The organism is Methylobacterium sp. CM6244 (assembly GCF_054817885.1).
In genome coordinates this window covers 2,641,034-2,695,290 of record NZ_CM139247.1, presented here as the reverse complement: position 1 = coordinate 2,695,290, position 54,257 = coordinate 2,641,034, and the positions used below count along the sequence as shown (strand labels likewise).

Sequence of the window (54,257 nt, the reverse complement as noted above, 5' to 3'; positions counted from 1 at the left end):
GACGTTCGTGCATGGCGATCACCCCCAGGGTGATCACCAGCGCCGAGCCGAAGATGCTCAGGGAAGCGGCCTGAGACGACGGTCGCTCCAAATGAATGGCGGCGATGACTAGAAGGGCGAGAGCCGAGAGAGCGAATAGGGTCACCCATTTGCTGTCGTCGCCCTCCATCTCGCTCAGGGCGAGCCTTTCGCTGCGCGCGGTCTGCAGGTTGAGCACCGCTGCGAGGAGGGCCGAATGGTTGGCTTTCCCGACGACCACGTCGAAATTCGGCGCCACCACCGCCTGAAGCAGTTTTCCGAAGGCATGGTCGGCCCGTGACGACGCCTTTCCGCCTTTCGCCATGGCGGGCCATTCCTCGTCGACGATAGACTCGATGTAATCCGCGAGCAGGATGCGGAAGTCCGGCAGGTCCTTGGATACGGATCGGCTCAGATTGTAGACGGCACGCGCCTGGGCGCTCTCCGTCTGTACGACGCGGGACGCCTGGCGCTGACGCTCCCAGGCATCGTTGGCGACAAAGCCAATCAGGAGCGACAGCAGGACCGAGACCACGCCGACGAAGGCGGGAGCGATGCCGGTCGAGACACCGACGATGAAGGGACGCGTCCGCTTGGTGTTCGTCAGGGTGATCAGCATCAGGCACCAGGCCAGGACGAGACAGGCGAGACTTCCGAAAATCAACCAGATCGGCTGATCGAGCCAGAACGTGAGCATCGGCATGGGTCCGGGTCGGTTGGCGCGGCCTTCGATAAAGCAGCCGCCGGCGAAGGGATATGCGGCGTTCGCGCCTGTCCGTGATGGGCTCTGGCACGACCGGCTCGGATGGCGCGGGGCCATCCCTCATCCGCCGGATTTCAGAACATCAACCTCACAGGACGCTCACGTTCTCATCGTGGCAGTGGCGATAAGGCGATGCAGCATCGTTGCGTCAGCCTGTCGACACATCGTCGATGCGAGGGTCGGACGACAGGAGACGAAGCCAAGGGCCTTGCACCGATCTCATCGATAGCCATCTGTTGACCATCCAATGGGATGGTTATGGGATGGTCGATATGGTGGATCGAGTTCGTGAGGTACGCCCGAAAGTGCCGGACAGCGAGAAGCTGACCCTCAATCTCGGCTTCGTCGATCTCGGGCAGATCGACCTACTGGTTCGGGATGGATTCTATGCCAACCGTGCCGATTTCATCCGGACGGCGGTGCGCAATCAGCTCGACCGTCAGGGCGATGCGGTGAAGCAATCGGTCGCCCGTAAGCAGCTCAGCCTCGGCCTGTCGCACTATACCGCCCGCGACCTCGAAGCCGCGCGGGATGCGGGCGCGCCGTTGCATATTCAGGTGCTCGGCCTCGCGAGCATCGCGTTCGATGTGACTCCCGAACTGGCCCGACAGGCCATCGCCTCCGTGCAGGTTCTCGGCGCCTTCCAGGCCAGTCCCGACGTCAAGGCGGCTTTGGCCGACCGTATCGCCTGACCCCTCGCAGAGACCCGCGTGGATCGTCGTTCCACAGCCCCAGCGCCGCCAGGATCATGATGATGAAAGCTTTTCCCAAGATCGACATGGCCGAGGTGACACGTCTCACCCGTGCTGGACAACTGAGCGAGGCGATGGCCCTGCTGCAGGGACAATCCGTACCGCCGGCAAGCGACGTGGTGGCCGGCGAGACCATCGACATGGTGGCGCCCGCTTTCCACGGCGGCGCCTGGACGGCCCCCGCCGCCGGCCCAACTGCCACCGACCATGCGGCGCACTCGGCGGGCCAAGCCTCTGCACGCCCCGGCCTCGCCGAGACGATCCGAGCCCTACGCGAGCGCTTTCCGAAAATGGGCGATATGCCCGATTTTGGGAAAGGCATGCCCGATATCGGAGGTGGAACGAGGTCCTCCCGCGGGGCGAGGGTCGAGGTTCCGGCAGGAGCGCGGTTCGAGGAGCGGAGTTTCGCCAACGCGGCGGGCAGCCGGACCTACAAGGTCTATGTCCCGAGCGGCTACGAAGGCCAAGCGCTTCCGGTCGTGATCATGCTGCACGGATGCACCCAGAACCCGGATGATTTCGCCCTGGGAACCGGCATGAACGCTTTGGCCGAGGAGCAGACCTTCATCGTGGCGTATCCCGGCCAGCCGCAATCGGCCAACATGCAGAAGTGCTGGAACTGGTTCAATGCCGGCGACCAGCAACGCGGAAGCGGCGAACCGTCCCTGATCTCGGGGATCGCGCTGGAGGTGGTGAGGGAGTTCTCGGCCGATCCGAACCGGGTCTATGCGGCTGGCCTGTCAGCCGGCGGGGCGGCGGCCGCGATCATGGCCGCGACCTATCCGGATGTGTTTGCAGCCGTCGGCGTCCATTCCGGGTTACCGTGCGGAGCAGCCACCGACATGCCCGGCGCATTCGCGGCCATGAATGGCGGCGGCACCGTCAGGGCGCGGAAGGACGACCCGGGCATACCCACCATCGTCTTCCACGGGGATGCGGACAAGACGGTAAAGCCAATCAACGGCGAGCAGGTCTTTGCTCTCGCCATGCCAAACGCGGCGCTCTCCCAGGCCGTGAACCAGGGTGAATCCGCGAAGGGGATGGCCTTCACCCGTACCGTCCGGGCGGATGATGCCGGACGGCCCATGCTCGAGCATTGGGCGCTGCATGGTGCCGGCCATGCCTGGTCGGGTGGAAGCAGCGACGGAAGCTACACCGATCCGCGTGGGCCCGATGCCAGCCGGGGGATGGTGCGGTTCTTCATGACGCACACCAAGATCCCGTCTTGATCCGCACCTCGTCTCACATCATCGACCGTCAGGCGGAGTACTGAGGGTCGGGTTTCCCGCCCTAGCCCGCCTTCAGCCAGGTGCGCAGGCCGAATGCGACGATGCCGAGGGCGACGATGCTCGCCGCCCAGATCATCGCGAACCAGAGGAGCCGCCGCCACAGCGGGGGCGGACCTCCGGGGGGCGAGCCATCGGGCATCAATGGTACCCCGATGCGTCGACCTTTCCGCGAAAGACCCAGTACGAGTAGGCCGTATAGGCCAGGATGATGGGGATCAGTATCGACGCGCCGGCGAGGAGGAAGACCTGACTGGCATGCGGGGATGCCGCCTCCCAGATCGTGATGCGCCCCGGCACGATGTCCGGGAAGATGCTGATCCCGAGACCGGCGAAAGACAGCAGGAACAGGCCGAGGGACAGGAAGAACGGTGCCGTCTCGGCACCTTTTCTGAGGAGATGGAAGAACAGGAACGAGGCCAGGACCACGAGGATCGGCACCTGCGCCGTGAGCAGGACGTTCGGCATCGAGAACCAGCGCTCCCAATACTGGCCTTTCAGGAACGGCGTGGCGGCGCTGACAGCCGCAACGGAGGCGATGGTCGCCGCGCCGAGCCAGAGCGAGAGCGTGCGGGCGCGTTCCTGCAGCGACCCTTCCGTGCGCATGACGAGCCAGGTCGCCCCCAGGAGCGCATAGCCGCAGACGAGACCGAGGCCGACGAGGATGCTGAAGGGCGACAGCCAATCCCACCATCCGCCGGCATAGGCCCGGCCCTCGACTTTGATACCCTGTAACAGAGCCCCGAGGGCGATGCCCTGGGCGAAGGTCGCCACCACCGATCCACCGGTGAAGGCCACGTCCCACAGGGCCCGGTGCCGGGGGTCGCGCCACCGGAACTCGAAGGCGACGCCGCGAAAGATCAGACCGAGCAGCATGGCGATGATCGGTGCGTAGAGGGCCGGCATGATGACCGCGTAGGCGAGCGGAAAGGCAGCGAACAGTCCTCCCCCGCCGAGGACCAGCCAAGTCTCGTTGCCGTCCCAGACCGGAGCGACGGAGTTCATGGCGGTGTCGCGCTCCTGTCCCGGCTTGAAGGCCGGGAACAGGATGCCGAGGCCCAGGTCGAACCCGTCCATGACGATGTACGCGAAGACCGCGAAGGCGATGATGAAGGCCCAGACGACGGTCAGGTCGATGCTCGCGAGCATGGTGATGTCCTCACTCGGCCGGCTGGAGGGAGCGGTCGGGATTGACCGAAGTCGCTGGGGTGATGCCGGCGGTGCGGATCGGTGTTCCGGGCTCGATCCCGTGCTCGCCGAGATGCGGGGATTTCGCCATCAGGTGCAGGATGTAGAGAATCCCCATCCCGAAGACCGCGAAATAGATCAGCACGAACGCGACAAGCGAGGAGCCGACCGCCGGCGCCGACAGGGGCGAGGCGGATTCGGCCGTTCGAAGCAGGCCGTAGACCGTGAAGGGCTGCCGCCCCACCTCGGTGGTGATCCAACCGGCTAAGACGGCGACGAAACCTGCCGGCCCCATGGCGACGGCGAAGCGGTGCAGAGGCTTCCAATCGTAGAGGGCCTTCCTGTACCGCGCGAACAGGCTGCAGACGCCGAGAAGCAGCATCAGCATCCCGAGGCCGATCATGACACGGAAGGACCAGAACACCACCGGAACCGGCGGCCAGTTCTTGCGGTCCACGGTGTCGAGGCCCTTCAACGGCTCGTTCAATCCGTGTTTGAGGATCAGCGAGGACAGTTTGGGGATCGAGACCTCGTAGTCGACCCGGCCCGCTTCCTGGTTCGGCAGGCCGAACAGGATCAAGGGAGCGCCGTCCGGATGGCTCTCGAAATGCCCTTCCATCGCCATGACCTTGGCGGGCTGATGCTCCAGGGTGTTCAGCCCGTGAGCGTCGCCCGCCAGGATCTGGAGCGGCGCGACGATGGCGGCCATCCACATCGCCATCGAGAACATCGTGCGCGCGCCGAGATTGTACCGGTCGCGCAGCAGGTGCCAGGCTCCCACCGCGCCGACGACGAGGGACGTCGTCAGGTAGGCGGCCAGCACCATGTGCACGAGGCGGTACGGGAACGAGGGGTTGAAGACGATCGCCCACCAATCCTCCGGCACGAACTGTCCGGCGGCGTTGATGCCGTAGCCTTGCGGCGTGTGCATCCAGGAATTCACCGATAGGATCCAGAAGGCCGAGAAGAAGGTCCCGATCGCCACCATGAGGGTCGCGAAGAAATGCAGTTTCGGCCCGACCTTGGACATGCCGAACAGCATCACGCCGAGGAATCCGGCTTCGAGAAAGAAGGCGGAGAGCACTTCATAGGCCATCAGCGGTCCGAGCACCGGTCCCGTCTTGTCCGAGAAGACCGACCAGTTCGTGCCGAATTGGTAGGACATGACCAGACCGGACACGACGCCCATGGCGAAGGCGATGGCGAAAATCTTGATCCAGTACTTGAACAGATCGAGGAAGACCTGCCGCCCGGTCGCCAGCCAGAGCCCCTCCAGAACCGCGAGGTAACTCGCGAGTCCGATGGAAAAGGCGGGGAACACGATGTGGAACGCAACCGTGAAGCCGAATTGGATCCTCGCCAGGAGGAGAGCGTCAAAGTCCGACAGCATGTCGATCAACCTGAATGGTTGCTGGGAACGGGCAGGAAACGACTCGGCAGCTCAGTCTGCGGGACCAACCCTGCCCCATTGCGTCATCACGCTCAACGGCCGGTCCCCGGCTCCGCCTTCGGCGCGACCCGGACGGCGAAGCGTCCTTCCTCGGCTTTGTTGATGTATTGGCTCGCGATGAAGAGACCCTTGAGAGGGCGGATGATCGGAACGCAGGCCAGGAGAAGCAGCGGCAGCGTGACAACCGCATGGATCCAGAGCGGGGGATCGTAGGAGAGTTCCAGCCAGATGCCGAAAGCCGTGACGGGGAATGCCATCGACATCATGATGAAGAAGGCCGGCCCGTCCGCCGGGTCGGCAAAACCGTAATCGAGTCCGCAGGCTTCGCAGTTCGGCTTCAGGGTGATGAAGCCATCGAAGAGCCGTCCCTCGCCGCAACGGGGGCATCGGCAGCGAAGGCCCACGGAGAGGAGCGATTGATCTGTCGTCCTGTGCATTCTCGATGTCCTTGTTTCGCGGTGCCATCCTGACGAGCGGCGGAGATGCGGATCATCGAAGCCGATTGTATGGCCTAGATATCCATACAAACATCCTATAAGCCGGACATATCGTCACGGAAGTCGTATGGATCGCCTAACTATGTATGCTAAATGTATGCATACAAAACCGTGTGGCGAGAGGCAATGATGGAGGCGTGGAATCCAACGATACGGGACGAGGAGGGGCCGAAATATTTGGCCATCGTCAGAATCCTGGCAGAGGATATTCGCTCGGGACGGCTTCCTCCGGGGACGCGGTTGCCGCCTCAGCGCAGCTTGGCCAAACATCTCAACGTCGATCTCACCACTGTCACGCGGGCCTTCAACGAAGCGCGGCGGACGGGCCTGATCGATGCGTCCGCCGGGCGGGGAAGCTTCATTCGCGCCGCCTCGCCGTCGCTGGCGAAGGCCGCGACCGCCGACCCGTCTGGCAGCGTCGATTTCAGTATGAACATGCCGCCCCAGCCGGCGGCGGCCCGGCTCGCGGAGCGTATGGAGAGCGGTCTGTCGCGGCTTTCCGCGTCGGCGGGGTTCCTCGACCGGATGCAGTACCAGGACAGCGCCGGAAACCTCGCGGATCGCGCCGCCGGGGCGGATTGGCTCGGCCGCCGTCTGGGGCCGGTGCCGGTTCAGCGTGTCATCGTCGCCGGCGGGGCGCAGGCGTCGCTCGCCGCGATCCTCGCCGTGGTGCTGAAACCCGGCGATGCCCTCTGCGTCCCGATCCTGACCTATCCGGGGCTCCGCATGGCGGCCGAGCGGCGTGGGGCTCGCTTGCGCCCTGTGTCAGCCGATGGCGAGGGTATCCTCCCGGACGCGTTCCTCGAATGCTGTCGTCTCCACCGTCCGCGCGCCCTCTATCTGGTACCGACCCTCGACAACCCAACCACGGCAACGATCCCGACGCACCGACGCGAAAGGATCGCCGAGATCGCCCGAACCCACGGAGTCGCGATCATCGAGGATGACGCCTATGGCACCCTGCCACCCGATGCCCCGGCTCCCTTCGCGTCATTCGCGGGCGACATCACCTGGCATATCGCGACCCTGTCCAAATGCGTCAGCCCGGGGCTGCGCATCGCTTATGTCGCCGTACCCGGCACGAACGAAGCGGTCCGCCTCGCCGCCGAGCTACGCGCCATCAGCATGATGGCCTCGCCGCTCGCCGCCGCCCTCGCTTCCCATTGGATCGCCAATGGGGATCTCGATTCCATCGTCGCTGCCATCCGGCACGAGAATGGACATCGTCAGGCCGTGGCGCGGGAGGCCCTGCGGGGCCTCTCTGTCCATGCCCATCCCTGCGGGCATCACCTCTGGCTGCCATTGCCGCCACCCTGGCAACGCGGAGAATTCGGCGCTCATGCGCGTCAGAGCGGGTTGTCCGTGATTCTGAGTGATGCCTTCGCGGTCGGCCCGGCACCCGATGCGATTCGCGTTTCCCTCGGGGCCGCCCCCGATGGCGAGGCTTTGCGCTACGGTCTCAGCCTTCTGGCGAACCTGTTGGCGCATCCGCCCGGTGCCATCACGAACATTGTCTGAGACGAGTCAAGCAAGCATCGGTCGGGGCGTTCGGGCATTCCCGCCCGCGCTACTCCTTGATGCCCAGGGCCGAGAACGGGCATATCACCGATCGCCGATCCGGTGAGACAGCGTGGTTTTGTCGCTCAGTTTAGAACTCCTTTAGCCAACGTTCAGCTTTCCTTTGCCAAAACATCCCGCAGGCATTGCCAAATGCGCCCGGCGCATGGGGCATAGCATGGGCAAAGGGGGAATGGATGGGCGCTCGCGATCTGGGAATGACGGCTTCGAGGCCAGCGCACGGTTCTGAGGCTCAGCCCTCGGAGCGTCCTGCCGGGGCAAAGATACCGGACGCGGCGCGGGTTCATATCGGTGCCGAACTGAGGGCGTTCTACGCCTGCATTCTCGCCGAGGAGCAGCCGCCGGCCCTGTTGGATCTGGTTGCGCGCCTCACCCAGGCTTCTACGGGGCGTGACGCCGCGGCTTACGCTGCCTTCAGCGCCGATCTACTCACCGCGCTGCCGGGTCTGAGGGCCTTCGCCCTGTCGCTGGCCATCAACGCGGCGACGGCGGACGACCTCGTACAGGAGACGCTCCTGAGAGCATGGCAGAACCGGCACCGGTTCGAGCCCGGCAGCAACCTGATGGCCTGGCTCTGCACCATCCTACGCAACCACTTCTATACGGAGTGCCGCAAGCGGAAACGGGAGGTCGAGGACGCGGATGGGGCCATGGCCGCACAGGTCGCCGCGCCGGCAGCCCAGGAGGCGAGCAGCGACCTCAAGCGGGTCTGGCAGCATCTCGGCAAATTGCCGCCGTCGCAGCGGGAGGCCCTGATCCTCGTCGCGGCCCAGGGCATGACATACGAGGCCGCCGCTGAGCTCATCGGCTGTCAGGTCGGTACCATGAAGAGCCGGGTGAGCCGCGCACGGTCGTCACTGGTGGGATCTCTCGGAATGGACGTGCACCAGAAGACGCCCATGGGCCAGATCGCCAGCGACAGTCTCGAACCCGCGGCGGTACAGATCGGTCTCGGCGCCTGAATGCAGCGGGACGGGATGCGTAGTTAACCGCGACCGGTCTGAGGACCGGTTGTGGGACAGAGCCGCGCACGAGAGGTAGGTTGTCTTGACGGCAGAGCTGACATGAACGGCGACTGACCTCGAACATCGTCGCCGAGAGTGACGGATACTTTCTGGCGGGATCGACGTTCCGTTCCATTCGCCGTTTCACGATAACGGTCGAAGGATAGCCGATGACAACAGCGCCGTATCGCGTCGATATCTTCGCACCCGATGGACGCCGCAGCCTCGTCGCGTTCACGGAGCGGGAGGTCGCCCTGAAGGCCGAGTCCCTGCTCGCCTTCTACAAGGGGAACGTGCTCAGCGTCGGCTTCACCGTGACCTGCCACGATCCGGAAGCCGCGCGCCGGATCGCCTTTTACCTCACCGATATCTCACGCGAGCTCGAACTGATCTGAGACTGGCGATCCTGTTCGGCCAACTCTCGCGGCCATCAGGATATGCATCGGGACGGGGTTTTGCCGACGTCTGGAATCTGCATGAATGTAGAAGCCAGAAATCTGTCGCGCCAACAAGTCGTCGACATGGCTGAGCATCTCGATGTGTTGGCGCGCCCTGCGGGAATCGAACCCGCCTTTTCAGCGTGAAAGGCTGACGTCCTAACCGATAGACGAAGGGCGCTTGCTCGAGAGCGAGGGTTCTATAGGCGGCTTCCCCCGGCAGGGCAACCGGTGTTTCGCGGTGTTTCACGCTTGACGAACGGCATGGCGGTCGCTTTGTCGCTTCTCAGCACCCGCGCGGCGTCTCTGTCGTGCCTTCAGGCAGTGGATAACACCATGAATACGCGACGCGACGGGCCGGGCGGGCCCCGCACCAGCCGGCCGGGCGGCCAGCGCGACCGGTTTCGGCATGGGCCGCCCTCTTCCGGGCCCCGCGGTGTCAGCGGCGATCACGTCGTGCTCTATGGATGGCACCCGGTGTCGCAGGCGTTGGCGAATGAGGGCCGTGGCCTGCATCGGCTTCTCGCCACCGAGAACGCCTTGGCGCGCCTGACCCAGGAGCTGGGTCAGCTCAGGATCGACGCCGAACTCGTGCGCCCCAACGCCATCAACGCCTTGCTCGGGCCCGATGCCGTGCATCAGGGCCTCTACCTGGAAGCCGATCCCCTCCCCGGCCCGGATCTCGACGACCTGCCGGACGATGCGCTGCTGTTGGCCCTCGACCAGATCACCGACCCGCATAATGTCGGCGCCATCGTCCGCACCGCCGCGGCCTTCGGCGTCGCGGGCATCATCACCACGGCGCGGCACTCGCCCTCCGCCACGGGTGTGCTGGCGAAATCCGCCTCGGGCGGGCTCGAACACGTGCCGCTCGTGATCGTACGCAACCTGTCGGATGCGCTGATCGATCTCGGCAAGCGCGGCTTCACCCGCATCGGTCTCGATTCGGAGGGAGAGGCCACCCTCGATTCCGTCGGGCCGAAGCGGCCGGCGGTGATCGTGCTCGGAGCCGAGGGCAAGGGCCTGCGCCAGCGCACGCGGGACAATTGCGACGTCCTGGCCCGCATTCCGTTCAGCGGCGAAATTCGCAGCATCAACGTCTCGAACGCCGCCGCGATCACGCTCTATGCCTTGAGCGTTCGCGGCGGCTGACGCGTCGGTCTCAGCGCCAGAACGGCTTCACATCGAGAAGCGCCTCGTGCGCCTTCTCCGCCGCCTTGAGCAGTTGGCCCGTGCGGGCCTCTCCGTCGGCGGCGGTGAGACCGGCGGCGAACAGCGCCCGCCCGTCGACGCCGGACGTCTCACCGTTTCCGGTGTCGGCCAGGCTCGCCAGTACGGAGTGTGCGGTGGCGAGGTCGTTCAGCGCGCCGAGGTGATCCTGCAGGTCCGAGAGGGCCGCGACGAAGGCCTTGTGGCGCTTCTGCGCTGACTTCTCCGCGTAGAGCGAGGCGAAGAACTCGGCACCGTAGCGCAGCTTCTTGGCTTCGATGCGGACCTCGTGGCGGGCTTCCGCATCGATGCGATGGAGATGCCGGCCGCGTTTGCGGATACGTCGGCGGGCCTTGTCGAGCGTCGCTTCGGCATGGTCGCGGGCCGAGACCGGCTCCCGCTTCCCGTCGCCCCGCCACGGCCCGGTTTCGATCCAGGCGGAGAGGTCGAGAATCAGGCTGCGCCAGGCTTGCGATTCGAGGATCGCGAACACGGTCCCGTAGGCGCGGTCGCGTTCGGCTTCGAGGCGGATTCGCAGATCGTCGAGCCCCGCTTCGTCCGGCCTGCGGGTCATCTCGCCGGCCAGGGTCTCGCTGAGGAAGACGTCGAGGTTGCGGGCATGCCCGAACGGCTCGGTGACGCGCTTGATCTCCTGGCGCAGATGGGTCGCGGCAGGATCGCTCGCGAGGATCGGCTTGAACAGGGTGAAGGCCGAGCGAAGGCGCCGGAGGGCGACGCGGATCTGATGCAGACCCTCCGGATCGCGCGTCTTGAGGAAGACATCCTCGTTGAGCCGCAGATGGGTGAGGCAGGCGATGGCGATGGCACGGAACGCCTCCGCCGCCGACCCGTCCGGGCACAGCTTGACCGATCCGGCCTTGCTCGGCCTGCGCAACGTACCGCTGAGGATCCTGAAACCACGCTCGCTCTTCGATAGGACGCCGAGGCGCAGCGGCACCGTCTCTGCAAGGGTTTGGGCGAGGGAGAACAGGTCGGCCGGGTCACCCTCGATCAGTTCGAGTTCGAGCTCCCAGATGGGAGCGTCCCCGTCCGGCGTCTCGACCCTGCCTTGGTCGAGGGTCGCCGAGATGCGCGAGGTTCCATGGGCCACGGCGCGGGTGCTGCGCTCGATCACGGTGGTGACGACGGCATTGAGGTCGGGCGAGGACGCGCTGCCGAGCACGTCCGGGACCGGTGTATCGTCGATGAGTGACAGGTCTGGGGTCGGGCCGTCCACGGCCCATTCCCATTCCGACCGGTCGAACAGGCCGGCCGCCGACGAGGCGGCCTTCACCGTCTGGACATGGCGCTCCCCGTGCCTGCGCACCCGCAGGGTTATTCCCTGGCGGTGGAGCGCCCGCTCGGCCGTGTCGTAATAGGTGGCGGAGAGGAATTCCGGGTCGGTCGGCCCCTCGATGGCGAGGAGCGGGTGGCGCGCCAGTTCCAGCAGTTCGGCGGCGCCGCAATCCAACTTCAGCTCGATTTCCCTCGGGGTAACCATCGGTCGTCCTGTTCTCTGGTCCGGTGTGACGAGTGCCAACGCCCGAGGACCGGTTGTGGATCATCCCCGTGCTTCCCGGGCCGCGCAAGCGCGCTATGCCGCTGCCGGATGGACAAACGTGAGAAATCCCGTAGCTGAGGCGGGATGGCCCGATGAATCGGGCTTCGGTCCGGCGCGTAGGATCATAGGCACGGGATCGTAAGGGTTCGATGACGGTAGACCGGGTAAGGGCCGATCGGCTCCTGGTCGAGAATGGCCATTTCGAGAGTCGGGCGAAGGCCCAGGCGGCGATTGAGGCGGGTCTCGTCACCGCAGACGACCGTCCCGTCACCCGTGCCTCGGACAGGATCGACCGGCGGGCGCGTATCGTGGCGAGCCCTCCCCATCCCTTCGTCTCGCGCGGCGGGCTGAAGTTGCAGGCTGCGCTGGACGCGTTCGGGTTCGATCCGGCTAGCCTTGTCTGTCTCGATGTCGGCGCTTCCACGGGAGGATTCACCGATGCGCTGCTGCGGGCCGGCGCCCGGCACGTCTATGCGGTCGATGTCGGCCGGGATCAGCTCCACGCCTCTCTCCGCGGCGATCCGCGCGTGACCAGTCTCGAGGGCCAGGACGTGCGCGGTCTCGATGCAATGACGATTCCGCTTGCGCCGTCCCTCGTGGCGATCGATGTGAGCTTCATCGCCCTTCGCCTTGTCCTGCCCGCAATCGTGCCGCTCATGGCACCGGGCGCGGCATTGGCCGCCTTGATCAAACCTCAATTCGAGGCGGGGCGCGACCGGGTCGGGCGCGGCGGCATCGTTCGCGACGAGGCCGTCCACCAGGCTGTCTGCGAGGAGGTGACGAACCTCGTCGCCGATCTCGGCCTGTCGGTCCTCGGCCTCATCCCCTCCCCCGTCGCCGGTGGCGACGGCAATCGCGAGTTCCTCATCGGGGCACGCTCTCAGGTGCGCCCATGACGGATAGGACCATGACCGAACAATCGCACCTTTCCACCCTCGAAATCGCGCGTCTCGGACAACGCGGGGATGGCATGGCGACGGATGGCACCATCGTGCCCTATGCCTTGCCCGGCGAGCGCGTCTCGGTTCGCCGCGATGGGACGCGGGTTTCCCTCGTCGCAGTCGAGACCCCCTCCCCGGACAGGGTCGACCCGTTCTGCGGCTATTTCGGAACCTGTGGCGGTTGCGCGGTCCAGCATCTCGCACCCGAGCCCTACGCCGCCTGGAAGCGGGGCAACCTCGCGCAGGGCCTGGCTCAGGCCGGAATCGAGGTTCCGTGCGAGCCGACCCGCGATGCGCATGGATCGGGCCGCCGCCGGCTCACCCTCCATGTGCGCGAGATCGACGGCAAGGGCGTCGCCGGGTTGATGGAGGCGCGCAGCCACGCCCTCGTGGCGATCGATCATTGCCCGATCACGGTCGAGCAGCTGCACCGTGCGCCCGCCGTCGCGCGGGCACTGAGTGCTCCCCTCGGTCATGGGCGCAAACCCCTCGACGTCGCCTTCACGGCCACCGAAGCCGGCCTCGATGTCGACTTGCGCGGACATGGCCCGATGAGTGAAGGCCTGCGCGCCACGCTGGTGCGGCTGGCGGGCGAACTCGACCTCGCGCGCCTGTCCTTTCACGGCGATATCGTGGTGGAGCGTCGCGCGCCCGCGATCACGACCAGCGGGGCCCGCCTCGTGCCTCCGCCGGGAGGATTCCTGCAGGCGACGGAGGCCGGCGAGGCCATGCTCGCCGAACTCGTGGTCGCGGCCCTGGACAAGCGCGTGAAGCGCGTCGTCGACCTGTTCGCCGGGGCCGGCCCGTTCACTCTCGCCATGGCCCGTACACGGGATGTCCATGCTGTAGAGGGTGAGGCCGCGGCGATCGCCAGCCTCGACCGGGCGTTTCGGTCGACACCCGGTCTGCGCCGGATCACGAGCGAAACGCGCGACCTTTTCCGCCGGCCGCTTCTCCCTATCGAACTCGAAACCTACGACGCCGTGGTGTTCGATCCGCCGCGCGCCGGAGCACAGGCCCAGGCCAAACGCATCGCGGAGGCGAAAATCCCTCTCGTCATCGGGGTCGCCTGCGACATCGGCTCGTTCGCGCGCGATGCCGCGACCCTGATCGAGGGGGGCTATCGACTCGAACGGGTCGTTCCTGTCGACCAGTTCAAATATTCGAGCCATCTCGAAATGGTGGGCGTGTTCCGGAAGGATGTCGCCAAGCGCAGGCCCTCGCTGAGGTAAGAACCGGTCACCGATGGGCGGTCGGCCACCTCGATCCCAAGGCGCAGTGCGCTGCGGCACATGGCAGGGGGCCGTGAGGTCATGGCAGCCTCGCTCAGAATCCCATGGTCGGCGGGGGCTCTCATCGCCACGTTAGCGGGAGCCAAACCTTACCCCATTCAGGATTCTTCGTCGTGGACGTCTTCACCGCAAAGATGCTGGTTTCCGCAGCCCTCGTCACGGCCATTGCCGGTTTCTCCCTCCTGACCGCTGGTTGGGCCCTGCTCGATGTCTATAGCGACTACCGCAATGGAGCCGAAGAGCGCGCCTCTTCCGCTCCCCGGAACTGAGCATTCTCGGGTCCCGATCAGAACAGGGTTCCTTGAGCATCCTCATCGCTGGATCGCGGGCGGTCTTTCGGTGGAATATTCGCGATTGGCGCCGGTCCGGCACGACCGACCGGGACGGCAAGGTCGGCGCCCTCATTGCGGGCGTCATTGACCCGCGCACTGACCGGATCGAGGGTTAGCCACTCGTCGGGGCATGGCCGGCACAGCGCGGCTGCCTCCTCCGGTCCAGTGCCGAGATGGTCGAGCCAGGGCTTGATGGCACCGGGCGACAAGATTGCGGGCATACGGTCATGGACCGCCGCCATGGTGCCGTTGGCGCCCGTGGTGACGATGGCGGCGGTGTCGATCTCGGACCCGTCGGCCCCGAGCCAGTTCTCCCACACGCCCGCGAAAGCCATCGGCGCCCCGTCCGCCCGACGGATCATGTAGGGCGTCCGCGTCATGGTCTTGCCGGTTCCCTCCCGGCGCCATTCGTAGAATCCATCGGAGAGGAAGACGCAGCGACGGTGGCGGATAGCCCCGCGGAACGTCGCCTTCTCCAGCAGCGTCTCGACGCGCGCGTTGATGATGAGCGGAAAGCCCTTCGGGTCTTTCAACCAACCCGGCAGGAAGCCCCAGCGCACAAGCCGGAAGTGCCGCTCGCCGCGTTCCGCAAGCACGATCGGCACCGGCTGTGTCGGCGCCACGTTGTAGCGCGGCGGGAAGTTCGGCTGCTCGGGATAGCCGTAGAACGCGCGGAAGACGTTCGGATCCTGTTGGATGAGGAAGCGGCCGCACATGTGCTTACCTTCGCCAGCCGTCCAGTGCAGGACGAGCCCGATGAGCGGTGCCGACGCTCCAGGGACGCATGAGATCCATCCTGCCCTACAGCCACTTCTTCCAGCGGAAGAACACATACGGCAGCACGGCAGCAACCACCATCATCACCACGGCCATGGGATAGCCGAAGTTCCAGTCGAGCTCGGGCATCGCCTTGAAGTTCATGCCGTAGATCGAGGCGATGAGGGTCGGCGGCATGAACACCACCGCCATGACCGAGAACAGCTTGATGATGTTGTTCTGCTCGAGATTGACGAGGCCCAGCGTCGCGTCCAGCAGGAACTGGATTTTGGACGAGAGGAAGGTCGCGTGCTCCTCCAGCGACTGCAGATCGCGCAGGGTCGAGCGGACGTCTTCGCGCAACTCGCGCGGCGCCTTGGTGGTGCGGTAGGTCGCCGAAAGCGACAGCAGGATGCGCTCCATGGAGACCAGGCTCTCGCGCTGCTTCGAGATCAGATCACCCAGGCGTCCGAGTGCCCGGAGCGTGTCCTGCAGGGCGGTGTTGCGGGCCGATGGGTCCTCTTTCTCCTCGAAGATCTTGCCCGAGAGCCGGTCGATCCGCTCGCCCTGGAGCTGAAGCACGTCCGCCGCTCGGTCGATCACGGTCTCGATCAGCCCGGCGAGGATCGTCTCGCCCGACGGAGCGGCGGAGGGCCCGTTGCCGGTCGAGCGGCCGGCCCGCTGTGTGTACATGCGGAAGGCCTGCGGCTCCTCGTAGCGCACCGTGACGAGGCGGTTGCCGCGCAGGATGAAGGTGATGCCGGCCAGCCCCGGCTCGTCCGCGTCGCTGACCTTGCTCAGCACGCGCCCCGTCATGTAGCGCGCCCCATCCTCCACATAGAGGAGTTCGGAGGGCTCGATGTCCTTCATCTCCTCGCGGGTCGGCACCGAGATGCCCATGAAGGCCTCGACCTTGAGGTCTTCCTCCCGCGTCGGGCGGATCATGTCGAGCCAGACGGTCTCGTCGGGAATGGGGTCCTGCAGTTCGAGGGGACGGCGATCGAGCAGGATGTGCCCAGGGCCGGCGATCGGCTGATGGATGAAAATCACGCGTTACGTCTCAGGCGAGGGCCCCGGAAGGCGGTGTGTTCGCATCCGGCACGAAGAAGTCCGGCGCAAGGGGTATACCGGGTGTGACGCGGTATTGTGTGAAGTCCGTGACACCTTGCTCGGCGAGGAAGCTGTCGTCGATGAGGAAGCGGCCGGTGACCTCGCGGGAAGGCTTGAGAAACAGCGCATGGGCGGCATCCGCCATGATCTCCGGTTTGCGGCTCGCCTGGATCAGCGCCTCGCCGCCGAGGAGATTCCGTACGGCAGCCGTCGCGATGGTTGTGCGCGGCCAAAGGGCATTCACGGCGATGCCCTGGCGACGCAATTCGCCGGCGAGGCCGAGTACGCAGAGCGACATGCCGAACTTCGCCATCGTGTAGGCGAGATGCGGCGCGAACCACTTCTCCGCCATGTCGAGGGGCGGCGACAGCGTCAGGATGTGCGGGTTCTCTGCCTTCTCCAGATAGGAGATCGCGTATTTCGAGACCATGTAGGTGCCGCGGGTGTTGATCTGGTGCATCAGGTCGAAGCGCTTCATCTCCGTCTGCGGCGTACGGGTGAGCGAAATCGCGCTCGCATTGTTCACGACGATATCGATCCCCCCGAAGGTTTCCGCCGTCTGGGCGATCGCTGCGGCGACGCTGGCCTCGTCGCGCACGTCGACGAGGAGCGGCAGGGCCCGCCCGCCCGCCGCCTCGATGGCCGCCGCCGCCGTATGGATGGTGCCTTCGAGCTTGGGATGCGGCGTCTCGGTCTTCGCGGCGATGGCGACGTTGGCGCCGTCGCGCGCGGCGCGCAGGCCGATGGCGAGGCCGATGCCGCGCGAGGCCCCGGTGATGAACAGGGTCTTTCCCGCCAGGGAGTTCAAATCCGTCATGCCCGTTTCCTCATGGTCCAATTTGAAAGCGCGGCGGCTGCGTGCCGTCTAGATCGGTGAAGCCGTATTCCGCGGCGAGATCGCCCGCATGGAGGATGTGCCCGGTACGGGCATGGACGATGGGATCGGCGGCCAGGGCCGCCAGGGCACGGCCGGCATAGAGCGGGCTTTCGGTTGCCCGGTCGGCATGGCCGTTGTCGCGGGCTCGCTCCGTGCCGACGAAACCCGGCGAGAGCCCGAGCACCGTCACGCGATGGGGTGCGAGGTCCTGGGCGCAGGCATAAGCGAGACGGTTCGTCGTCGCCTTGGCAAGGTCGTAGAACGCGTCACCCAGATAGCCGGGATGCGTATCGAACGAGGCGAACGCGATCAGCCCCCGTTTCGCAGAGACCATGACGGGTGCGACCGCACGTGCCAGGAGCAGGGCCGGTAATGGGCCGGTTTCGAAGAAGGACGAGAGCGGCTCCACGGAGCGTCGCCAGAACGGGGTGCCCCATTCTACTCCATCGGCGTAGCGCTCGCCGTCGAAACCCTCATTGCCGCCCCAGACGCTGGAGACCGCGACATCGATCCGCCCGAAGCGGCGCAAAGCCCATTGGACGAGGCGATCCACCTCCCGCTCGCTGGTATGGTCGCAGATGTAATGATGGCCGTGCCCGCCTGCGGCATCGACCGCACGGGCCGTATCCTCGATCGTCTCCGGCCTACCCTCGGTGCGAGGCCCCGTCTCGCTCGATCGTGCCGTGACGATCACCGTGGCGCCGGCTTCGCCCAATCCGCGCGCAAGGCCCCGCCCGACGCCGCGCGAAGCCCCGGCCACGAGGCAGATCGCGTTGCTCAGGTCGGGCGGATTCCTGATCACGGTGCTTTCGTTTTCCCGAGGAAGCGCGCGAAGGCTTCCTGCGCCTCGGGCGCTCGCAAGCGTTCTTCGAAGGCCACGGCCTCGGCTTCCAACGCAGCCTCGACCTCGGCTTGGTCACCCCGGATGAGCTTGCGGGTCGCCGCGACCGCCCCCCGTGGCAATCCGGCAAGGCGGGCGGCCTGGGCCATGGCGTGATCCTCCAGAAGGTCGGATGCGACGACATCGTTGACGAGACCCAGCCTCCGAGCCTCGTCGGCATCGAGGGGCTGTGACAACAGCAGGAGTTCGGTGGCCTTCAGGAGCCCGACCCGTCGCGGAAGCAGATAGGACGAGGCCGCCTCCGGCACGAGGCCGAGTTCCACGAACGGCATCCGGAACCGCGCCGCCGGGCTCGCATAGACGAGGTCGCAATGCAGCGTCAGCGTCGTGCCGATCCCCACCGCGATCCCGTTCACCGCCGCTACCATCGGCGTGGCGGTCCGGGCGAGCTGCCGGATGAAATGCAGGGCGGGTGCTTCTATGAAAGGCCGTCGCGCGCCGGCGACAAAATCGGCGAGGTCGTTGCCGGCGCTGAACGCGCCCGGCGCCCCGGCGAAAACGATGGCGCCGATGCTCTCCGATGAATCCGCCTGCGCGAGCGCGTCCCGCATGGCGTCGTACATCGCGCCGGTGAGCGCGTTCTTCTTGTCCGGCCGGTCGAGACGGATCAGGCGGACGCCGTCCGGTGTGTCGTGGATCGCGATGTGCTCGGTCATGTGTATCCTCGCTTTCCGGCGATCTCTCTCCCGTCTGGCCGCTAGTCCCTCTCCCCTCTGCGGGAGAGGGTGGCCCGCGAATGCGGGTCGGGAGAGGGGAGCGCGCCGTCCCGAGAGGTCGTCCCCTCTCCCGCCTGCTCCGCAGGCACCCTCCCCCACAGAGGGGGGAGGGTCTTCGTACTCATCCCGCCAAGGCCAGCATACCGTCCTGCGTGAACCCACCGCCATCGACGACGCTCTGTTCCAATCCGCTCGCCGCCGGGAGCAGGTTCTCGGCGAAGAACCGCGCCAGGGCGATGCGGGCGCCGTGGGCGGGATCGGTCTCGCCGGTCTTGAGGGCGGCATTCGAGGCGAGCGCCGCAAGGGCGAGGCAGGTCGCGCCTTGCGCGAGGCCGAACAGGCGCAGATACGGCGTCGCTCCCGCCTGCGCTTCCTCGGGACGGTTCGAGGCCAGGGCCTTCAGCAGGAAACTCGTCGCCCGGTCGAGGCTTTCGATCCCGGCGCGCAGGCGCGGGCCGAGATGGCCGAAAGCGGGTGTCGCATCCTTCTGGACCGCCTCGGCCACGCGACGCATGGAGGCCAGCTGCGCCCTCACGGTGGCCCCGCCATTCAGCGGCAGCTTGCGCGCCACGAGGTCGATGGCCTGGATGCCGTTGGTGCCCTCGTAGATCGCCAGGATGCGTGCGTCGCGCATGTGCTGGGCCGCGCCCGTCTCCTCGACGAAGCCCATGCCGCCATGGACTTGGAGGCCCAGAGACGTGACCTCGTTGGCGATGTCGGTGGAGAACGCCTTGGCTACGGGGGTCAGCAACGACGCCCGGTCGTTCGCTTGCTTGCCTTCGGGGCCGCGCGCGGCATCGAGGGCTTCGGCCGTGAGGTAGCAGATGCCGCGGGCGGCCGCCGTATAGGCTTTCATCGTCAGCAGCATCCGCTGCACGTCGGGATGCTCGACGATGGGGCTGACGGGATCGGACGAGCCCGCCGCCTTGCCCTGGCGACGGTCGCGGGCATAGGTCAGCGCCTGCTGGTAGGACCGTTCGGCGACGCCCACCCCCTGCAGCCCGACATTGAGCCGGGCCGAATTCATCATCGTGAACATGCAGGCGAGGCCACGGTTCTCCTCGCCGATCAGCCAGCCCGTGGCGCCGCCGTTATCGCCGAAAGCCATCGAGCAGGTCGGCGAGCCATGGATGCCGAGCTTATGTTCCAGCCCCGAGCAGCGCAGGTCGTTGTGGCTGCCGTCGGGAAGGATCTTCGGCACCAGGAACAGGGAGATACCGCGCGTTCCGGCCGGGGCGTCCTTCAGCCGGGCGAGGACGAGATGGACGATGTTGTCCGCCATGTCGTGCTCGCCATAGGTGATGTAGATCTTCGACCCGACGATGCGGTAGCTCCCGTCCCCCGCCGGCTCGGCGCGGCTGCGCAGGAGGGACAGGTCCGAACCCGCCTGGGGCTCGGTGAGGTTCATCGTGGCGGTCCACTCGCCGGAGACGAGTTTTTCGAGATAGCGCCCCTTCAGGTCCACGGAACCGTGTTTCGACAGCGCTTCGATCCCGCCGGCCGTCAGGAGCGGGCACAGCGCGAAGCTGATGCTGCCGGCATTCCACATCTCGCTGCAGGCGGCGTTGAGGAGCAGTGGAAGCCCTTGACCGCCATATTCGGGTTCGGCGCTCAGGCCGTTCCAACCGCCCTCGATCCAGGTGCGATACGCGTCGGGCCAGCCCGGCGACGTGGTCACGGCACCGTCCTCGAGGCGCGCGCCCTGACGATCCCCGATGGGGTTGAGGGGCGCGATTACGGCGTCGGCCACCCGGCCGGCCTCGTGCAGGATCGCGTCAGCGTCCTCCAACGTCAGGTCGCCATGGGCGCCCGAGGCGATGGCAGCATCGAGCCGAGCGACATGGCGCAAGGCAAAGCTGATCTCGGCAACCGGCGTGCGATAGCTCATGGACGTATCTCCCGCGTCGTCTCGAGCGACGCTTCACCCTGTGTTTGGCGCGCGAGCCGACCCGGCGACAGGTCGGTCACGTCGTTCGCCGATAGGCATAGGCAAGACCGCATCGCGGGGATAGGCAGTCGCTGGAGCGGGACACCGCACGACGCCGCACGTCATCCAGGCAGGAGATAGTTTAGATATGAACGATCTCGCGTCAATCCCCGGCCAGACCTTGATGCTCGGTATCGACGAGGCTGGAATTGAGCGATCCGCGAATCTCCTTCGCGGGGGCGCTCTGGTCGCCTTTCCCACGGAGACCGTCTACGGGCTCGGCGCCGACTCCACCGACTCCGATGCCGTGGCGCGGATCTACACGGCGAAGAATCGCCCGAGCTTCAACCCCTTGATTGCCCATGTGCCAGGTCTCGACGCGGCCCGGCGCGAAGGCGTCTTCGACGAGATCGCCCTCCATCTCGCGGCCGCGTTCTGGCCGGGACCGCTGACCCTCGTCGTTCCGGTCGCCCCGGGAGGGACGGTCAGCGAACTCGGCCGCGCCGGTCTTCCCAGCGTCGCCCTGCGCGTCCCGGCCAGCCCCGTCGCCCTCTCCCTTCTGGAGAAGGTCGGGCGACCGGTGGTGGCGCCCTCTGCCAACCGGTCGGGACGTGTGAGCCCGACGCGAGCCGAGCATGTCCTCGCCGATCTCGACGGTCGCATTGCCGCGATCCTCGATGGCGGGAGCACCTCGGTCGGCCTGGAATCCACCGTCATCGCTTGTCTCGACGGTCGGGCACGCCTGCTCCGCCCCGGCGGTGTGACGCGGGAGGTGGCGGAAGCCGTGTTGGGCTTTGCCCTCGACACCGGAGACCATCCTGGCGAGGCACCGATCGGCCCCGGTCTCCTCGCTTCGCATTACGCCCCTCGGGCGGCCGTGCGACTTGACGCGTTGCGGATCGAGCCGGATGAGGCGGTTCTGCTGTTCGGGCGAGATGCACCGCCCGGTACGGACGCAGCGAAAGCGCGCCTCAACCTCAGTGAGACCGGCAGCCTCGAAGAGGCCGCGTCCACGCTTTTCTCCGCTCTACGCCATCTGGACGCCGCCGGCACCGGGACCATTGCGGTCGCTCCGATCCCCCGGACGGGCCTCGGCGAGGCGATCAATGACAGGCTACGCCGGGCGGCGGCGCCCCGCTGAAATTATTTCTCGGTTTCAGGGAACCGAGTCGGCGCGAAGGCGTTCAAGGATCACGAAGGTCAGTTCAGCCCCCAAATGACCTTCTCCCTTTCAAGGCTCGGATTCGTCCGAGCCTTTTTTCTTGCGTGCAATTGGTGAACGACCAAACGAGCCTCGCACCATGTGCGAGGCTCGTCCTGGACCCGACGTCGATCAGACGGCGAGCTTGGCGGCGATGCCGGCGACATGCTTGCCCTGGTACCGGGCACCATCGAGTTCGACACCGCTCGGCTGACGGCTTCCATCGCCATCGGCGATCGTCGAGGCACCATAGGGCGTGCCCCCCTTCACTTGCTCGACACCGTTCTGGCCGGGGAAAGAATAGGGCAATCCCACGATGACCATGCCGTGGTGCAGGAGCACGGTGTGGAAGCTGGTGAGTGTCGTCTCTTGGCCGCCATGCTGTGACGCTGTGGATGTGAAGACCGAGCCGACCTTTCCGACCAGCTTACCCTGCGCCCAGAGGCCGCCGGTCTGGTCGATGAACTGCTTCATCTGGGCAGCCATGTTGCCGTAGCGTGTGGGCGTACCGAAGATGATCGCATCATAATCGGCCAGTTCGTCCACGGTGGCGATGGGGGCCTGCTGGTCGACCTTGTAGTGGAACTGCTTGGCGACCTCGTCGGGAACGAGTTCCGGGACACGCTTGACGCTGACATCGGCCCCGGCTTCGCGGGCACCCTCAGCGACGGCGTTCGCCATCTGCTCCACATGTCCCCAGGACGAGTAATAGAGGACCAGAACCTTCGCCATCATTCTCACTCCAGATCGAAAAACGCCGCAACGCAGCTTTGTGCAGTGGCCGATATCGGTGAGGACGGGCCTTGCGGAAATGCCCTACTCTGCAAAATTCGTCTTGCGTCAATGCAAGGTCGCAACGGTTCGATGGGGTGCTGCGTGGCCGATTGGGACGATTTCCGCCTCGTGCGCGCGATCGCCGAGCAGGGTGGCTTGACCCGTGCCGCCGATCATCTCGGCATCAATCATTCGACTGCGTTCCGCCGCCTCTCTGCCATCGAGTCGTCGATCCAGGCACGGCTCTTCGAGCGGCACCGGTCGGGCTATGCTCCCACTGAGGCGGGTCGCGCCATGATCCTCGCCGCCTGTCGGATGGATGACACTGTCGCGCAGTTCAACCGTGAACTTGCGGGCCAATCGTCGGAGCCTGCCGGTGATGTGCGCATCACCGCACCGGCGGGCCTCGCAACCGGAGTCCTGATGCCGATCTTCGCGGAGTTTCGACGACGCTACCCGCGTATCCGCCTCGAACTCGTTCTGGCCGAGGAATCGCTCAATCTCTGCAAGGATGCCGATGTGGCGATCCGAGCCAGTGATCGACCGCCGCCCAACCTCGTCGGACGACGCTTAGCGACCAGCAACTGGGCCATCTACGGGACACAGGATTACGTGGGTCGCGCTATGGCCGACAGTCCATGGGTCTATCCGAGCGCTACCGTGGCAGGCGGACGCTTCGCCGCCTTCGCGAAGTCCCGCATCGCGGCGGGAAACGTCGCCATTTCGATCAACACGGTGCTGGGCCTGCGTGAGGCGATCGAGGCCGGGTGCGGTATCGGACCGCTACCGCGCTGGGAGGCGGATACTCGTCCAAACCTGTTCCGCCTTTCAGAGAACGAACCCGAACTCGCGACCTCGCTCTGGGTTCTGACCCACGCCGAACTGCGTCATGCTCCACGGGTCAGAGCGCTCATGGATGTCATCGCCACCGAAATCGCGGCGATGCGGCCATTGATCGAAGGGATCGGTTCCTAATTCACCCAATGGCTTCGATTTCGATCTCGTGGCCGTTCACCTCGACGGTATCGCCCACGCTTTTCCCCGTCAGAGCCTTCGCCATCGGTGAAACGTAGGAAATCGAGCCCTTGGTCGGATCCGCCTCGTCTTCGCCAACGATGCGGAATTTCTGCTTGGCACCGTCCTCTTTCAGGATCGACACCGTCGACCCGAAATGGACCGTCTCACCATCCATCGGCTCGACGAGTTCGGCCGAGCCGAGACGCGCGGTCCAATAGGCGAGCTCACGGGTGACACGGGCCTCATCGGCCTTGGCGCCAGGCGTCAGCGCGGAAAATTCCGACTGCAGCCGAGCCACTTCGGCTTCCATCTGGGCGAGACCCTGGGGGGTGACGAAATTGGTGTGGGGCGAGATGGGGCGATCGGGAAGATCCTCAAACGCTTCTCCGCCTTCACGCTCTTTGACAAATGCACTGCTCATGAAGACGGGAATGCTCCGCAAGCATAACGGTTCCGCTCCGGGTCACCCGATGGTGACGACGGTACGGCCACGCGTCCGCCCCTCGAGGATTTCCTCGGCGAGCGTCCCCACCTCCGAGAGTGGCACTGTGCTCGTCATTTTGGCGAGGAGGCTTCGGTCGAGGTCCTGCGCGATCCGCGCCCAGGCTTCCCTGCGCTTTGGCAACGGGGTGGTGACACTGTTGATGCCGAACAGTGTCACGCCGCGCAGGATGAAGGGGGCCACCGAGGTCGGCAGGTCCATGCCTCCGGCGAGGCCGCAGGCCGCGATAGCACCGTCGGCCTTGGTGGACGCGAGGAGATTGGCGAGCGTCGTCGAGCCGACGGCATCGATGCCCGCTGCCCAGCGCTCTTTCGCCAGAGGCTTTCCGGGATTCGCGAGCTCGCTCCGGTCCATGATCTCGGCAGCGCCCAGCGACGTCAGGTAATCCGCCTCGCCCGAACGACCGGTCACGGCGATGACATGCCATCCAGCCTTGGCTAGCAGCGCCACGGCCACCGATCCGACACCGCCGGACGCACCCGTAACGATGGCGGGGCCGTCGGCAGGGGTGAGGCCGTGGGAATCGAGGGCCATGACGCAGAGCATGGCGGTATAGCCGGCGGTCCCCACCGCCATCGCCTCTTCGGGCTTCAGCCCATCCGGCAACGGCACGAGCCAGTCGCCCTTCACCCGCGCTCGCTCCGCATAGGCGCCGAGATGGCTCTCGCCGACGCCCCAGCCGGTGAGCACCACGGCGTCGCCGGACTTGTAGTCGGGATGGTCCGAAGTCTCCACGATGCCGGAAAAGTCGATGCCGGGGATCATCGGGAAACGTCGCACGACGGGCGAACGGCCGGTCATGGCCAATCCGTCCTTGTAGTTGAGGGTCGAATGCGTGACCCGCACGGTGACGTCGCCGTCCATGAGATCTGCTTCGTCGAAATCCGTGAAGCGGAGCTTCTGTCCCGCTTCGCTCTTTTCGATCACCCACGCCTTGAACGTCGCCATATCCGCCGGTCTCCTCTCGCCTCGAAGGTGACCTGTGTCGAGGGCGCCCTGAATCAAGACGGCCCCGGGTGGTGAGACGCCCGAGGCCGAGACGATGTCGCCTCGGATCAGATCAATAACCGTCGTAAATGCTGCCGGTGGAGAAGCCGAGGCCGACACCGACATCGGCCGAACTCGCACCGGTGATGCCGAACGCATCGGGAATGGAGCCGATCAGAGGAGCGCGGGGGGAGCCGGCATAGCCGCTCCGATAGCCACCTCCATGAGCGGGCACCCAGCCCGACCGTCCGCGCGAGACCAGGACGGTGCGCTGGACGCTGGCATATTCCGCAGGGATCGTCTCGGGGATCGTCTGGCCGGGCTGGGCCAGAATCCGGCGATGGCGCGTTGCGAAGCGCGGCGGAACGTCGACCCAGCAGCCGATCATCTGGCCGTAGGCGTCCCTGCGTGTCTGCCAGACTCGGCCGCCTGGGGAGAGCTGGACCTGTTCGGCGACAGTCTCGAACACCGGGGGAATGGAGCGGTAGACGGTCCGCGCCGGGCGAACGAGCACGCGCTCGGAGACGGTGTCGTAGACGGGCGGCGTAGTGACGTGACGGTAGCATTCGGCGCCGCCACAGCCTCCGGCCTGGGCCGATGTCGCGAGAATCGAGGTACCGAGCAAGGCGCCGGCAAGGGCGAAGGCGGACAGCGTGAAATGGGCGACCGGCGCGGTCATGATGAAATCCTCGACTCTAAAACGCGATGTGATTGGCGTGCGGCCCATGACGGCACACACCCCTCGACGCATTAGAGGCGGTCAAGTTGCGCTCGGAGCAAGCTGTATTGCAGATCAGGGTAAAATTAACCCTGGCTTAAGACTACGCAATTTTCACTCTGCTTAAGTAAAGCGTGCGATGTCGATTCACGGGGCATTAAACCGGATTCAGGTCTGACCGCGCTTGAGCTGGTAGAAGATGTGGCGGCCGATCACGTCCATCTTTTTCAGGCGCCTCGACCAGCCCGGCTTTACGTAATCGGCGTGATAATGCGTGGCGCCACCGACCTCGCTGAGATAGGTCCGCCCCTCGATGACCGCGCTGGCGATGCGGCTGGCGCTCTGCCAGGACGGGCCGTCGGTGATGCGCAGCGATTTGCCTTCGCAGGCGAAGGAGAACTGGCAGCCCATATAGCGATGCCGGTTCTGGTAGACGACACCGCAGACATTCGACGGGTAGAGGCCGCTCTTGACGCGGTTCAGAACCACCTGGGCCACGGCGGCCTGACCGTCCTCGGGCTCGCTCCGGGCTTCGAAATAGACAGCCTCGGCGAGGCAGCGTTGTTCCCGATCGATGGAATCGGGGCCGATCAGGTCGGCATAGCGATGCCGGGCGTCCTCGGGGGTGGCGTCGGCGATGCCCGGTGCAAAGTCTTTCCTTGGCGAGAAGCCGGGAATCATCAGGCTCGCCGCCGCGACTTCGATGGGCGTGGCATCAGCCGGGGCCGGTGTCGTCGACGACAGGGCGACGGCGCGCGGGATGGCAGGTGTGGCACCGTCCGAGGGCTCATCGCCTTCGTCGTCGCTGGCCGCTTCCGGCGGGAGGGTGAAGCCGGAATTCGGCTCCAGGTCTGGCGACCAGATCGCGGAGCCGGGAACTAGCATTCCCGCATCGCTGCCCGAAAGGTTGACGTTGACGACGGGCACTTTCCCAATCTGACCAGCGCCTGCCTCGTGGTTCGGGTAGAGCCGCTCCGTCGCCTTCGCATCGACACGGCGGCGGATTCCCGGCGTATCTTGGGGGAGCCGCAGGGCGATCCTGGCCACGCCCTGTCCCATCAGACCGGAGGCGGAAGGGTCGGTTCCGGCGCTTGCCGTGAAGGAGACGACGAAGCCGAGGGCGAGGGTCCAGGGCACCATGGAGGCGCGAAACCAGGGCCGTTGGCTAGGGCGGCGAACGCGTTTCGTACTCACGACCAAACAACCCGGTTAAGGACCTAACCTCACTGTCGCCGCGCATGGGGGAGCAGAAGGTACGATCCAAACTATCGGGCGTTATGGTTGCGAGTGTCTTAAGATGACGCGCGGGATCACGTGCCGCGAAGACCTTGATCGGCCCCCACGAAAACCTGCAGCACGTCTCTTAAAGGCTTCCGGGCCGGCCGTGTGTGACCGCTAGGGCGCCTACGAGAGCATTGATGCTGGAGCGTCCCTTGGTTTCGGCGATGCGCTCTGCATCAGTATTGCTTTGGGTCGCGACCGCGAAGACGAGAAGGGCGATGGTCGCAACGCCGCCGAGCGCCGAGACGACCCAAAAATAGGCCTGCTGGACGACCCGCGGTACCGGCACGGCATGCGAGGTTTCAGAGAGAAAAACAGGGGGTTGGCTCGAGTCGCTCATGGTTGGCGTTCCCGCGCGTTCAAAGCCATCCCACCCAGCCGGGAGCGTCGTCGCGCTTTGGTCTGGCACTAGCACTCAACGTGCCGAAGCGACATCGGTTCAAGGGGTCTTCGGAGATTTATTCAACGACATTTCTCCTGGCGCAGCGCGACGAAAAAGGGCGGCCATCGGCCGCCCTTTCAGGTCTTCCTGTCATGAAGGACCGGCACTCAGCCGCGAGTCTTGTCCCGCGTCGCGAGGGCTGCCTGGGCCGCAGCGAGGCGCGCGATCGGCACGCGATAGGGCGAGCAGGAAACGTAATCGAGCCCGACCTCCTGGCAGAAATGGATCGAGGCCGGATCGCCGCCATGCTCGCCGCAGATGCCGAGCTTGATGTCGGGACGGACCGCCCTGCCCCGCTCGACGCCAATGCGAACGAGTTCGCCCACGCCTTCCTGATCGATCGAGATGAAGGGATCGGCGGACAGGATGCCCTTCTGGGTATAGGCCCCGAGGAACGTCGCGGCGTCGTCGCGCGAGATGCCGAGCGCGGTCTGCGTCAGGTCGTTGGTGCCGAAGGAGAAGAACTCGGCGGTCTTGGCGATGTCCCCGGCGCGAAGGGCCGCACGCGGCAACTCGATCATGGTGCCGACCTGATAGGACAGCGTCGCGCCAGTCTCGTCGGTGACGGCCTTCGCCATGGCGTCGATGCGCGCCTTGACGATGTCGAACTCCATCTGGGTGAAGACCAGCGGAACCATGATCTCGGCGGTGACGGGGGCATCCGTCTCCTTGGCGGCCTGGACGGCGGCCTCGAAGATGGCGCGGGCCTGCATCTCCGCGATCTCCGGGAAGGCGATGGCGAGGCGGCAGCCGCGGAAGCCGAGCATCGGGTTGAACTCGTGCAGCTCGGTCATCCGGCGGCGGAGCTTCTCCTCGGACACGCCGGTGCTCTTGGCGACGTCCCGCACTTCCGCATCGGTATGCGGCAGGAACTCGTGCAGCGGCGGATCGAGTAGGCGGATCGTCACCGGCAGGCCGGACATGATCGTGAACAGCTCGACGAAATCCTGGCGCTGATAGGGCAGGATCTTTGCCAGGGCCGAACGGCGGCCTTCGACGTCGTCGGCGAGGATCATCTCGCGAACGGCGACGATGCGGTCCCCTTCGAAGAACATGTGCTCGGTACGGCACAGGCCGATACCCTCGGCCCCGAAGTTGCGGGCGGCGCGGGCATCGGTGGGCGTGTCGGCATTGGTGCGCACCTTCATGGTGCGGACCTTGTCGGCCCAGCCCATCAGGGTCGCGAATTCACCGGAGAGCGACGGCTCCAGCATCTTCACTTCGCCGAGGAGGACCTGGCCGGTGGAGCCGTCGATGGTGATCTTGTCGCCGGCCTTCAGCGTCGTGCCCGCCACCGTGAGGGTGCCGGCCTTGTAATCGACGCGGATCGTGCCGACGCCCGAGACGCAGGGCTTGCCCATGCCGCGGGCGACCACGGCGGCGTGCGAGGTCATGCCGCCGCGCGTGGTGAGGATACCCTCGGAGGCGTGCATCCCGTGGATGTCCTCGGGGCTCGTCTCGATCCGCACGAGAATACACTTGCGCTCGGCCTTGCGGGCGGCCTCGGCATCCTCGGAGTTGAACACGATCTCGCCGGTGGCCGCGCCGGGCGATGCCGGCAGGCCGGACGCGATGATCTTGCGCTCGGCTTTCGGGTCGATGGTGGGGTGGAGCAGCTGGTCGAGGGCGGCGGGCTCTACCCGGCCGATCGCCTCCTCCTCGGTGATCAAGCCTTCGGCGGCGAGATCCACGGCGATGCGCAGAGCCGCCTTGGCGGTGCGCTTGCCGTTGCGGGTCTGGAGCATCCAGAGCTTTCCGCTCTCGATGGTGAACTCCATGTCCTGCATGTCGCGGTAATGGGTCTCGAGCAGCCCATAGATCCGTACCAGCTCGGCATAGGATTCGGGCATCGCCCGCTCCATCGACGGCTTGTCGGACTTGGCCTCGATCCGTGCCTTCTCAGTGATGTCCTGCGGGGTGCGGATGCCCGCCACCACGTCTTCGCCCTGGGCGTTGATGAGGAACTCGCCGTAGAGCGCGCGCTCGCCGGTGGAGGGGTTGCGGGTGAAGGCGACGCCCGTAGCCGAGGTGTCGCCCATATTGCCGAACACCATGGCCTGGACGTTGACAGCCGTGCCCCAGCTCTCGGGGATGCCGTTGAGCTCGCGGTACTTCTTGGCGCGCGGAATCATCCACGAGCTGAACACCGCGCCGATGGCGCCCCAGAGCTGGTCTTCGGCACCCTGCGGGAAGTCGGCGCCGTGCTCGTCGCGGACGATCTTCTTGTAGAGACCGATCATGTGCTTCCAGTCCTCGGCACCGAGTTCGGTATCGAGGCTGAAGCCCTTGGTCTCCTTGTAATGCTCCAGCGCCTCTTCGAAGGCGTGGTGCTCCACATCGAGCACCACGTTCGAGTACATAGTGATGAAGCGCCGGTAGGAATCGTAGGCGAAGCGCGGATCGCCGGAGCCTTCGGCCAAGGCTTCGACGGTGGTGTCGTTCAGGCCGAGATTCAGCACCGTGTCCATCATGCCCGGCATGGAAGCGCGAGCACCGGAGCGGACCGAGACGAGAAGCGGGTTCTTCGGGTCACCGAAGCCGCGGCCGGTAAGAGCTCCGACAGCATCGAGCGCGGCCTGGACCTCGGCCTTCAGTTCCGCAGGGTACTGACGATCGTTGTCGTAATACCAGGTGCAGACTTCAGTCGTGATGGTGAAACCCGGAGGCACTGGGAGACCGAGATTGGACATCTCGGCGAGGTTTGCGCCCTTGCCTCCGAGGAGGTTGCGCATGGAGGATTGACCCTCCGCCTTGCCGTCGCCGAACGAGTAGACCCACTTCGCCATCGCCAATGATCCGCTTGCAACAATCGGGGATGTCATACCCCTAGATGCCCCGTTGAACCATTGCATGCTGCAATGCAAGATGAACGGCCCTTAGCCGGTCATCACGCGTAACGGGCAGCCGGATTTGTCATGCGATCATGACACAGGGTTAAGACATCTTCCTGCCTATGCTCGACGAGCGGGAAGCTGATTCGTCTATCTGTCGGCTCGTGGCTGGTTGCTGAGGCCCCCCGACGGGGATCGGGCGGCATCATCGAATGACCCGGTGAACATCACCCGTCATTCGCACGAAACCGCATTCCAAAACTCCAGGAACGTGGGTCGAACCCGCCATGCCGACGGCTTGGCTTGGCATTCAGGCGCGATATTTTCCGTTGCGCTTGACCAGCACCCGCGTGCCGACGGGGACGCGCTCGAACAGATCGACGATGTCCTCGTTCAGCATGCGGACGCAGCCGGAAGACATCTGCTCACCGATGCTCCAGGGTTCGTTGGTGCCATGGATGCGGAACAGGATGTCCCGATTGTTCTGGTAGAGATAGAGGGCGCGGGCCCCCAGCGGATTGTCCACCCCGCCCTTGCGGGTCCTTGGCAGGTCGGGGTTGAGGGAGACCATCGTGGTGGTGGGGCTCCAATCCGGCCACACGCCCTTTCGTCCGACCTTCGCTTCGCCTTTCCAGGAGAAGCCGAGCTTTCCGACGCCGATGCCGTATTGCTGGGCCGTGCCGTCCTCCTGCACCAGGGCGAGCTGGCGGTTGTCGATGTCGACGACGATGGTGCCCGGCTTTTCCGCCCCGGTATAGCGAACGACCTGCCGACGATATTTCGGATCGAGCCGCGACGTATCCACCAGCGGCACGTCGTAGGGCTTATCCGGCATCGAACCCGTATACCAGGCGGCCTCGTCATCCTGCGCCACGGTCATGGGCCCACGAGAATTGCATGCGGCCAATGGAGCGATGACGAGCAGGCTGAGAAGGACACGGCGGATATGCATCGAGGGCTCCACGAAAGTGGTCGTCGGGCGGATCATTGCCCTCATGACTACCGTCCGATGGCCGACGATGTTGTGTCTTTCACGTCGCAGCAGGAGGGAACATGCCCGCCATCTCCGCTTTACGAGAGGCAGTGCTCGCGGATTCAGCTCGTCTGGCTCAGCTGATCTTGATCGTTCGGCACGCTGACGCCGAGCCGTTTTCCGTCCCGCTCGCTCGTCTCAAGCTGTGTGCCGGCAGGAAGGCCTGATCACTGGGAATGTCGTTCCGAGCCCGGCCCGCAGGTTCGGGTGTTTCGCGACATCGACCGTGAGGCTGATCCCATCGCTATCGGCCCGCCTACCGAGGACGAGGCTGCGTAGCTACGGAATGTCGAAGGCTGGGCCGCTGTCCCATCTTCACGTTGCGTTGATATCGTGACGAACGATGGTCTCCGGGGCGCCGTACATGCGGACGACAAGCATCGCGATCTCGAGTGCGCCCTGAAACCGAACTTTCGGTTAGGGCTCCCATCCCATCGAGTGGTGTTCCCGGTTGAGTTGCCCTTCTCGAGCTCGATAACTTTATCTCAGGTTGAGTCTGGTCGATGCGGTGAGGCAAGCTGCGTTGCTCCGCCGGGCCGGGCGGGGCATGCTCGACCCCGATGCGGCAGGGCCGCCGGAAACCGAGACGACGCGATGGCCGATACGCAAACCTTCACCACGACCGAGGTCGACGAGCCCCTCGCCGACCTCGCACCGGCGATTCATCTCGACCATTGCGTCATCCACGTCTCCGATTGGGAGCGCTCGACTGCGTTCTATCGCGACGTGCTGGGCGCGGAGGTGATCGCTCGCGGGAAGGGCTTCGCCTATCGGTTCGGCGGCGTTCAATTGAACGTCCACGGCCCCGGCCTGTCGCCGACTCCGCTGGCCGAACGTCCGGTGATGCCGGGCGGCAGTGATCTTTGCTTTCGGTGGTCGGGGTCCATCGACGACGCGCTCACGCATCTCGCGGCGAAGGGCGTCCCGGTCGAACTCGGTCCTATCGAGCGCAATGGCGCCGCCGGCACGGGGATCAGCGTTTATTTTCGCGACCCCGATGGTTCGTTGATGGAATTCATCACCTATCCGACGGATTGACGGTGCCGCCTCAGCTGCGCCGTTCCGCCAGCTGCTGGTTCGTATGTTCGAGACGCAGCGCGAGTTCACGCATCACCGCGATGCTGATTTGCGGAAACTGAGCCAGCAATTCGAGGAACACCGTCCTGTCGATCCGCAAGGCGGTGATCGCTGTGTCGGCCTGCACGGTGGCGGAGCGCGGCTGGTCGGCCAGGATGCCCATTTCGCCGACCAACGCGTTCGACCCGAGAAGGGCGAGCCGGAATGGGCCGAACGGCCCGTCGATGGTGACGGCGGCTGAACCGTCGAGAATGAGATACGCGGCATCCGCCACATCGCCGCGGGCGAAGAGCTGTTGCCCCGCTTCGAAATGCACCCGCTCACTGGTGAAGGCCAGGAGCTTCAGGCGGGACGGTTCTACCCCGCGAAAGAGCGGCACCTGTCGGAGTGACGAGACCTCGGTGTCGAGGGTCATGATGGGACGACCATTCTGAGCGCTCCGCTGGAAGACGCCGACCGATGGGCGCCTTCATCCCGCACATCCATGCGGTTTGCCCAGGCATTGTCCAGCCCCGCGCATTCTCACGGCGAAGAGGGGCGGCCTCGCGCGCTGACATACGTCACCGTCGATGATTCGTTGCATCTGAGGCGGGTTGTCGCGGTATCCAGGCGCTTTCTCGCAATGACCAGCCGGCATGGATTAAATGGCGGCAGGCATTTGTCTTCAGCAAGGTTGGCCGAGGAACCATCGATATTGGCGAAGGTTGTCATCTTCGAGAACCACATGCTGAGGAGGCGCTGATGGCATCAGGAAATTCTACCTCAAAGCGAGGTTTTGCATCGATGGATCTGGAGCGGCAACGCGAGATCGCGAGCAAAGGTGGACGGAGTGTTCCGGCGGAAAAGCGATCGTTTTCTCAGGATCGCGAGCTTGCTTCGTCCGCGGGACGCAAGGGCGGTCAGTCGACCACACCCGGCCGGTCCGGCGAAGACTAAACTCCATTTGTTGGAAGAGACAAGGCGCGTACCGAGATCCGGTGCGCGCCTTTCTTGTTTGAGGCGGCCGAATATTCAGTTCGTTCGTACTATAAGGTGCAACAGTAAAAAGCCCTCCGTCATCAACGAAGGGCTTGCGGGTCTCGAAGTTCAGTGTCGGTCTGTTGCTTATGCGATGCAGCGGCCTGGGATCATGCGGCGTGCTTCGGGGCCGGCCAAAGAGCTGATTGCTCCCTCACAGCCATCCCTCATGGTTCTGCGAGGCTTCAGCACGGGCTTTTCCGTCGAGACGATATCCTGGTCCGACGAGAACGCCGGTGCCCTGCGCTCATTCGAGATCGCCGTCGTCACATGGAGCACGGCGATGTCGCTTCCACCGATCTGCGCCGGTGAGTGAATGATGGCCGGCGTCAAGCTCGCGGGGGCCTGCTGGTTCGTCGCAGCGGGATGCGACCAGCGGTCTGCTTCGCGCTGAACGACCGGCAAGACAAGCATCGTCAGGAGGGCAGCCGGTCCACCGACACTCAGGATCAATCCAGACCGAAGCATTGTCGTAATCTCCAAGCGGAGCTTGACAGGATGCTGGATAACGCGACCTGATCGTCGCGAGTTCCTTGACTGGTCTAAAAACTTTACGGCCAGTAAACGACGGGCTCGTTGTTGCAAACATTCTTCCGGGACCAGGGTACCTCCCGTTAAGGCGCGTGGCGGGAAAACCACGCGCGTGGCCAAAATGGCCGAAGCCGCATTTTTTGGAACCCTGTTGCATCATGTTCGTTACCAAATCACCCGGCCGCCTGGTCCTCCCCCCGCATTCCCCTTGTGCATTGGCCGGAAACTTTTCACGGGTCGGACATTCGTCCGGCCCGTTTTTATTGATCGGTTGACCGAGCGAAAACGGAAAAGCCCCGATGGAGGATCGGGGCTTTCTGATTCACCGGTGATGTCTGTGACTGTCGGACGATCAGGCGGTCTTCTCGCGGCGACGGGCGCTCTGCTGGAAGAACAGAGCTTGGCTGATCACCGCCGAAACGTTGGCGGGCTGGAACGGCTTGGCGATCAGGAAGGCGGGCTCGGGCCGCTCGCCGGTGAGGAAGCGCTCGGGATAGGCGGTGATGAAGATCACCGGCACCTCGAACGTCTTCAACAGATCGTTCACCGCGTCGAGCCCCGAAGAGCCATCGGCAAGCTGAATGTCCGCGAGGATCAAACCAGGACGCGATCCCTCTGATGCGATCTTGATCGCTTCGGTCCGTGTCCGGGCGACGCCGATGACGTTGTGGCCGAGCCCTTCGACCAGGGCTTCCAAGTCCATGGCAATGAGCGGCTCGTCCTCGATGATGAGGATTTCCGTGGCCATGTCGGCCGCCAGTTCGCGTCCCGCTTCGTCGACGAGGTCACGCACCTGTGTCACGTCGACTTCGAGGATTACCGCAGCGTCCTCTTCGGAGAAGCCTTCGAGGCACGACAGCAGGAACGCCTGGCGCGGCAGCGGGGTGATCTGCCCCAGCCGAACTTCGGCCGGTAGATCATGCTGAACCTGATCGCTCTGGCCGTTGACCGAGAGGGAATTCCAGATGCGGGTGTAGACTCGGAAAAGGTCCGCCTTGACGTTGGTGCTGCGTCCGAGCGTGTCCGGCTCGTTGACGAGCGTTTCCAGCGTGGCGGCCACATAGGCATCGCCGGCGACCTGGCTGCCGGTCAGTGCCCGCGCGTAGCGGCGCAGATACGGCAGATGTTGCACGACGAGTTGAGCTGTCGACATTAGATCCCCTTGGCACTGCCGTTCTTTATGGTCGCCACCGCCATAACGCGGTTCGATGGGCTGTGTTCCGCGAGCCCGGAACCGTTTGTATCGCGCTGCGTTGCAGGTGCAGCCATGACTTATGTCAAGCCGCAAAACAATCGCGGCGATGCCACCGCGTGGCATCAAGGGGATAACCGAATGGACGAGGACGAAACGGTCCGCATCTCCCTGGCGGAGACGCGATTTGAGCTAGAACGTGAGCCGAAACTACATAGCCCCGAAACTCACAGCCTGAGTGACCTCACCCAGAAACGGATCGGCATGCATCTGCGGGCCATGTACGACACGATTGTCCAGCAACCCGTTCCGGATCGCTTTCGAGATCTGATCGCCCGGATGGACGATGCCTCCGGTCAGCCCTTCGATGAGAAATAATCTAGCCCACCTGCCTCAGCGCTAAAGTGTGCACCGGCACGGGTGGAGTGTGTGACGGTCTTCGCTCTGTAGAAAAGCCGCCGAAGCAATCCGGCGGCTTTCTTGGTGTCTGGGTTGTCGGTCTGACTGCACCGACACGTCCAATCGTCAGAGTGTCGGCGAGCGGCCGCGCATCAGGCCAATGACGGCCGAGATGGCGAACAGAACGATAGCGACAAAGAAGACGAGCTTTGCGGCTTCCATCGCGGTGCCGGCAATACCACCAAAACCAAGCAGAGCGGCCACGAGGGCCACGACGAGAAATGTTACAGCCCAACCAAGCATGGTCTCGATCCTTGTGAAGCTGGTGCGACCTGTGCCGCGACCTCATGACATCAATAACGCCAAGTTATCCGACCGGTTCCTGACTTTGACACAAAGCGGTCACGATTGGTTACCGAGGCGAAACCAGCGGGTCGCGGAAGCGCAGACAGACACGCCGACGCACCCTGGAAAATATCCGAACATCGTCCTGGCCCGGATTGCGCCGAGACGATCCCTTGCCCAGCGCACTGCTCGCATGCGTCATATCGGCGAGACTCTTGTCGGTTTCGGGAGTGACGACCCACATAGTGGTTGACGCTGATGTGGAACCCGGTGTCCGATGTAGCGTTCGTCACCTGTTCCCGAACACGGATACATTCTGATGAGAGAGTCGCTGGCCGCATCCCTTGCACGACGCCTTCTCGATGCGGTCGCTGCGGCCGCTCGCGGAGTCGTAGAGGCGATCGAAAATGGGTCGCCCGCTCCTCAGCCCGTACCGGTCCGCGTCCGTCGCAACGAGCGGCGCTGATACAGTGCGCTCAATAGGTGAGTGTGGAGCGTAGTCCGAGCACCACGCCACCTTTGACCCGTTGGTTCGGGCGCGTGGGGTCTGCGATACCCCCGCCGGGATTGATGACGACCTGGATATCCGGTTGGATCGTCCAACCGGGCACCACCACTGCTTGATACGTCAGTTCGATAGAGGCTTCGTAGCTGCGGACCGGGTGGAAGTCAGTGTCGAAAGACAATCGATCCCGATCGTAGCGCTGGGCATGGTCGCCGATACGCGCGTAGATGAAGCTGAGGCCGAAGGTGTCTTCCGGCCGGCCGGGCACCATCCCAGAGAAAACGATGCCGCCATCCGCCCAAAGGCCGATGAGGTTCCGGTCCGACGGGCTGCCGGATAGGCGGGCATAAACGGCCACGCCGTCGGCCTGATCAGCGCCCTCCGGTCGGTAGAGTTGCGCGTCGATCACCGCATAGGCGCCACTCGTTCCACTATGTCGGCGCGGTGATCCGCTGCTATGGATGCTCGCCAGGGAAAGCCCGCTCCGGTCGTAGCGGTAATCGTCGAAACGCCCGAAATGCTGATATCCTCCGAGCTTCAGGCTCCTAGTGAGCCCGCTCGGGCCGGGTACTGCGCGAAGCTGGATCTCGCCCATCAGCAGCGGCGGATCGTTCAGGCGAAAATTCAATCCGGTCCGGTTGACGCTGGCCTGATCGCCGGGGTCGCCGTTGAACACCGCAATAAGCCCGCTCATTGAGGCGTTGGGCGTCCAGCTCAGCCGCAGTCCGGGAGTCGATAGGGGATAGGCAGGGCCGCCACTTGGTAGGTTCGCTCCGGTGATGGTCGGCCAATCGTTGCTCAGGAAGATTTTTCCGGTGTCGGAGGCGAAGAACTCGCCATCCGCCACGAGTTGCCCCATCCGAAAGTTGAAGAGCTGGTCCTCCGAGGCATGCTCCAGCCAGAGCTCTGAAAGGCGTGTCGAGGGATAGGCTTCGATATTGCTTACCGTGATCAGGCGATGAAAACTGCGATCACGCAGGCCGCCCGTGTCGTGGATCTGGAAGACGTTGGCGAACGCACTCCAGCCCCTCCAACCGGCAAACCGGTCGAGATCGACGCTGATCGCCGCCTCGAACTTACCGGCATGGATCGGCCCTTGCCTCACCCCGCCGCTGATGTTGCCCAGAACCTCGTTCGTATAAAGTAGGTTGTAGGTGATGCCGCGCGGCGCCAGCATTCGGCGGAAGCCGCCGGGATCGCCGAATGCACCGAGTGAGGATTGGATCGAGGGCGGTCTGTCGTCCTCCAGAGCGGCGGACTGCGCCGGGCGATCGTCAAGGGCTCCTGTCGCCGAGGGTTCCGACCAAGCGGGCGAGGCGATCGGGTAAGTGAGGTTCACTGCGAAAGCGCCCGCCAATCCCACCCGCCACCTCCGAAAAGCCCTTCTGCTGATCATCGACGCCTGACCTCGATAGTATAGCCTATGCTATGTTCTTAGATAAAGTTCTTGCGTCCGGGCCCGCTGGGCGGCCCGGTCGGTAACGGTCGGAAACGCTGTACTCCGCCCTTCCCTCGGGAAGACCGGCGATGACTGACTTGGTTCAGGCGCCGCTGACGGTATCCACCAGAAGCTTGACGTTGAGGACCACGATGATCGCGGCGATCACCCAGGCGAGGATTTTCAGCCAAGCGGGAATGACGAGCGCACCCATCTTCTGCTTGTCCGATACGAAGCGGACCAGGGGGATGACGGCGAAGGGCAATTGCATCGACAGAACGACTTGGCTCAGCACCAGCAACCGGGCCGTGCCGTCTTCCCCGTAGAGTCCCGTCACGATCACGACCGGCACGATAGCGATGCCACGTGTGATCAGGCGCCGGGCCCAATCGGGAATCCGCAGGCGCAGGAAGCCTTCCATGATGATCTGGCCGGCCAGCGTCGCGGTGACGGTGGAGTTGAGCCCCGAAGCGAGCAGCGCCACGGCGAACAAGGTGGAGGCGATGCCAGCCCCCAGCAACGGCGACAGCAGCTCATAAGCCTGCTCGATCTCCTGCACGTCCGTTCGCCCGGTGGCATGAAACACCGAGGCGGCCATGATCAGGATCGCGGCATTGACGAAGAGCGCCAGCATCAGCGCGATGGTCGAATCCGTCACCGCGAACCTCAGTGCGCCGCGACGCCCCTCCTCGGTACGCGGATAGGCTCGCGTCTGTACGATGGACGAGTGCAGGTAGAGATTATGTGGCATTACGGTCGCGCCAATGATGCCGATGGCGATGTAGAGCGCGGCCGGATTGGTGACGATCTGCGACGAGGGGATGAAGCCCGCGAGCACCGCCTGGACCGGAGGCGCGGCTAGGGCGATCTGTATGCCGAAGCATACGAAGATCACCAGTAACAGCGCGATGACGAACGCCTCGAGGGCGCGAAACCCGCGGCGCATCAGGAGCAGGATCAGAAAGACGTCCAGGGCGGTGATGATCGCGCCGATGACGAGAGGAATGCCGAACAGCAGCTTGAGGGCGATGGCAGTGCCGATGACTTCGGCCAGGTCGCAGGCGACGATGGCGGCTTCGCAGGCGATCCATAGGACGAAGCTGACGGGCCGTGGATAATGATCACGGCAGGCCTGGGCGAGGTCGCGGCCGGTGGCGATGCCGAGACGGGCCGAGAGGGCCTGCAGCACGATCGCCATCAAGTTGGAAAGCAGGATGACGGCCAAAAGCGTGTAGCCGAACTGCGAACCACCCGCGATGTCGGTGGCCCAATTTCCCGGATCCATGTAGCCGACGGAGATCATGTAGCCGGGGCCCAGGAAGGCCAGCAGGCGTCGCAGCCAGCTCCCGTTCGCTAGAACCGGTACGCTGCCGTTCATGCGACCGAGGCTCGGCTGTTCCTGCGTGTCGCGGCTGAAGCGCCACGCCCGATCCTCGTTGAGCCTGTCCATACCGCGTTTTCCGATGAGCCGAATCACGAATGCCGCACTGCACCCTGCAAGGCATATAGCATCGGCTATAATGGAAAACAAAGGCTAAGATAGAGGGGGCTTCTCCGTCTCCACCGGTGTGACAGCGTGTGTTCATGGCGTGCTCAAAACGCCATGCCGCGGGACGTCTTCTCGCGACCTGGGAGGTGTCAACTCAACCAAAGGTTTCACGCGGCTCGGTGGTCTGCCCCGTTGCGAAGCCCTTCTCCTCAAGCCTAGGCAGGACGCACGTCCTACCGGATGGTTACTGAAGGATGAGGAAGCGATGCGGGTCGCATACCCACATGTCGCGAGGACGGCCATTGCGCCGCGTCAGCGAGTCGTCGGCCCTCTTATGGCGGGCTTGATCCTCGGCATCGGCGGTGTCGTCGCCGGATCGAGCCTCGTTCGGGCCTCCGAGCAGGGGGGTATCTTCAGCTTCTTCGAGGACATCTTCCTCGGACCGGCCGTAAGGATCCGGCCGGAACCCGTTCCCGTGCCGCGCCCGGCGCGTCCGCGCTATGCGTCCCTGCCCGATACCAACCGTATCACGAGGCTCGCCCCGCCTCGCCACACGCCTCGCCTGGTGCGCCTCGACCGGCCATCCGCTGATCGGAAGAGCCGCTCGTCATCGGCTGGCCTGGTCGCCTCGGCGCTCGGGGCGCGTACGGTCTGCGTCCGGGCTTGTGACGGCTACCTGTTCCCGCTCGGGCGGCTGGCCTCACGCGCCGACATTCCTCTCCACGAGGCAGCTTGTGCGGCGGCCTGCCCCAACGCGGCAACCAGCCTATACACGCTCGGCGCCCGGCAGAACGAACTGGACCGGGCCGTCAGCCTCGACGGGCAGCCCTACCGAGCTCTCAAGGTCGCCCATCTCTACCGCAGGAAGCTCGTCGACCAATGCTCCTGCCAGCCCGAAGGCGGGGCGGCGACGCCGCTGCCGATCGAACGCGACCTGACTGCGCAGGTGGGCGACGTGGTCGCAACCCCATCGAGCGCCCGTGTGGTGGTCTCCACGCGGCCTGGTGGCTACACGATGGTGGATTTCCGCGAGGCGGGCATCCTGTCCCGCCATGAGCGTCACCTGATCGATCGCAAGATCGACGTCGTCCGGCGCGAGGCGGATGCCCGCGCCTCCGGTGGGGATACTCGGCAGGCCGGGCGGACGTTTGACCGCGCGCCCCGCGTCCGGCTGGCCCAGATGGGTACCACGGCGGGGACAGGCGGCTTCGGTGAAGTCCAGCGAGGACAGGACCGTGCGGAGGGCTTCGCCGACGTCCGCGTTGTGGTGTCCTCGCCTTTCACGCGCTGAGACCGGCCTTGGGCACGGCTCGGGGTGCGTTGTGGCTCGGTCCGCTATGGCGTAGGGCCGGACGAGAGTGTGATCGTTCCGGGTGCCGCATGACCAAGACCAGTGACGACGGCGAGGCAGGAACGGATCCGCGTTTCGACGGCGCCGCGCCGGCAAACGGCGAGACGGTGAGCCTCTCGCCGTTGGTACGCCGGCGGATCTGTCCCAATGCCAGCCCGTTCACGTCCAGCGGCACCTGCAGCTACATCGTCGGACGGGGCGAGGTCGCGATCATCGATCCAGGTCCGGTCGATTCCGGTCACGTAGCGGCTCTGATCGCCTCCATCGCCGGGGAGCGGCTCACTGCCATCGTCGTCACCCATACCCATCGCGACCACTCCCCCGGCGCGCGCCTGCTGCAAGCGGAGACGGGTGCGCCCATCGTCGGTTGCGGGCCCCATCGCGCCGCGAGGGATCTGGCGGAGGGCGAGTTTCCGCATCTCGACGCCAGCGCCGACCGGGACCACCGACCCGACCGTCAGATGGGAGAGGGCGACACGCTCGAGGGGCCGGGCTGGACGCTTCAGGCGGTCGAAACGCCCGGCCACACCATGAACCATCTCGCCTTCGCCCTACCGGAGGAAGCGACCTTGTTCTCGGGCGACCACGTCATGGCGTGGTCCACCACCATCGTAGCGCCACCCGATGGATCGATGCGTGCCTACATGGCGTCGCTCGAGGCTTTGCGCGGACGTGACGAGACGATCTATTGGCCCGGCCATGGCGGTCCGGTGCGCGATCCGCGGCGCTTCGTCCGGGGCCTCGCCGCCCATCGGCGCCAGCGCGAAAATGCGATCCGCAGCCGGATCGAGGCGGGCGACCGCGACATCCGCTCCATCGTCGGCACGATCTATCAGGGCCTGAGCCCGGCCCTGCAGGGCGCCGCGGCTTTGTCCGTCTTCGCCCATCTGGAAGACCTGGTTGAGCGCGGGCTCATCGTCACCGATGGTCCGGCCAGGCTGGAAGGTGTCTACGCGCCGGCCTGACCACTCACTTGACGGCGATGGCGAGGTTCGCGACCTCGTCGAGATAGGCCCGGATGGTGTCGGCATTGGCGCCGAAATCGCGGTCGCCGATGCGGGACGCCGAACGCACGTCGATCCGGGCTCCGTCCGCCCGCGGTCGCACTCTCACCGTGATGTCGCTGGCGAGGTTGAGGATGAGGCCGCGCGTCACAGCCTCGATCCGGCCATTGCCGATCCTGCCACCGGGGCGGATCGCCTCGACGATCTGCCATTTACGGTTCACCGCTGCTTTGCGAGCCAGCTCGAACGCGGCGTTGGCGTCGAGGTCGAGGGTAAGTGGGGCGACCTGCAGATAGGTGGCGCGCTGTGCCGTTCGCGCTTCCGGCCCGGGATCGGGAGGATAATGCCCTTCGCGGGCAGCGAAGGCGGCATGCGAGCGCGAGAAGGCAGGTGGGTTCTCGGTATCGGTGGTGACGTCGGTGATGGCGGGAAGGCGCAGGCTGCGCAGCCCGACGAAGCCCGGATATCCGAGGAGTATCACCGCGAGGAAGAGACCCGCGATCGCTCCGCCCAAACCGCGCGCACCCTCGCGCCACACCCGGACGAAGGCGAAGAGGGCAAAGCCGATCGCCAGGACCGCCAGGAATAGGCCGGACCCGAGCGTGACCAGCGCGGGCCCTTCTTCCGCCCGCGGATCACGCACCAGAACGAGGGCGAACAGGGTGACGAGGACCGACAGGATCGCCGTTCCGCGCGAGAGCGGACCGGCGCGGGTGATGGGCTCCTCGATAAGCGAACGACGCATGATACGGATGAAATCGCTGTCCGGGAGATCGCCGCGCCGCAGGGAGGTCGTGCCCGCGCGCCTGAGCGATGAGCTTTACCGGGCCTCGCATGGCGACGCCACCCGCGAGTTACGTCGTGCTTTCGATGCCGCCTGCTTCTGCTATAGCGGCGTCGACATGAACTTTACCGCAGCGACCGAAAATCCCGTGACCGATGCTCGATCGGACGACCCGCTGCGGGTCTGGTTCCGCTTCATCCGCCTCAACCGGAGGGTGACCGCCGCGATGGCGACCGAGCTGCGCGGCCTCGGGCTCTCCATTCCGCAATTCGACGTCCTCTCGACCCTCACCGAACGCGAGGGGCTGACACAGCAGGATCTCGCCGCGCGGCTCTACGTCACCAAGGGCAATGTCTCGGGCCTCATCGACCGCCTCGTCCAGGCCGGTTTCGTCGAGCGCCACGCCATCCCGGGTGACCGGCGCTCGCATGCGCTCCACCTCACCCCGGCGGGTACGGAGATCGCAGCCCGTGGGATTTCCGCGCAGAAAGCCTATGTCGCCCGTACCCTCGGGACGCTGCCTCCGGACGATATCGCGGCTTTCGAGCAGCTCGTGTTGAAATGGCGCGACGTCGCCCGCGCCGATTCCAGCGGCTGAGTTACTTCGGTGTCCCTGCGTCAGAGCCTCTGACGGATCACCGGGCGGCCTTCCGCCTGGACCAGCGGGTCGATCTGCCGGGCCGCTCGCAGGCCCGCTTCGATCGCCCCCTCGACCCAGCCGGTCTTCAGGCTGGTGAAATCTCCGGCGAAAGACGGCGTCTTGCCGCCATCGCCGAAGTGGCCGGATAGGCCGGGCCTGTCGTCGGGAAGCGACACGCGCAGATGTGACGTTTCCGGGTAAATATTCCCCTTCCATCCGGGACGGCCGGATCGGTGAAGGCCTCACTTACCGTCCAGGTTGCGACCCGTCTGCACTCGCTCGTTCCTGATCGGCGATCCTGGCGAGTAAGTCGGCGAGATCGCGGATCGAGGCGACCACATGGTCGGCGAGCGGCGTCATGATCTCGCGGGCTGCCTCACCCATGGGCCCGCTCAGTACGGCGACGGTCACGGCACCGGCTGCGCGCCCGGCGACGAGGTCGTAAGGCGAATCGCCGATCATGGCGATGCGGCTCGGGGCGACGGCGAGATTCGCGGCGAAGGCGCTGACCATGCCGGGTTCCGGCTTGGACCCATGCCCGGAATCGTAGCCCGCGACGTAGGAGAGATGGGGTGTGAGGCCGAGGGCATCAGCCTGCGCCCGCGCCGAGGCTTCGGCATCGTTGGTGGCGATGCCGAGCGCGTAGCCGGCACCGACGAGATAGCGTGCCATCCCGGCCGGATCACCGATCGGGCATAGATGCGCCAGCCCTTCGCGGCGAAACAGCCGGTCCATCTCTCCATAGAGATCAGGTCCGGCAGGCCGGCCGAGAACTTTCGCCCAAAGCGGCCCATAGGCGGCGGACGAGCCGGCGATGAGGGGCGAGGTCGGCAGGAAGCGTCGCTCCTCCTCGATGTAATGGCTCACCGCCATCAGGTCTTCCAAGCGGGTACGGTCGCCCCCGGACAGGCAATCCATGACCGCATGGGCCGCTGGCCCCCAGGTCCGGTCGAAATCGATGAGCGTGCCGTCCTTGTCGAACAGGATGCCGGCGAGACGGCGTGGACGCGTCGCGCTCACGCGCTGGCTCCCACCTTCTCGACTTCGAAGGTTCCGGCGCGATCTCGCCGCACGATCCTGTCGCCGGGCTCGAACACCCCCAAGGCTACGTCACGGTCCGGCAGGATGACGGTGGTGGATTTGTTGAGATGGACGAGGACGAGGCGGTCCTGCGCCAGCGATGCGGCGGCCCAGCGCCGCAGCTGCCCGTAATACGGCTCGCGCCGCCACGCGTTCGGTTGGCCGGGATCGACCTGTACGTTCATGTTCTTCGTCACCGGATCGAGCGCGAGCACCATCTTGGCCTTCTCCGGCTTCCACTCGGCGCCGAGCCAGGCTTCGGTCATCCAGAGGCAATGGAAGGCGCGGCAATGGTCCGGCCGCGTCGGATGGATGGCGCAGCCCCTGCCCTGCTTGGTGTGCCGGCACCATTGGCCGGCGACGCTCTCCACGGCGGGAACATCGTAGACCTTGCAGCACAGGGTGCAGGTTCCGCAAACGCGGCCTGGCGCCGGATGGGCCACGAAAGTAGCGGGATCGAGCATGCGCGGGACAATCGGTGCGGAAGACGGGGCGGCGATGCGTTGTGCGGACGGGTTTCTACCGACGGTCCGGGTCGCTAGTGTGTCATCGCATGAACACGGGGCCGAACCGGCCCGCTTCCACAGGTAACGGCAGGCCCATGCTCTCGAACCTCGCGACCCGCGACGTCGAAACGCTGATCCATCCCTACACCAACCTTTCCACCTTTCGCGAGACCGGCCCGCTGGTGCTGGAGCGCGGCCACGGTGTCTGGGTCTATGACAGCGACGGTCGGCCCTATCTCGAAGGTATGGCCGGACTCTGGTGCACGGCGCTCGGCTATTCGAACGAGGAATTGGTGGAAGCGGCGAGCGAGCAAATGTCGCGCCTGCCCTTCACCCATCTGTTCTCGGGCCGTAGCCACGATCCGGCGATCGAGCTCGCGGAGACGCTCAAGGAGCTGATGCCGATCCCGACCTCGAAGATCTTCTTCACCTCGTCCGGGTCGGAGGCCAACGACACCCAGGTGAAGCTGACCTGGTATCTCAACAATGCGCTGGGCCGCCCGGCCAAGAAGAAGATCATTTCGCGGATCAAGGGCTACCACGGCGTCACGGTCGCCACCGCCTCCATGACCGGCCTCACCGCCAACCATGCCGATTGGGACCTGCCGCTGCCGGGGTTCCTGCATGTGGGATGCCCGCACCACTATCGTTTCGCCGAGGCCGGTGAGACCGAGGAGGCGTTCTCGCAGCGCCTCGCCGACGAACTCGAAGCCCTGATCCTGCGCGAGGGGCCGGATACCGTCGCGGCCTTCGTGGCCGAGCCGGTGATGGGAGCGGGGGGCGCCATCGCCCCGCCCGCCGGTTATTTCACCAAGATCCAGGCCGTGCTCGACCGCTACGACGTGCGCTTCATCGCCGACGAGGTGATCTGCGGCTTCGGCCGGCTCGGCACCTGGTTTGGTTCCGAAGCCCTGGGGATGCGCCCCGACAGCCTGTCTTTCGCCAAGGCGGTGACCTCGGGCTACATGCCGCTCGGCGGCATCAGCATCGACGAGCCGCTCTACAAGGCGCTGGTGACGCAAAGCGCCAAGCTCGGCACGTTCGGCCACGGCACCACCTATTCCGGTCACCCCGTCGCCTGCGCCGTCGCTCTGAAGACCATCGAAATCTACAAACGCGACCGCATCGTCGAAGGCGTTGCCGAGAAGGCCCCTCATTTCCAGGCCCGGCTCTCGGCCTTGGCCGACCACCCCATCGTCGGCGAGGCGCGAGGCATCGGTCTCATCGGTGGGCTGGAGATCGTCGCCGACAAGGCATCCAAGCGTCAGTACGAGCCGAAGGCCGGCGTCGCGGCCCGCTGCGTCGCGTTCGCGCAGGCCGAGGGCCTGATCGTGCGATTCCTCGCCGGTGACCGGGTGGCGGTCTGCCCTCCCCTGGTCATCTCGCACGAGGAGATCGACACGTTATTCGACCGCCTCGCCCGTGCCCTGGATCGAACCGAGGCCTGGATCGCGTCGGAAGGTCTGAGGCCCGTGGTATAGGGCGGCTTCGCCACAGAAAAGTCTAGATCTTGCGCAGTGCGAGCGAGATTAGATTGCACTGCGGAATTGAATTTTTTATATTTCCACTATTCCTTGACTGTGTCGAAAGTCACTCAGCGACGATGTTGGACAACTCTATCCTGCTCATCTCTGGCTAGCCTTAAGCTCCCGTTCATGATCCTTCGCCGCATATGGATCTCGTGCCGCACAGCGTCGGTCCGGGTCGAACCTCTTGAGGGTGCCCGAGAGACCGGCGTGATCGCCAACCAGACAAACGAGGATCTGGTGGCGTTCCGACACCGTGAAACAGGACCCGTTCCCATGTCCCGCCCCGAACAGAACCAGCGCGCAGCCATTTCGTCGACGCCCCGTGCGTCCGGTCTGGTAACCGATCGCGAAGGTTTCCGCCCCGTGGCACTGCCCGCCCTCGCCGCAGCGGTTCACGTCTCTGCATCCGCTGCCAAAGAGGCGGCCCGGAAGATTGCCGCTCGTCGGCAGCTCTCCCGCTTCCAGCACGAGGATGCGCCCCTCGTCTGAGGCCAATCTTTCTTAAGACGAACGTCGTCCGGCCAAACATTGCGACCAAGCCTTCACGGGCTTGGTCACCGACGTCGAACCATCGGAACTTGGCTGCGCTGGATGTGTAGACGCCCCGGGACGATGGATCCGCATCGACTCTGCCGCCGGGGACGATGACATGCTGATTCTGCCGACAAGACGGCAGCTCCTAACCGGGATCGGTGCGAGCACGGCCCTGGTGGCCTCGGCGGGCGCCTATGGCTTCGTGATCGAGCCGCGCCACCGTCTCGTCGTGACGCGATACGCTCCGGTTCTGCCTGGCTGGACGCATGGGTTGAGCCTGAAAGTCGCTGTCCTCGCCGATTTCCATGTCGGCGAGCCGACCATGCCGCTCGACCGGATCGCCGAGATCGTCGATGCGACGAACCGGCTCGAACCCGATCTCATCCTGCTGCTCGGCGATTATCCATCCGGTCCCAGCGTGACGACACGGAAGGTGCCGCTGGTCGAGTTCGCCCACGTCGTGGACGGCCTGCGGGCGCCGCTCGGCGTCTACGCTATCCTTGGAAATCACGATTGGTGGGACGACACAATCGTCCAAACGACGCGGCGTGGGCCGGTCGAATCTCAGCGCGTGCTGGAAGCTCGCGGCATCCCGGTCATGGAGAACATCGCTCTGCGGCTGGAAAAGGATGGCTATCCGTTCTGGATCGCAGGGCTTGGGGACCAGGAGCCGTTCCTACTGCGCGGCGATCGCCGAGGACGGGACGATCTCCCCGGCACGCTGGTGCAGGTCACGGACGATGCGCCGGTCATCCTGATGGCGCACGAGCCCTACATCTTCCCCCGTGTGCCCGAGCGTGTCTCCCTGACCCTGGCCGGCCATACCCATGGTGGCCAGATCCGGTTTTTCGGTGCCTCGCCGCTCGTACCCTTCGTGCGTGGCAAGGACCTTTCCTACGGCCATGTGGTCGATGAGGGACGACACATGATCGTGTCCGGCGGGTTCGGCGTGAGCCGCGTCCCGATCCGTATCGGGGTGCCGCCGGAAATCGTACTGCTCGAACTTGGCCGAACCTAGCCAGATCCCGGCCCGAAAGCCACGCCAGGCGGCGTATAGCCGGCCTGACGGGGCTGTGGGTCTTACTTCTTGGCGCCGATGCTTACGGTGCCCTTGGTGGAGGGGGCAGCGGCGATCGTCTTGACGACGGGCTTCTTCGGCTTCTTCGCTTCGCGGCCACCGCGTGGTTTCTCAGTCGCCATCATCGTCTCCTTGGGTCGTAGGGCTGGGAGCATGGCACGAAATCCGCCGATGGCCCCATGAAATCGCGCGACCCACCGACGCGCCGATCGATCACCCGCCGGACAGCCGCGAAACCACGGCAATCGCTTCCGCGATGGTGACCTCGGTTGGGTCGATCCGGCAGCGATAGGCATGGATTTCGACTCCGCCCGCCATGGCAGCGGTGAAGGCACGGTCGAAGGCCGGATCGAGATCGCGGGCCACATCGAACCGGTCTGCCTGCATCTGCACCACGACGATCAGCATCGCGCGCCCGCCCTGAGCGACGACTTCCGTGAGATCGACCATATGCCGCGCGCTGCGGGCGGCCACGCAGTCGGGAAATTCGGCGAGGCCCGGTTGGCGCAGAAGGTGGCAGTTTTTCACCTCCACATGACAGGGTGGCACGCCCTCCCCGGTGGCCAGGAAATCGACCCGGCTGGCGCGTCCGTAGCGCACTTCGGGGCGCAGGGAAGCGTATTCCGAAAGTGGCGCGAGGCGACCTTCGGCGAAGGCCTCCGCGACCAGCGCGTTCGGACGCATCGTATTGATGCCGACCCATTGCAGGCCGCCGGGCAAGTCGGCTTCCACCAGTTCCCACGAAAAGCCGAGTTTACGCGCCGGGTTTGTCGAAGCCGAAAGGAGGACGCGCGAACCGGGTTGGTTGAGGCCGAGCATCGCGCCGGGATTGGCGCAATGCGCCGTGACGAGGCTGCCATCCGCCACTTCGATATCGGCGAGAAAGCGCTTGTAACGGCGGACCAGCCGGCCCTCGATCAGCGGACCGCGAAATCTCATCGACAGGAACTCCTGACGGGAATGGCACGCGAAACGGCTACGACGCCGTGCGCCTATCAGCTGCCGTCGACGCAGGCCAGGGAGCCCGCCATGGTCAGTTCGGCATCGTCGCGCTAGGTCTGGGGCATCACCGCCTCGCGCTCGCCACGGACCACGATGACTTCCCCCACTTCCCCTACCATCACCGCCGCCATTCTGGTGATCGGCGACGAAATCCTGTCCGGCCGCACCAAAGACCGGAATATCGGCACCATTGCCGATTATTGTACGGCCATCGGCATCGACCTGCGGCAGGTCCGTATCGTCCCGGACGAGGCGGAAGAGATCGTCGAGGCGGTCAATGCCCTTCGGACCCGCTACACCTACCTCTTCACCACCGGCGGGATCGGCCCGACCCATGACGACATCACCGCCGATTGCGTGGCCGCCGCCTTCGGCGTGACCATCGATGTCGATCCGCGCGCGAAGGCAATGCTGCTTGAGCGCCACAAGCCGGAAGATCTCAACGAGGCCCGGCTACGCATGGCGCGCATTCCGGCGGGTGCCGATCTCATCGCCAACCCGATTTCGAAGGCGCCGGGCTTTCGCATCGGCAACGTCTTCGTCATGGCCGGCGTGCCGGCGATCATGCAGGCCATGCTCGACGAGATCGGCCCTACCCTCGAGACCGGCGCGCGCGTGCTGTCGGAGACGATCGAGGCCGGCAACCTGCCCGAAGGCAATTACGCTTCGGCCCTGGCCGAGATCGCCAAGGTCCATGACGGCGTATCCATCGGCTCCTATCCGTCGATGACGCAGCACGGATTCGCCAATCGCATCGTGGTGCGCGGAAAAGATGCCGAAGCGGTGGCGAGGGCGAAGGCAGATGTCCATTCCCTCGTCGCCCGCCTCAAGGACGGAACCGTCGCCTGAGTCCATGGCTTCCTTGTCGAAGGCGGGAATAGAGCCCGTTTTCAGGAGGTCCCTCGAATGGGGCAGCGAGACGAAGGCTCCACGCGGGATGAGGCGGTCGAGCGGGAGGAATCCGTAGCGGAAGGCCTGCGGCCCGACGCCTTCATCCTACACGAGGTGATCCGCCGGGAGGGTGACGAGGAGCTTCGGCGCACGGGCGGGGCGCTGTTCCTCTCGGCTTTCGCGGCGGGATTGACCATGGGCTTCTCGCTCATCGTCCCCGGCGTGCTGAAGGCTCATCTCCCGGAGGCTCAATGGGCCGGACTCATCACCAGCATGGGATACGCGACCGGTTTCCTCATCGTCGTCCTCGGCCGCCAGCAACTCTTCACCGAAAACACACTGACGCCGATCCTGCCTCTGCTCCATGACCGGAGCGTCGCCACCCTCATGCGCGTCCTGCGCCTGTGGGGCATCGTTCTGGTCGGCAACATGGTCGCCACCGCTGCCATCGCCGCGGTCCTCGCCTATTCGGATGCGTTCGCATCCGAGATCCACACCGCCTTTGCCGCGATCAGCCACCATACGATCGAGTCGGCGTTCTGGACGACTCTGATCAAGGCTGTGTTCGCGGGCTGGCTCATCGCCCTGATGGTGTGGATGCTGCCTGCCACCGGCCCGGCGGCGCCGTTCATCGTCATCCTGATGACCTGGCTCGTGTCGATGTGCGGCCTCGCCCATATCGTGGCCGGATCCGTCGACACGTTCTATCTCGTCTTCAGCGGCCATGCCTCGATGGGCGATTACGTCTCGCGCTTCTTCATTCCGACTCTTCTCGGCAACGTGTTTGGCGGGACCGCCCTGGTCGCCGTCCTCAACTTCGGGCAGGTCGCGCCCGAGGTGGAGAAGCAGAAAGCCGCCGACGGCGAAAATTGAGCGTCGAGGTAAGCCGGTCGTTGGCGCCATCGCGGCACGCGTCCAGATGAATACTTTCCGAGTGGTGGCGTCTGCTCTGGTTCAGCGGTTCGGCTGCAGGATGATCCTGTGCCGCATACCCATGGCGGGGGCGGTCATCTCTCCGGAGACGTTCCGTGGCTGCAAACCCGTTCCTGTCCGTCGCTACGCGCCGTAGGCCGCCTATCTTCAGCGGCCTCCTAGCCCTGGCGCTCTCCAGCGTCCCTGCGCTCGCCGCCGATTTCCCAGAGCCCTATGGATCGCCTCGAGAGTTCTCCAGAGAACGGCTACCCCCTCCCCCTGTCGAGGATTACCGCCCCGGGCGCGAACCGTCTCGCCTCGCGGAGCCGTGCCGGACCGTCATCCGACGCCGGATCACGCCGGAGGGAGAGGAAATCATCAAGCGGGTGACGATCTGCGAGGAGCATCCGGACCGCTTCAGATCCGAGCGCGAGCCGGAGGGTGGATACGGTGAGCCGAGGCCTTACCGGCGGCCTCCGATTCCACCTCGGGAAGTTCCGTTTGCCGACGAGGCTCGTCCGGATCAGCGTGGTTACGTCGGCGGCGAGCCCCCTGCGGAGGGTCTCGCCGGCGAGGAGCGACTGTCCGAAGAGCCGCCCTTGGAGGGACGTGGACGCGATCCGCGCTACTGAAGCGGTCTCGCGTCCGACGCCATCGTGTCAGGCCCGTACGACGGGCCGGGCCTTCACGGCTGCGGCCAAGGCCTTCAACTGGCGGTTCAGATCCGCCAGTTCGTTGAGGGCGATGGTCCGGTGGCCGTCCTTGACCGCACGCTCGATGTCGGCGACCTGCGCATTGGCCATGCGCTTCAGTTCGGCGGCGAGTTGGTCCCGGGTCATCGGCGCTCCTGTCACGGCTCGGGGTGATGCGACCGTGATAGGGCGCGCATGCTTAACCGACGGTATTCATCGCGTGCGGTGCACCCGATGCGCGTCGTCGGTTTCGCCGGTTCAGGTCCGCCAGGGGTGGGCGGGCAGCTCGGTCGCGCCGACGGCGCTGGCGCCGGCCAGAGCCACCGCGTGGTCGTTTTCGACGCTCGAACCGCTGACGCCGATGGCGCCGGACATCTCGCCGTCCTTGTCGACGATCGGGATGCCGCCGGGGAAGGTGATCAGGCCTTCATTTGAATGCTCGATGCCGAAGAGCGGGCCGCCGGGCTGTGACAACTGGCCGATCTGACCGGTCATCATGCCGAAGAAAACCGAGGTCTTGGCCTTCTTCTGGGCGATGTCGATGGAGCCGACCCAGGCCCCGTCCATCCGGTAGAACGCCTTCAGGTTCCCGCCGGAATCGACGACCGCGATACACATCTGGGTGTCGAGCTCGACAGCCTTGGCGCGGGCGGCCTCGATGGCCTTGTGAGCGTCTTCGATGGTCACATGCATGGTGGTTTCTCCCTGTCGATCGACGAGATCGGAGCCGTTTGGCTGTCCTGCCCTAGGGGGAAGACGTAGCCCCGGCGCCTGTTCTCCCGGCGATACGCTGCGGACGATAGGACATTTCGGGCCTAAAGCGAGGACGGCCGCCCCTTTCGGAAGCGGCCGTCCTGCTTAGCGATGTCTACGAAGCGACCCGATCAGCTGGCCGACATCGCGTTGGCCTTCTCGATCAGTGCCTCGGCCATGCGGATCGAGGCGATGTCGATGAGGCGGCCGTCCAGCGACACGGCGCCCTTGCCGGCCTTGGCGGCCTCTTCCATGGCTTCGAGGATGCGGCGGGCCTTGGTGACTTCGGCTTCCGAGGGGGTGAACACCTCGTTGGCGAGATCGATCTGCGAGGGGTGGATCGCCCACTTGCCTTCGAAGCCGAGAGCGGCGCAGCGGCGCGCAGCGGAGGTGTAGCCGTCCGGATCGGAGAAGTCGCCGAACGGGCCGTCGATCGGGCGCAGGCCGTAGGCGCGGCAGGCGATCAGCATGCGGTTCTGGGCGAACAGCCAGGGATCCTGCCAATGGGTCTCGCGATTGCCGGCCTCGTCCTTGTCGGTGAGCACCGAGAAGTCCTTGTTGACGCCGCCGATGACGGTGGAGCGGGCGCGGGTCGAGGCGGCGTAGTCGGCGACACCGAAGGACATGGCTTCCAGGCGCTTCGACGACGTGGCGATCGCCTCCACGTTGGCCATGCCCAGAGCGGTCTCGATCAGCACCTCGAAGCCGATCTTCTTCTCGCGCTTCTTGGCCTGCTCGATCTGGGTCGTCAGCACGTCGATGGCGTAGACGTCGGCCGGCACGCCGACTTTGGGGATCAGGATCATGTCGAGGCGCGGACAGGCTTCGACGATGTCGACCACGTCGCGGTACATGTAGTGGGTGTCGAGACCGTTGATGCGGATCATCATGGTCTTGGTGCCCCAATCCAGGTCGTTGAGCGCCTGGATAATGTTCTTGCGGGCCTGCTCCTTGTCATCGGGGGCGACGGCGTCTTCGAGGTCGAGGAAGATCACGTCGGCCTTGGAGGAAGCGGACTTCTCCATGAAGGTCGGGTTGGAGCCGGGAACGGCAAGTTCCGAGCGGTGCAGGCGCGGGGTGGCCTGCTGGATCAGGGTAAAGCTCATTGGGGAATCCTTCCTTTGGGTTCGTGTTCTGGTCGTTGGTGAGAGACCGCAAAACGCGGTCCACCATACCGGTCGGGATACGCTTTCGCGCCTGTCCCAGGGCCGTGCCCGGCCCTCGGTATCCTTACAAAACCGTCAGCCCGTCGCACCGAAGCCGACGGCGATGCAGTTGATCGAGAGCAGCAGGGCGGATTTCACCGCCTCGCGCTTGTCCTCATCCTCTTCCGCGCGGAAGCGGCGAAGCAGCTCCACCTGTTCGCGGCTGACCTGGTTGATCGTGGGCAGGCGGCCGTTGAGGCGATCTCGGAACAGGGGAAAGCGTTCCGCGAGTTCGGTGCCGCCGCTGACGCGAAGCGCCATCTCGCGGGTCAACTCATACTCGGCCTGGATCAGCGGGAAGATGCTGGCGCGAGCCTTCTCGTCGGCTACGAGACCAGCATAGTCGCGGGCGATCTCGAGATCGACCATCAGCAGCGTCTTCTCGACCTCGTCGAGGATGAGGCGGAACGGCTTCGATTCGGCGAAAAGCCGCTTCAGCTGTTCCTCGCCCTGCGCGCCACGCACGTCGAGGAAGCTCTTCAGGCCGGACCCGACACCGTACCACCCGGTGATGACGTGCCGGTTCTGCGACCATGCGAAGACCCATGGGATCGCGCGCAGGTCCGCCAGGGACCGGGCGCCGAACCGCCGCGCAGGGCGTGAGCCGATGTTGAGGAGCGCGATCTCGTCCAGCGGGCTCGCGGCCTGGAAATAGGTCACGAGGTCGGGATGCTGGATCAGGTTGACATAGGCCGCGCGCGACGCGCCGGACAAGGCTTCCAGCGAGTCGTCGAACTCGTTGCGCGGGACCTTGATGGCTTCCCGCTCGGATTTCAGCGCGTGGTCGAACACCGACGACGCGAGAAGCTCCATCTGATAGGCCGCCGTGCCCCGGTTGGCGTACTTGAACGAGACGACTTCGCCCTGTTCCGTGGTGCGGAAACGCCCGTTGATCGAGCCCGGCGGCTGGGCGGCGATGGCT

Annotated in this window: 58 protein-coding genes and 1 tRNA gene (2 of these 59 running past the window's edge); 24 read left to right on the top strand and 35 right to left on the bottom strand. The window is 65.2% G+C overall.

Features of this window, described 5'->3' with window-relative positions; genetic code table 11:
• Positions 1-721: the 5' portion of a bestrophin-like domain gene (locus ACYQML_RS12495; protein ID WP_461232990.1), read on the bottom strand. The gene continues 74 nt to the left of window position 1, outside the view; the window shows 721 of its 795 coding nt (coding positions 1-721); its start codon is at positions 719-721; the stop codon falls past the left edge of the window.
• Between the two features lie 332 nt (positions 722-1,053).
• Between ACYQML_RS12495 and ACYQML_RS12490 the strand changes: the two genes are divergently transcribed.
• Together ACYQML_RS12490 and ACYQML_RS12485 are read left to right on the top strand one after the other, a co-directional pair.
• Entirely contained in the window at positions 1,054-1,473 is a 420-nt protein-coding gene (locus tag ACYQML_RS12490; RefSeq protein ID WP_056430548.1) for a hypothetical protein, read from the top strand.
• A 62-nt stretch (positions 1,474-1,535) separates the two neighbouring features.
• Positions 1,536-2,762, top strand: coding sequence for an extracellular catalytic domain type 1 short-chain-length polyhydroxyalkanoate depolymerase (locus tag ACYQML_RS12485; RefSeq protein WP_461232989.1), 1,227 nt, complete (start codon positions 1,536-1,538; stop codon positions 2,760-2,762).
• Between the two features lie 61 nt (positions 2,763-2,823).
• On the opposite strand, the gene ACYQML_RS12480 is transcribed toward ACYQML_RS12485, so the two are convergent.
• The 4 genes from ACYQML_RS12480 to ACYQML_RS12465 form a co-directional block, all read right to left on the bottom strand.
• On the bottom strand, positions 2,824-2,961 hold the full coding sequence (locus ACYQML_RS12480; RefSeq protein WP_461232988.1) for a DUF2474 family protein: 138 nt from the start codon (positions 2,959-2,961) through the stop codon (positions 2,824-2,826).
• Positions 2,961-3,968, bottom strand: a complete 1,008-nt coding sequence (gene cydB / locus ACYQML_RS12475; protein ID WP_461232987.1) for a cytochrome d ubiquinol oxidase subunit II — start codon at positions 3,966-3,968, stop codon at positions 2,961-2,963. The genes ACYQML_RS12480 and cydB overlap by 1 nt, the downstream gene beginning before the upstream one ends.
• Positions 3,969-3,978: 10 nt before the next feature.
• Positions 3,979-5,397 (bottom strand): cytochrome ubiquinol oxidase subunit I, encoded by a 1,419-nt coding sequence (locus ACYQML_RS12470; protein WP_419951472.1) that lies wholly within the window; start codon positions 5,395-5,397, stop codon positions 3,979-3,981.
• 92 nt (positions 5,398-5,489) lie between these two features.
• Complete coding sequence (locus ACYQML_RS12465) at positions 5,490-5,894, bottom strand: DUF983 domain-containing protein (protein WP_056430199.1); 405 nt, start codon at positions 5,892-5,894, stop codon at positions 5,490-5,492.
• Positions 5,895-6,080: 186 nt separating this feature from the next.
• On the opposite strand from ACYQML_RS12465, the gene ACYQML_RS12460 reads away from it, so the two are divergent.
• The 3 genes from ACYQML_RS12460 to ACYQML_RS12450 all read left to right on the top strand — a co-directional run bounded on the left by ACYQML_RS12460 (position 6,081) and on the right by ACYQML_RS12450 (position 8,931).
• The gene (locus ACYQML_RS12460) at positions 6,081-7,472 is read left to right on the top strand and encodes an aminotransferase-like domain-containing protein (protein ID WP_461232986.1); all 1,392 of its coding nucleotides are present in this window, start codon (positions 6,081-6,083) and stop codon (positions 7,470-7,472) included.
• Between the two features lie 257 nt (positions 7,473-7,729).
• Positions 7,730-8,494 carry a sigma-70 family RNA polymerase sigma factor gene (locus ACYQML_RS12455; RefSeq protein ID WP_461232985.1) on the top strand — a complete coding sequence of 255 codons (765 nt, stop codon included), beginning with the start codon at positions 7,730-7,732 and terminating at the stop codon, positions 8,492-8,494.
• A 212-nt stretch (positions 8,495-8,706) separates the two neighbouring features.
• Entirely contained in the window at positions 8,707-8,931 is a 225-nt protein-coding gene (locus tag ACYQML_RS12450; RefSeq protein ID WP_461232984.1) for a hypothetical protein, read from the top strand.
• Positions 8,932-9,079: 148 nt separating this feature from the next.
• On the opposite strand, the gene ACYQML_RS12445 is transcribed toward ACYQML_RS12450, so the two are convergent.
• Positions 9,080-9,154, bottom strand: a tRNA-Glu gene (locus ACYQML_RS12445).
• Positions 9,155-9,309: 155 nt separating this feature from the next.
• Here ACYQML_RS12445 and rlmB point away from each other — a divergent pair.
• Complete coding sequence (gene rlmB, locus ACYQML_RS12440) at positions 9,310-10,125, top strand: 23S rRNA (guanosine(2251)-2'-O)-methyltransferase RlmB (protein WP_461232983.1); 816 nt, start codon at positions 9,310-9,312, stop codon at positions 10,123-10,125.
• A gap of 10 nt (positions 10,126-10,135) precedes the next feature.
• Here the strand turns inward: rlmB and ACYQML_RS12435 are convergent, their stop codons facing one another.
• Positions 10,136-11,683, bottom strand: a complete 1,548-nt coding sequence (locus tag ACYQML_RS12435) for a CYTH and CHAD domain-containing protein (RefSeq protein ID WP_461232982.1) — start codon at positions 11,681-11,683, stop codon at positions 10,136-10,138.
• A 209-nt stretch (positions 11,684-11,892) separates the two neighbouring features.
• Here ACYQML_RS12435 and ACYQML_RS12430 point away from each other — a divergent pair, with 209 nt between their 5' ends.
• The 3 genes from ACYQML_RS12430 to ACYQML_RS12420 all read left to right on the top strand — a co-directional run bounded on the left by ACYQML_RS12430 (position 11,893) and on the right by ACYQML_RS12420 (position 14,245).
• A complete protein-coding gene (locus tag ACYQML_RS12430) occupies positions 11,893-12,639 on the top strand; it encodes a TlyA family RNA methyltransferase (RefSeq protein WP_461232981.1) in 747 nt (248 codons plus the stop codon).
• Positions 12,640-12,650: 11 nt separating this feature from the next.
• Entirely contained in the window at positions 12,651-13,916 is a 1,266-nt protein-coding gene (locus ACYQML_RS12425) for a class I SAM-dependent RNA methyltransferase (protein WP_461232980.1), read from the top strand.
• A gap of 173 nt (positions 13,917-14,089) precedes the next feature.
• A complete protein-coding gene (locus tag ACYQML_RS12420) occupies positions 14,090-14,245 on the top strand; it encodes a hypothetical protein (RefSeq protein WP_311275329.1) in 156 nt (51 codons plus the stop codon).
• A 17-nt stretch (positions 14,246-14,262) separates the two neighbouring features.
• On the opposite strand, the gene ACYQML_RS12415 is transcribed toward ACYQML_RS12420, so the two are convergent.
• From ACYQML_RS12415 to ACYQML_RS12390, 6 genes are all read right to left on the bottom strand, one after another.
• Positions 14,263-15,024 carry an SOS response-associated peptidase gene (locus ACYQML_RS12415; RefSeq protein WP_461232979.1) on the bottom strand — a complete coding sequence of 254 codons (762 nt, stop codon included), beginning with the start codon at positions 15,022-15,024 and terminating at the stop codon, positions 14,263-14,265.
• A gap of 85 nt (positions 15,025-15,109) precedes the next feature.
• Entirely contained in the window at positions 15,110-16,114 is a 1,005-nt protein-coding gene (locus ACYQML_RS12410) for a magnesium transporter CorA family protein (protein ID WP_056430177.1), read from the bottom strand.
• Positions 16,115-16,124: 10 nt separating this feature from the next.
• Positions 16,125-16,991: an SDR family oxidoreductase gene (locus ACYQML_RS12405; protein ID WP_461232978.1), complete on the bottom strand. Its 867-nt coding sequence runs from the start codon at positions 16,989-16,991 to the stop codon at positions 16,125-16,127.
• Positions 16,992-17,001: 10 nt separating this feature from the next.
• The gene (locus tag ACYQML_RS12400; RefSeq protein WP_461235718.1) at positions 17,002-17,811 is read right to left on the bottom strand and encodes an SDR family NAD(P)-dependent oxidoreductase; all 810 of its coding nucleotides are present in this window, start codon (positions 17,809-17,811) and stop codon (positions 17,002-17,004) included.
• Positions 17,812-17,849: 38 nt separating this feature from the next.
• Positions 17,850-18,608, bottom strand: coding sequence for an enoyl-CoA hydratase-related protein (locus ACYQML_RS12395; protein ID WP_461232977.1), 759 nt, complete (start codon positions 18,606-18,608; stop codon positions 17,850-17,852).
• A gap of 181 nt (positions 18,609-18,789) precedes the next feature.
• Positions 18,790-20,556 carry an acyl-CoA dehydrogenase gene (locus ACYQML_RS12390; protein ID WP_461232976.1) on the bottom strand — a complete coding sequence of 589 codons (1,767 nt, stop codon included), beginning with the start codon at positions 20,554-20,556 and terminating at the stop codon, positions 18,790-18,792.
• 187 nt (positions 20,557-20,743) lie between these two features.
• Between ACYQML_RS12390 and ACYQML_RS12385 the strand changes: the two genes are divergently transcribed.
• Positions 20,744-21,736 carry an L-threonylcarbamoyladenylate synthase gene (locus ACYQML_RS12385; RefSeq protein WP_461232975.1) on the top strand — a complete coding sequence of 331 codons (993 nt, stop codon included), beginning with the start codon at positions 20,744-20,746 and terminating at the stop codon, positions 21,734-21,736.
• Positions 21,737-21,928: 192 nt separating this feature from the next.
• Here the strand turns inward: ACYQML_RS12385 and wrbA are convergent, their stop codons facing one another.
• The gene (wrbA, locus tag ACYQML_RS12380; protein WP_461232974.1) at positions 21,929-22,528 is read right to left on the bottom strand and encodes an NAD(P)H:quinone oxidoreductase; all 600 of its coding nucleotides are present in this window, start codon (positions 22,526-22,528) and stop codon (positions 21,929-21,931) included.
• A 144-nt stretch (positions 22,529-22,672) separates the two neighbouring features.
• On the opposite strand from wrbA, the gene ACYQML_RS12375 reads away from it, so the two are divergent.
• The gene (locus tag ACYQML_RS12375; protein ID WP_461232973.1) at positions 22,673-23,545 is read left to right on the top strand and encodes a LysR family transcriptional regulator; all 873 of its coding nucleotides are present in this window, start codon (positions 22,673-22,675) and stop codon (positions 23,543-23,545) included.
• Between the two features lies 1 nt (position 23,546).
• Here the strand turns inward: ACYQML_RS12375 and greA are convergent, their stop codons facing one another.
• The 7 genes from greA to ACYQML_RS12340 form a co-directional block, all read right to left on the bottom strand.
• On the bottom strand, positions 23,547-24,008 hold the full coding sequence (greA, locus tag ACYQML_RS12370; RefSeq protein WP_207410677.1) for a transcription elongation factor GreA: 462 nt from the start codon (positions 24,006-24,008) through the stop codon (positions 23,547-23,549).
• Between the two features lie 42 nt (positions 24,009-24,050).
• The gene (gene acuI, locus ACYQML_RS12365) at positions 24,051-25,037 is read right to left on the bottom strand and encodes an acrylyl-CoA reductase (NADPH) (protein ID WP_461232972.1); all 987 of its coding nucleotides are present in this window, start codon (positions 25,035-25,037) and stop codon (positions 24,051-24,053) included.
• Positions 25,038-25,149: 112 nt separating this feature from the next.
• Positions 25,150-25,755, bottom strand: coding sequence for a hypothetical protein (locus ACYQML_RS12360; protein ID WP_056430154.1), 606 nt, complete (start codon positions 25,753-25,755; stop codon positions 25,150-25,152).
• 207 nt (positions 25,756-25,962) lie between these two features.
• Positions 25,963-26,988, bottom strand: a complete 1,026-nt coding sequence (locus ACYQML_RS12355; RefSeq protein ID WP_461232971.1) for a cell wall hydrolase — start codon at positions 26,986-26,988, stop codon at positions 25,963-25,965.
• 169 nt (positions 26,989-27,157) lie between these two features.
• A complete protein-coding gene (locus ACYQML_RS12350; RefSeq protein ID WP_419951486.1) occupies positions 27,158-27,415 on the bottom strand; it encodes a hypothetical protein in 258 nt (85 codons plus the stop codon).
• Positions 27,416-27,624: 209 nt separating this feature from the next.
• Positions 27,625-30,303 (bottom strand): pyruvate, phosphate dikinase, encoded by a 2,679-nt coding sequence (ppdK, locus tag ACYQML_RS12345; protein ID WP_461232970.1) that lies wholly within the window; start codon positions 30,301-30,303, stop codon positions 27,625-27,627.
• A gap of 355 nt (positions 30,304-30,658) precedes the next feature.
• The gene (locus tag ACYQML_RS12340) at positions 30,659-31,336 is read right to left on the bottom strand and encodes a L,D-transpeptidase (protein ID WP_056430145.1); all 678 of its coding nucleotides are present in this window, start codon (positions 31,334-31,336) and stop codon (positions 30,659-30,661) included.
• 639 nt (positions 31,337-31,975) lie between these two features.
• Between ACYQML_RS12340 and ACYQML_RS12335 the strand changes: the two genes are divergently transcribed.
• The gene (locus ACYQML_RS12335; protein ID WP_461232969.1) at positions 31,976-32,419 is read left to right on the top strand and encodes a VOC family protein; all 444 of its coding nucleotides are present in this window, start codon (positions 31,976-31,978) and stop codon (positions 32,417-32,419) included.
• A 10-nt stretch (positions 32,420-32,429) separates the two neighbouring features.
• On the opposite strand, the gene ACYQML_RS12330 is transcribed toward ACYQML_RS12335, so the two are convergent.
• Positions 32,430-32,873, bottom strand: a complete 444-nt coding sequence (locus tag ACYQML_RS12330; protein ID WP_207410685.1) for a cyclic nucleotide-binding domain-containing protein — start codon at positions 32,871-32,873, stop codon at positions 32,430-32,432.
• 326 nt (positions 32,874-33,199) lie between these two features.
• Between ACYQML_RS12330 and ACYQML_RS12325 the strand changes: the two genes are divergently transcribed.
• The gene (locus ACYQML_RS12325; protein ID WP_082470393.1) at positions 33,200-33,394 is read left to right on the top strand and encodes a con-10 family general stress protein; all 195 of its coding nucleotides are present in this window, start codon (positions 33,200-33,202) and stop codon (positions 33,392-33,394) included.
• A 250-nt stretch (positions 33,395-33,644) separates the two neighbouring features.
• Positions 33,645-33,791, top strand: a complete 147-nt coding sequence (locus tag ACYQML_RS12320) for a hypothetical protein (RefSeq protein WP_461232968.1) — start codon at positions 33,645-33,647, stop codon at positions 33,789-33,791.
• Between the two features lie 567 nt (positions 33,792-34,358).
• On the opposite strand, the gene ACYQML_RS12315 is transcribed toward ACYQML_RS12320, so the two are convergent.
• Positions 34,359-35,159: a response regulator gene (locus ACYQML_RS12315; RefSeq protein ID WP_056430130.1), complete on the bottom strand. Its 801-nt coding sequence runs from the start codon at positions 35,157-35,159 to the stop codon at positions 34,359-34,361.
• Positions 35,160-35,339: 180 nt separating this feature from the next.
• Between ACYQML_RS12315 and ACYQML_RS12310 the strand changes: the two genes are divergently transcribed.
• On the top strand, positions 35,340-35,576 hold the full coding sequence (locus ACYQML_RS12310) for a NepR family anti-sigma factor (protein WP_461232967.1): 237 nt from the start codon (positions 35,340-35,342) through the stop codon (positions 35,574-35,576).
• Between the two features lie 147 nt (positions 35,577-35,723).
• Here ACYQML_RS12310 and ACYQML_RS12305 read toward each other — a convergent pair whose 3' ends face one another.
• The 3 genes from ACYQML_RS12305 to ACYQML_RS12295 form a co-directional block, all read right to left on the bottom strand.
• Positions 35,724-35,900 (bottom strand): DUF1328 domain-containing protein, encoded by a 177-nt coding sequence (locus ACYQML_RS12305; protein WP_003599466.1) that lies wholly within the window; start codon positions 35,898-35,900, stop codon positions 35,724-35,726.
• Positions 35,901-36,418: 518 nt separating this feature from the next.
• Positions 36,419-37,786 (bottom strand): carbohydrate porin, encoded by a 1,368-nt coding sequence (locus tag ACYQML_RS12300; RefSeq protein WP_461232966.1) that lies wholly within the window; start codon positions 37,784-37,786, stop codon positions 36,419-36,421.
• Positions 37,787-37,988: 202 nt separating this feature from the next.
• Positions 37,989-39,335: an Nramp family divalent metal transporter gene (locus tag ACYQML_RS12295; RefSeq protein WP_428406026.1), complete on the bottom strand. Its 1,347-nt coding sequence runs from the start codon at positions 39,333-39,335 to the stop codon at positions 37,989-37,991.
• A gap of 373 nt (positions 39,336-39,708) precedes the next feature.
• Here ACYQML_RS12295 and ACYQML_RS12290 point away from each other — a divergent pair, with 373 nt between their 5' ends.
• Entirely contained in the window at positions 39,709-40,665 is a 957-nt protein-coding gene (locus tag ACYQML_RS12290) for a DUF2865 domain-containing protein (RefSeq protein WP_461232965.1), read from the top strand.
• An 89-nt stretch (positions 40,666-40,754) separates the two neighbouring features.
• A complete protein-coding gene (locus ACYQML_RS12285) occupies positions 40,755-41,690 on the top strand; it encodes an MBL fold metallo-hydrolase (protein ID WP_461232964.1) in 936 nt (311 codons plus the stop codon).
• 4 nt (positions 41,691-41,694) lie between these two features.
• Here the strand turns inward: ACYQML_RS12285 and ACYQML_RS12280 are convergent, their stop codons facing one another.
• Positions 41,695-42,474: a DUF1499 domain-containing protein gene (locus ACYQML_RS12280; RefSeq protein ID WP_056430118.1), complete on the bottom strand. Its 780-nt coding sequence runs from the start codon at positions 42,472-42,474 to the stop codon at positions 41,695-41,697.
• 157 nt (positions 42,475-42,631) lie between these two features.
• Between ACYQML_RS12280 and ACYQML_RS12275 the strand changes: the two genes are divergently transcribed.
• The gene (locus ACYQML_RS12275; protein WP_461225466.1) at positions 42,632-43,111 is read left to right on the top strand and encodes a MarR family winged helix-turn-helix transcriptional regulator; all 480 of its coding nucleotides are present in this window, start codon (positions 42,632-42,634) and stop codon (positions 43,109-43,111) included.
• 20 nt (positions 43,112-43,131) lie between these two features.
• Here the strand turns inward: ACYQML_RS12275 and ACYQML_RS12270 are convergent, their stop codons facing one another.
• The 3 genes from ACYQML_RS12270 to ACYQML_RS12260 form a co-directional block, all read right to left on the bottom strand.
• On the bottom strand, positions 43,132-43,329 hold the full coding sequence (locus ACYQML_RS12270) for an FAD-dependent oxidoreductase (RefSeq protein WP_461232963.1): 198 nt from the start codon (positions 43,327-43,329) through the stop codon (positions 43,132-43,134).
• A 70-nt stretch (positions 43,330-43,399) separates the two neighbouring features.
• On the bottom strand, positions 43,400-44,173 hold the full coding sequence (locus tag ACYQML_RS12265) for an HAD family hydrolase (RefSeq protein WP_461232962.1): 774 nt from the start codon (positions 44,171-44,173) through the stop codon (positions 43,400-43,402).
• A complete protein-coding gene (locus tag ACYQML_RS12260) occupies positions 44,170-44,697 on the bottom strand; it encodes a hypothetical protein (RefSeq protein ID WP_461232961.1) in 528 nt (175 codons plus the stop codon). The genes ACYQML_RS12265 and ACYQML_RS12260 overlap by 4 nt, the downstream gene beginning before the upstream one ends.
• Positions 44,698-44,834: 137 nt before the next feature.
• Here ACYQML_RS12260 and ACYQML_RS12255 point away from each other — a divergent pair, with 137 nt between their 5' ends.
• The 3 genes from ACYQML_RS12255 (at position 44,835) to ACYQML_RS12245 (ending at position 47,820) form a co-directional block, all read left to right on the top strand.
• On the top strand, positions 44,835-46,220 hold the full coding sequence (locus tag ACYQML_RS12255) for an aminotransferase (RefSeq protein ID WP_419951497.1): 1,386 nt from the start codon (positions 44,835-44,837) through the stop codon (positions 46,218-46,220).
• Positions 46,221-46,541: 321 nt separating this feature from the next.
• The gene (locus ACYQML_RS12250) at positions 46,542-46,757 is read left to right on the top strand and encodes a hypothetical protein (protein WP_056453941.1); all 216 of its coding nucleotides are present in this window, start codon (positions 46,542-46,544) and stop codon (positions 46,755-46,757) included.
• A 160-nt stretch (positions 46,758-46,917) separates the two neighbouring features.
• Complete coding sequence (locus ACYQML_RS12245; RefSeq protein ID WP_461232959.1) at positions 46,918-47,820, top strand: metallophosphoesterase; 903 nt, start codon at positions 46,918-46,920, stop codon at positions 47,818-47,820.
• 273 nt (positions 47,821-48,093) lie between these two features.
• On the opposite strand, the gene sfsA is transcribed toward ACYQML_RS12245, so the two are convergent.
• The gene (gene sfsA, locus ACYQML_RS12240; RefSeq protein WP_461232958.1) at positions 48,094-48,819 is read right to left on the bottom strand and encodes a DNA/RNA nuclease SfsA; all 726 of its coding nucleotides are present in this window, start codon (positions 48,817-48,819) and stop codon (positions 48,094-48,096) included.
• Between the two features lie 156 nt (positions 48,820-48,975).
• Between sfsA and ACYQML_RS12235 the strand changes: the two genes are divergently transcribed.
• From ACYQML_RS12235 to ACYQML_RS12225, 3 genes are all read left to right on the top strand, one after another.
• A complete protein-coding gene (locus tag ACYQML_RS12235) occupies positions 48,976-49,731 on the top strand; it encodes a competence/damage-inducible protein A (protein WP_461232957.1) in 756 nt (251 codons plus the stop codon).
• A gap of 57 nt (positions 49,732-49,788) precedes the next feature.
• Complete coding sequence (locus tag ACYQML_RS12230; protein ID WP_461232956.1) at positions 49,789-50,646, top strand: formate/nitrite transporter family protein; 858 nt, start codon at positions 49,789-49,791, stop codon at positions 50,644-50,646.
• A 155-nt stretch (positions 50,647-50,801) separates the two neighbouring features.
• The gene (locus ACYQML_RS12225) at positions 50,802-51,317 is read left to right on the top strand and encodes a hypothetical protein (RefSeq protein ID WP_461232955.1); all 516 of its coding nucleotides are present in this window, start codon (positions 50,802-50,804) and stop codon (positions 51,315-51,317) included.
• A gap of 27 nt (positions 51,318-51,344) precedes the next feature.
• Here ACYQML_RS12225 and ACYQML_RS12220 read toward each other — a convergent pair whose 3' ends face one another.
• From ACYQML_RS12220 to ACYQML_RS12205, 4 genes are all read right to left on the bottom strand, one after another.
• Entirely contained in the window at positions 51,345-51,524 is a 180-nt protein-coding gene (locus tag ACYQML_RS12220; protein WP_056430086.1) for a hypothetical protein, read from the bottom strand.
• A gap of 111 nt (positions 51,525-51,635) precedes the next feature.
• Entirely contained in the window at positions 51,636-52,070 is a 435-nt protein-coding gene (locus ACYQML_RS12215) for a GlcG/HbpS family heme-binding protein (RefSeq protein ID WP_018042404.1), read from the bottom strand.
• A 191-nt stretch (positions 52,071-52,261) separates the two neighbouring features.
• Positions 52,262-53,236 carry an HpcH/HpaI aldolase/citrate lyase family protein gene (locus ACYQML_RS12210; RefSeq protein WP_018042403.1) on the bottom strand — a complete coding sequence of 325 codons (975 nt, stop codon included), beginning with the start codon at positions 53,234-53,236 and terminating at the stop codon, positions 52,262-52,264.
• Between the two features lie 135 nt (positions 53,237-53,371).
• On the bottom strand, positions 53,372-54,257 hold the end of the coding sequence (locus tag ACYQML_RS12205; RefSeq protein ID WP_461224764.1) for a phosphoenolpyruvate carboxylase. Its footprint extends 1,874 nt past the window's final position; 886 of the gene's 2,760 nt are visible here — the last part of the coding sequence; its start codon lies beyond the right edge, outside the window; the stop codon is at positions 53,372-53,374.

Excerpts from the sequence above, each read along its gene's own strand:
- ACYQML_RS12490 (WP_056430548.1), top strand. The coding sequence starts at position 1,054 with ATGGTGGATCGAGTTCGTGAGGTACGCCCGAAAGTGCCGGACAGCGAG.
- ACYQML_RS12485 (WP_461232989.1), top strand. The coding sequence starts at position 1,536 with ATGAAAGCTTTTCCCAAGATCGACATGGCCGAGGTGACACGTCTCACC.
- ACYQML_RS12480 (WP_461232988.1), bottom strand. The coding sequence starts at position 2,961 with ATGCCCGATGGCTCGCCCCCCGGAGGTCCGCCCCCGCTGTGGCGGCGG.
- cydB (WP_461232987.1), bottom strand. The coding sequence starts at position 3,968 with ATGCTCGCGAGCATCGACCTGACCGTCGTCTGGGCCTTCATCATCGCC.
- ACYQML_RS12470 (WP_419951472.1), bottom strand. The coding sequence starts at position 5,397 with ATGCTGTCGGACTTTGACGCTCTCCTCCTGGCGAGGATCCAATTCGGC.
- ACYQML_RS12465 (WP_056430199.1), bottom strand. The coding sequence starts at position 5,894 with ATGCACAGGACGACAGATCAATCGCTCCTCTCCGTGGGCCTTCGCTGC.
- ACYQML_RS12460 (WP_461232986.1), top strand. The coding sequence starts at position 6,081 with ATGATGGAGGCGTGGAATCCAACGATACGGGACGAGGAGGGGCCGAAA.
- ACYQML_RS12455 (WP_461232985.1), top strand. The coding sequence starts at position 7,730 with ATGACGGCTTCGAGGCCAGCGCACGGTTCTGAGGCTCAGCCCTCGGAG.
- ACYQML_RS12450 (WP_461232984.1), top strand. The coding sequence starts at position 8,707 with ATGACAACAGCGCCGTATCGCGTCGATATCTTCGCACCCGATGGACGC.
- rlmB (WP_461232983.1), top strand. The coding sequence starts at position 9,310 with ATGAATACGCGACGCGACGGGCCGGGCGGGCCCCGCACCAGCCGGCCG.
- ACYQML_RS12435 (WP_461232982.1), bottom strand. The coding sequence starts at position 11,683 with ATGGTTACCCCGAGGGAAATCGAGCTGAAGTTGGATTGCGGCGCCGCC.
- ACYQML_RS12430 (WP_461232981.1), top strand. The coding sequence starts at position 11,893 with ATGACGGTAGACCGGGTAAGGGCCGATCGGCTCCTGGTCGAGAATGGC.
- ACYQML_RS12425 (WP_461232980.1), top strand. The coding sequence starts at position 12,651 with ATGACCGAACAATCGCACCTTTCCACCCTCGAAATCGCGCGTCTCGGA.
- ACYQML_RS12415 (WP_461232979.1), bottom strand. The coding sequence starts at position 15,024 with ATGTGCGGCCGCTTCCTCATCCAACAGGATCCGAACGTCTTCCGCGCG.
- ACYQML_RS12405 (WP_461232978.1), bottom strand. The coding sequence starts at position 16,991 with ATGACGGATTTGAACTCCCTGGCGGGAAAGACCCTGTTCATCACCGGG.
- ACYQML_RS12395 (WP_461232977.1), bottom strand. The coding sequence starts at position 18,608 with ATGACCGAGCACATCGCGATCCACGACACACCGGACGGCGTCCGCCTG.
- ACYQML_RS12390 (WP_461232976.1), bottom strand. The coding sequence starts at position 20,556 with ATGAGCTATCGCACGCCGGTTGCCGAGATCAGCTTTGCCTTGCGCCAT.
- ACYQML_RS12385 (WP_461232975.1), top strand. The coding sequence starts at position 20,744 with ATGAACGATCTCGCGTCAATCCCCGGCCAGACCTTGATGCTCGGTATC.
- wrbA (WP_461232974.1), bottom strand. The coding sequence starts at position 22,528 with ATGGCGAAGGTTCTGGTCCTCTATTACTCGTCCTGGGGACATGTGGAG.
- greA (WP_207410677.1), bottom strand. The coding sequence starts at position 24,008 with ATGAGCAGTGCATTTGTCAAAGAGCGTGAAGGCGGAGAAGCGTTTGAG.
- acuI (WP_461232972.1), bottom strand. The coding sequence starts at position 25,037 with ATGGCGACGTTCAAGGCGTGGGTGATCGAAAAGAGCGAAGCGGGACAG.
- ACYQML_RS12360 (WP_056430154.1), bottom strand. The coding sequence starts at position 25,755 with ATGACCGCGCCGGTCGCCCATTTCACGCTGTCCGCCTTCGCCCTTGCC.
- ACYQML_RS12350 (WP_419951486.1), bottom strand. The coding sequence starts at position 27,415 with ATGAGCGACTCGAGCCAACCCCCTGTTTTTCTCTCTGAAACCTCGCAT.
- ppdK (WP_461232970.1), bottom strand. The coding sequence starts at position 30,303 with ATGGCGAAGTGGGTCTACTCGTTCGGCGACGGCAAGGCGGAGGGTCAA.
- ACYQML_RS12340 (WP_056430145.1), bottom strand. The coding sequence starts at position 31,336 with ATGATCCGCCCGACGACCACTTTCGTGGAGCCCTCGATGCATATCCGC.
- ACYQML_RS12335 (WP_461232969.1), top strand. The coding sequence starts at position 31,976 with ATGGCCGATACGCAAACCTTCACCACGACCGAGGTCGACGAGCCCCTC.
- ACYQML_RS12330 (WP_207410685.1), bottom strand. The coding sequence starts at position 32,873 with ATGACCCTCGACACCGAGGTCTCGTCACTCCGACAGGTGCCGCTCTTT.
- ACYQML_RS12325 (WP_082470393.1), top strand. The coding sequence starts at position 33,200 with ATGGCATCAGGAAATTCTACCTCAAAGCGAGGTTTTGCATCGATGGAT.
- ACYQML_RS12320 (WP_461232968.1), top strand. The coding sequence starts at position 33,645 with ATGGTTCTGCGAGGCTTCAGCACGGGCTTTTCCGTCGAGACGATATCC.
- ACYQML_RS12315 (WP_056430130.1), bottom strand. The coding sequence starts at position 35,159 with ATGTCGACAGCTCAACTCGTCGTGCAACATCTGCCGTATCTGCGCCGC.
- ACYQML_RS12310 (WP_461232967.1), top strand. The coding sequence starts at position 35,340 with ATGGACGAGGACGAAACGGTCCGCATCTCCCTGGCGGAGACGCGATTT.
- ACYQML_RS12305 (WP_003599466.1), bottom strand. The coding sequence starts at position 35,900 with ATGCTTGGTTGGGCTGTAACATTTCTCGTCGTGGCCCTCGTGGCCGCT.
- ACYQML_RS12295 (WP_428406026.1), bottom strand. The coding sequence starts at position 39,335 with ATGGACAGGCTCAACGAGGATCGGGCGTGGCGCTTCAGCCGCGACACG.
- ACYQML_RS12290 (WP_461232965.1), top strand. The coding sequence starts at position 39,709 with ATGGCGGGCTTGATCCTCGGCATCGGCGGTGTCGTCGCCGGATCGAGC.
- ACYQML_RS12285 (WP_461232964.1), top strand. The coding sequence starts at position 40,755 with ATGACCAAGACCAGTGACGACGGCGAGGCAGGAACGGATCCGCGTTTC.
- ACYQML_RS12280 (WP_056430118.1), bottom strand. The coding sequence starts at position 42,474 with ATGCGTCGTTCGCTTATCGAGGAGCCCATCACCCGCGCCGGTCCGCTC.
- ACYQML_RS12275 (WP_461225466.1), top strand. The coding sequence starts at position 42,632 with ATGAACTTTACCGCAGCGACCGAAAATCCCGTGACCGATGCTCGATCG.
- ACYQML_RS12260 (WP_461232961.1), bottom strand. The coding sequence starts at position 44,697 with ATGCTCGATCCCGCTACTTTCGTGGCCCATCCGGCGCCAGGCCGCGTT.
- ACYQML_RS12255 (WP_419951497.1), top strand. The coding sequence starts at position 44,835 with ATGCTCTCGAACCTCGCGACCCGCGACGTCGAAACGCTGATCCATCCC.
- ACYQML_RS12250 (WP_056453941.1), top strand. The coding sequence starts at position 46,542 with ATGTCCCGCCCCGAACAGAACCAGCGCGCAGCCATTTCGTCGACGCCC.
- ACYQML_RS12245 (WP_461232959.1), top strand. The coding sequence starts at position 46,918 with ATGCTGATTCTGCCGACAAGACGGCAGCTCCTAACCGGGATCGGTGCG.
- sfsA (WP_461232958.1), bottom strand. The coding sequence starts at position 48,819 with ATGAGATTTCGCGGTCCGCTGATCGAGGGCCGGCTGGTCCGCCGTTAC.
- ACYQML_RS12235 (WP_461232957.1), top strand. The coding sequence starts at position 48,976 with ATGACTTCCCCCACTTCCCCTACCATCACCGCCGCCATTCTGGTGATC.
- ACYQML_RS12230 (WP_461232956.1), top strand. The coding sequence starts at position 49,789 with ATGGGGCAGCGAGACGAAGGCTCCACGCGGGATGAGGCGGTCGAGCGG.
- ACYQML_RS12220 (WP_056430086.1), bottom strand. The coding sequence starts at position 51,524 with ATGACCCGGGACCAACTCGCCGCCGAACTGAAGCGCATGGCCAATGCG.
- ACYQML_RS12215 (WP_018042404.1), bottom strand. The coding sequence starts at position 52,070 with ATGCATGTGACCATCGAAGACGCTCACAAGGCCATCGAGGCCGCCCGC.
- ACYQML_RS12210 (WP_018042403.1), bottom strand. The coding sequence starts at position 53,236 with ATGAGCTTTACCCTGATCCAGCAGGCCACCCCGCGCCTGCACCGCTCG.